This window comes from Vasconcelosia minhoensis LEGE 07310 (assembly GCF_015207255.1).
GTDB classification, from domain to species: domain Bacteria; phylum Cyanobacteriota; class Cyanobacteriia; order Phormidesmidales; family Phormidesmidaceae; genus Vasconcelosia; species Vasconcelosia minhoensis.
This window is the reverse complement of sequence record NZ_JADEXG010000036.1, coordinates 1-51,599: the sequence shown is the minus strand read 5'-3', so window position 1 is coordinate 51,599 and position 51,599 is coordinate 1. Positions and strand designations below refer to the sequence as shown.

General features: G+C 56.0%; 43 protein-coding genes, 2 tRNA genes, 1 pseudogene and 1 riboswitch. Of the genes and pseudogenes, 13 read left to right on the top strand and 33 right to left on the bottom strand.

From position 1 onward, the window contains the following. The 12 genes from recJ to IQ241_RS15185 all read right to left on the bottom strand — a co-directional run. Positions 1 to 2,090 (bottom strand): single-stranded-DNA-specific exonuclease RecJ (gene recJ / locus IQ241_RS15240; protein ID WP_193908669.1); only part of this gene is annotated, 2,090 nt, incomplete at its 3' end. Positions 2,091 to 2,614: 524 nt separating this feature from the next. Further along, positions 2,615 to 3,172: a Uma2 family endonuclease gene (locus tag IQ241_RS15235; protein ID WP_193908654.1), complete on the bottom strand. Its 558-nt coding sequence runs from the start codon at positions 3,170 to 3,172 to the stop codon at positions 2,615 to 2,617. Positions 3,173 to 3,604: 432 nt separating this feature from the next. Beyond that, complete coding sequence (locus IQ241_RS15230) at positions 3,605 to 3,772, bottom strand: hypothetical protein (RefSeq protein ID WP_193908652.1); 168 nt, start codon at positions 3,770 to 3,772, stop codon at positions 3,605 to 3,607. A 148-nt stretch (positions 3,773 to 3,920) separates the two neighbouring features. Next, positions 3,921 to 4,352, bottom strand: coding sequence for an SH3 domain-containing protein (locus tag IQ241_RS15225; protein ID WP_193908650.1), 432 nt, complete (start codon positions 4,350 to 4,352; stop codon positions 3,921 to 3,923). A 112-nt stretch (positions 4,353 to 4,464) separates the two neighbouring features. Next, positions 4,465 to 5,994 (bottom strand): AAA family ATPase, encoded by a 1,530-nt coding sequence (locus IQ241_RS15220; RefSeq protein WP_193908648.1) that lies wholly within the window; start codon positions 5,992 to 5,994, stop codon positions 4,465 to 4,467. Next, entirely contained in the window at positions 5,994 to 6,500 is a 507-nt protein-coding gene (locus IQ241_RS15215) for a YceD family protein (RefSeq protein ID WP_193908646.1), read from the bottom strand. The genes IQ241_RS15220 and IQ241_RS15215 overlap by 1 nt, the downstream gene beginning before the upstream one ends. A 23-nt stretch (positions 6,501 to 6,523) precedes the next feature. Next, entirely contained in the window at positions 6,524 to 7,048 is a 525-nt protein-coding gene (locus IQ241_RS15210) for a Jag family protein (protein WP_193908645.1), read from the bottom strand. 29 nt (positions 7,049 to 7,077) lie between these two features. Continuing rightward, complete coding sequence (yidC, locus tag IQ241_RS15205; RefSeq protein WP_193908643.1) at positions 7,078 to 8,331, bottom strand: membrane protein insertase YidC; 1,254 nt, start codon at positions 8,329 to 8,331, stop codon at positions 7,078 to 7,080. 235 nt (positions 8,332 to 8,566) lie between these two features. Then, on the bottom strand, positions 8,567 to 8,962 hold the full coding sequence (locus IQ241_RS15200) for a PH domain-containing protein (RefSeq protein ID WP_193908641.1): 396 nt from the start codon (positions 8,960 to 8,962) through the stop codon (positions 8,567 to 8,569). Continuing rightward, entirely contained in the window at positions 8,949 to 9,341 is a 393-nt protein-coding gene (gene rnpA / locus IQ241_RS15195) for a ribonuclease P protein component (RefSeq protein ID WP_193908639.1), read from the bottom strand. Before rnpA ends, IQ241_RS15200 begins: the two co-directional genes overlap by 14 nt. A 4-nt stretch (positions 9,342 to 9,345) precedes the next feature. Then, a complete protein-coding gene (gene rpmH, locus IQ241_RS15190; RefSeq protein ID WP_193908637.1) occupies positions 9,346 to 9,483 on the bottom strand; it encodes a 50S ribosomal protein L34 in 138 nt (45 codons plus the stop codon). A gap of 70 nt (positions 9,484 to 9,553) precedes the next feature. After that, positions 9,554 to 10,114: a DUF2808 domain-containing protein gene (locus tag IQ241_RS15185; RefSeq protein WP_193908634.1), complete on the bottom strand. Its 561-nt coding sequence runs from the start codon at positions 10,112 to 10,114 to the stop codon at positions 9,554 to 9,556. Between the two features lie 730 nt (positions 10,115 to 10,844). Here IQ241_RS15185 and pntA point away from each other — a divergent pair. The 3 genes from pntA to fghA all read left to right on the top strand — a co-directional run bounded on the left by pntA (position 10,845) and on the right by fghA (position 14,972). Continuing rightward, the gene (gene pntA, locus IQ241_RS15180; RefSeq protein ID WP_193908632.1) at positions 10,845 to 12,461 is read left to right on the top strand and encodes a Re/Si-specific NAD(P)(+) transhydrogenase subunit alpha; all 1,617 of its coding nucleotides are present in this window, start codon (positions 10,845 to 10,847) and stop codon (positions 12,459 to 12,461) included. 88 nt (positions 12,462 to 12,549) lie between these two features. Then, positions 12,550 to 13,989 (top strand): Re/Si-specific NAD(P)(+) transhydrogenase subunit beta, encoded by a 1,440-nt coding sequence (gene pntB / locus IQ241_RS15175; protein ID WP_193908667.1) that lies wholly within the window; start codon positions 12,550 to 12,552, stop codon positions 13,987 to 13,989. Positions 13,990 to 14,120: 131 nt separating this feature from the next. After that, positions 14,121 to 14,972: an S-formylglutathione hydrolase gene (gene fghA / locus IQ241_RS15170; RefSeq protein WP_193908630.1), complete on the top strand. Its 852-nt coding sequence runs from the start codon at positions 14,121 to 14,123 to the stop codon at positions 14,970 to 14,972. 104 nt (positions 14,973 to 15,076) lie between these two features. Here the strand turns inward: fghA and fba are convergent, their stop codons facing one another. The 6 genes from fba to IQ241_RS15140 form a co-directional block, all read right to left on the bottom strand. Next, positions 15,077 to 16,156, bottom strand: a complete 1,080-nt coding sequence (fba, locus tag IQ241_RS15165; protein ID WP_193908628.1) for a class II fructose-bisphosphate aldolase — start codon at positions 16,154 to 16,156, stop codon at positions 15,077 to 15,079. Between the two features lie 176 nt (positions 16,157 to 16,332). Next, positions 16,333 to 16,404 (bottom strand) — tRNA-Lys (locus IQ241_RS15160). Positions 16,405 to 16,499: 95 nt separating this feature from the next. Next, on the bottom strand, positions 16,500 to 16,742 hold the full coding sequence (gene sipA, locus IQ241_RS15155; RefSeq protein WP_193908625.1) for a regulatory protein SipA: 243 nt from the start codon (positions 16,740 to 16,742) through the stop codon (positions 16,500 to 16,502). A gap of 197 nt (positions 16,743 to 16,939) precedes the next feature. After that, positions 16,940 to 19,168: a photosystem I core protein PsaB gene (gene psaB, locus IQ241_RS15150; protein ID WP_193908622.1), complete on the bottom strand. Its 2,229-nt coding sequence runs from the start codon at positions 19,166 to 19,168 to the stop codon at positions 16,940 to 16,942. A gap of 29 nt (positions 19,169 to 19,197) precedes the next feature. Then, positions 19,198 to 21,489, bottom strand: a complete 2,292-nt coding sequence (gene psaA, locus IQ241_RS15145; protein ID WP_193908620.1) for a photosystem I core protein PsaA — start codon at positions 21,487 to 21,489, stop codon at positions 19,198 to 19,200. A gap of 793 nt (positions 21,490 to 22,282) precedes the next feature. Beyond that, positions 22,283 to 23,332, bottom strand: coding sequence for a sirohydrochlorin chelatase (locus IQ241_RS15140; protein ID WP_193908618.1), 1,050 nt, complete (start codon positions 23,330 to 23,332; stop codon positions 22,283 to 22,285). Positions 23,333 to 23,377: 45 nt separating this feature from the next. Further along, positions 23,378 to 23,456: riboswitch (adenosylcobalamin-variant (AdoCbl-variant) riboswitch) on the bottom strand. A 78-nt stretch (positions 23,457 to 23,534) separates the two neighbouring features. Between IQ241_RS15140 and IQ241_RS15135 the strand changes: the two genes are divergently transcribed. Both IQ241_RS15135 and typA read left to right on the top strand, forming a co-directional pair. Continuing rightward, entirely contained in the window at positions 23,535 to 24,401 is an 867-nt protein-coding gene (locus IQ241_RS15135; RefSeq protein ID WP_193908616.1) for an ion transporter, read from the top strand. A gap of 98 nt (positions 24,402 to 24,499) precedes the next feature. Then, positions 24,500 to 26,290, top strand: a complete 1,791-nt coding sequence (typA, locus tag IQ241_RS15130) for a translational GTPase TypA (protein WP_193908614.1) — start codon at positions 24,500 to 24,502, stop codon at positions 26,288 to 26,290. Positions 26,291 to 26,326: 36 nt separating this feature from the next. Here typA and IQ241_RS15125 read toward each other — a convergent pair whose 3' ends face one another. Further along, entirely contained in the window at positions 26,327 to 27,322 is a 996-nt protein-coding gene (locus IQ241_RS15125; protein WP_193908612.1) for a zinc-dependent alcohol dehydrogenase family protein, read from the bottom strand. Positions 27,323 to 27,460: 138 nt separating this feature from the next. Between IQ241_RS15125 and IQ241_RS15120 the strand changes: the two genes are divergently transcribed. Further along, a complete protein-coding gene (locus IQ241_RS15120; RefSeq protein ID WP_193908610.1) occupies positions 27,461 to 27,823 on the top strand; it encodes a winged helix-turn-helix transcriptional regulator in 363 nt (120 codons plus the stop codon). 818 nt (positions 27,824 to 28,641) lie between these two features. Continuing rightward, positions 28,642 to 30,123, top strand: a complete 1,482-nt coding sequence (locus IQ241_RS15115; protein ID WP_228021745.1) for a TrkH family potassium uptake protein — start codon at positions 28,642 to 28,644, stop codon at positions 30,121 to 30,123. 18 nt (positions 30,124 to 30,141) lie between these two features. Here IQ241_RS15115 and IQ241_RS15110 read toward each other — a convergent pair whose 3' ends face one another. Continuing rightward, entirely contained in the window at positions 30,142 to 32,589 is a 2,448-nt protein-coding gene (locus tag IQ241_RS15110) for a glycoside hydrolase family 31 protein (protein ID WP_193908608.1), read from the bottom strand. 118 nt (positions 32,590 to 32,707) lie between these two features. Between IQ241_RS15110 and IQ241_RS15105 the strand changes: the two genes are divergently transcribed. The 3 genes from IQ241_RS15105 to IQ241_RS15095 all read left to right on the top strand — a co-directional run bounded on the left by IQ241_RS15105 (position 32,708) and on the right by IQ241_RS15095 (position 36,537). Continuing rightward, positions 32,708 to 34,141, top strand: a complete 1,434-nt coding sequence (locus tag IQ241_RS15105) for a hypothetical protein (RefSeq protein WP_193908606.1) — start codon at positions 32,708 to 32,710, stop codon at positions 34,139 to 34,141. Positions 34,142 to 34,199: 58 nt separating this feature from the next. Beyond that, a complete protein-coding gene (locus tag IQ241_RS15100; RefSeq protein ID WP_193908604.1) occupies positions 34,200 to 34,511 on the top strand; it encodes a Uma2 family endonuclease in 312 nt (103 codons plus the stop codon). A gap of 70 nt (positions 34,512 to 34,581) precedes the next feature. Beyond that, on the top strand, positions 34,582 to 36,537 hold the full coding sequence (locus tag IQ241_RS15095) for an aconitate hydratase (RefSeq protein WP_193908602.1): 1,956 nt from the start codon (positions 34,582 to 34,584) through the stop codon (positions 36,535 to 36,537). 24 nt (positions 36,538 to 36,561) lie between these two features. Here IQ241_RS15095 and IQ241_RS15090 read toward each other — a convergent pair whose 3' ends face one another. The 6 genes from IQ241_RS15090 to IQ241_RS15065 all read right to left on the bottom strand — a co-directional run bounded on the left by IQ241_RS15090 (position 36,562) and on the right by IQ241_RS15065 (position 45,362). Further along, positions 36,562 to 38,706 (bottom strand): glycosyltransferase family 2 protein, encoded by a 2,145-nt coding sequence (locus IQ241_RS15090; protein WP_193908600.1) that lies wholly within the window; start codon positions 38,704 to 38,706, stop codon positions 36,562 to 36,564. An 11-nt stretch (positions 38,707 to 38,717) separates the two neighbouring features. After that, positions 38,718 to 40,001 carry an HlyD family secretion protein gene (locus IQ241_RS15085; RefSeq protein WP_193908599.1) on the bottom strand — a complete coding sequence of 428 codons (1,284 nt, stop codon included), beginning with the start codon at positions 39,999 to 40,001 and terminating at the stop codon, positions 38,718 to 38,720. 235 nt (positions 40,002 to 40,236) lie between these two features. Then, positions 40,237 to 43,242: a UPF0182 family protein gene (locus IQ241_RS15080; RefSeq protein WP_193908597.1), complete on the bottom strand. Its 3,006-nt coding sequence runs from the start codon at positions 43,240 to 43,242 to the stop codon at positions 40,237 to 40,239. Positions 43,243 to 43,286: 44 nt separating this feature from the next. After that, the gene (locus tag IQ241_RS15075; RefSeq protein WP_193908595.1) at positions 43,287 to 43,880 is read right to left on the bottom strand and encodes a Maf family protein; all 594 of its coding nucleotides are present in this window, start codon (positions 43,878 to 43,880) and stop codon (positions 43,287 to 43,289) included. A 61-nt stretch (positions 43,881 to 43,941) separates the two neighbouring features. Beyond that, complete coding sequence (gene psbP, locus IQ241_RS15070; protein ID WP_193908593.1) at positions 43,942 to 44,481, bottom strand: photosystem II reaction center PsbP; 540 nt, start codon at positions 44,479 to 44,481, stop codon at positions 43,942 to 43,944. 143 nt (positions 44,482 to 44,624) lie between these two features. Beyond that, the gene (locus tag IQ241_RS15065; protein ID WP_193908591.1) at positions 44,625 to 45,362 is read right to left on the bottom strand and encodes a class I SAM-dependent methyltransferase; all 738 of its coding nucleotides are present in this window, start codon (positions 45,360 to 45,362) and stop codon (positions 44,625 to 44,627) included. 265 nt (positions 45,363 to 45,627) lie between these two features. Here IQ241_RS15065 and IQ241_RS15060 point away from each other — a divergent pair, with 265 nt between their 5' ends. Further along, positions 45,628 to 46,599, top strand: a complete 972-nt coding sequence (locus IQ241_RS15060; RefSeq protein ID WP_193908589.1) for a cobalamin-binding protein — start codon at positions 45,628 to 45,630, stop codon at positions 46,597 to 46,599. On the opposite strand, the gene IQ241_RS15055 is transcribed toward IQ241_RS15060, so the two are convergent. Further along, positions 46,574 to 46,828 carry a LysR substrate-binding domain-containing protein gene (locus tag IQ241_RS15055; protein ID WP_193908587.1) on the bottom strand — a complete coding sequence of 85 codons (255 nt, stop codon included), beginning with the start codon at positions 46,826 to 46,828 and terminating at the stop codon, positions 46,574 to 46,576. The genes IQ241_RS15060 and IQ241_RS15055 overlap by 26 nt on opposite strands. Positions 46,829 to 46,983: 155 nt before the next feature. On the opposite strand from IQ241_RS15055, the gene IQ241_RS15050 reads away from it, so the two are divergent. Beyond that, positions 46,984 to 47,892, top strand: coding sequence for an LPS biosynthesis glycosyltransferase (locus IQ241_RS15050; RefSeq protein WP_228021744.1), 909 nt, complete (start codon positions 46,984 to 46,986; stop codon positions 47,890 to 47,892). Between the two features lie 26 nt (positions 47,893 to 47,918). Here IQ241_RS15050 and IQ241_RS15045 read toward each other — a convergent pair whose 3' ends face one another. The 6 genes from IQ241_RS15045 to IQ241_RS15020 form a co-directional block, all read right to left on the bottom strand. Beyond that, on the bottom strand, positions 47,919 to 48,404 hold the full coding sequence (locus tag IQ241_RS15045; protein WP_193908585.1) for a GNAT family N-acetyltransferase: 486 nt from the start codon (positions 48,402 to 48,404) through the stop codon (positions 47,919 to 47,921). Between the two features lie 2 nt (positions 48,405 to 48,406). Next, on the bottom strand, positions 48,407 to 49,150 hold the full coding sequence (locus IQ241_RS15040; protein WP_193908584.1) for a response regulator transcription factor: 744 nt from the start codon (positions 49,148 to 49,150) through the stop codon (positions 48,407 to 48,409). A gap of 217 nt (positions 49,151 to 49,367) precedes the next feature. Continuing rightward, positions 49,368 to 49,439, bottom strand: a tRNA-Asn gene (locus tag IQ241_RS15035). 71 nt (positions 49,440 to 49,510) lie between these two features. Then, positions 49,511 to 50,059: an NYN domain-containing protein gene (locus IQ241_RS15030; protein WP_193908583.1), complete on the bottom strand. Its 549-nt coding sequence runs from the start codon at positions 50,057 to 50,059 to the stop codon at positions 49,511 to 49,513. Positions 50,060 to 50,173: 114 nt separating this feature from the next. Then, entirely contained in the window at positions 50,174 to 50,872 is a 699-nt protein-coding gene (locus IQ241_RS15025) for an energy-coupling factor ABC transporter ATP-binding protein (protein ID WP_193908582.1), read from the bottom strand. Between the two features lie 6 nt (positions 50,873 to 50,878). Next, positions 50,879 to 51,151 (bottom strand): hypothetical protein, encoded by a 273-nt coding sequence (locus IQ241_RS15020; RefSeq protein WP_193908581.1) that lies wholly within the window; start codon positions 51,149 to 51,151, stop codon positions 50,879 to 50,881. Positions 51,152 to 51,472: 321 nt separating this feature from the next. Here IQ241_RS15020 and IQ241_RS15015 point away from each other — a divergent pair. Then, a pseudogene (locus tag IQ241_RS15015) lies at positions 51,473 to 51,599 on the top strand (photosystem II D2 protein (photosystem q(a) protein)); the annotation flags it as partial.

Here is a 51,599-nt window from a genome sequence, read left to right as displayed (position 1 = left end):
GGGGTGGATGGGTTGCGAGTAGGGGGAATAAAGGGTTTGTCGATGAGGAAGGAGATGGCGGCGGCGGCAGTGGAGAGGGTTGGGGGACGGTTGGTTGGGGATGATGGGGTGGAATAGGGGGAGAAAGATTCCTGGACTTTGGGTTGGGATGTGGCTGGGGCTTCGTAGGCAGAAGGTGCTGGCACTTCGGCGGGTAAGGTATCTGAAGCTTCAGTGGGAGAGGGTGTTGGCGCTTGGGCGGGGGCGGTTGTGAGTATTTTGGCGGAGGTTTCTTCTAGCTGGGGCTTTGCTGGCTCAGCTGTGGAATCTGCGGGCCAGGGGAGAATGCCTTCGGTTGGGGCAGTGGGCTGGGGCAGGCGGACGCCAACCAGTTCCAGCTCGACGGTGCGCTGGCCGTTCCATTCGTTTAGCCTCAGCTTGTAGGCGATGTCGAGCTCGCGGGGAAGGGGACAATATTCGCCCCAGCGCCACGCGATCGCTTTTAGCGGCGGTAAGGGCTGACCGCTGGGGTCGGTCTGGGTGACGCTGAGCTTTAGGTGGGCCTTGGTTTTGCCAATGGTCTGCTGTTCGACGATTTTGGCATTGGGCGTCCAAAAAACCGGATCGGGATTTTCGATGCCGCAGGGATGGATGCGGTCAATCTGGTGATACAGGTCGAAGCCGACATCGGCCAGGCTGGCCTGGGCATCGATGGTGACCAGGGGCTTCAGATGCTCGGGCTGGAGGTGCTGGCGAGCGAAATTGCTAAGGCGGGTTTTGACCTGCCTCAGTTTGCTGGCCGGAAAGGAAAAGCCACCAGCGGCCCGGTGGCCGCCATACTTCCCCAGCAGGTCATCGCAGGCCTGGAGGGCTTCAAATACGTTGAATTCGGAGATCCCCCGGGCCGAGCCGCGGATTTCTTTCTTGGCATCGTCTTCGTAGGTGCCGATAAAGACCGGCACGCCGTAGCGCTCGACTAGACGAGAGGCCACAATCCCGATCACGCCGTGGTGCCACTGCGGTTGAACGATCACCAGCACCCGTTCTTTTTGCAGGTCGAGGCTACCCTTGGCCCGGCTTTCTTCGCACCAGGTCACCGCCTGCGTTTCAATAATTTCACACATCCGCTGCCGCAGGGCGTTAGCCTCTTCACACTGCTGGGCACGCTTCAGGGCAACGTCTACGTCTTCGGTGGTCAGCAGGTCAATCACGATCTGCGGGTCGGCAATACGTCCGACGGCATTAATTCGGGGACCCAGCCGAAAGCCAATCGCTTCCGGTTTGAGCGCCTTTTCGCCGCTGAGACCGGCAATTTCAACCAGAGCCTGGACACCCATCAGCCGCGACTTGGGCAGCAGCTTTAGCCCCCGCCTCACCCAGCGCCGGTTGACGCCGGTGAGCGGGGCTAGGTCAGCGATTGTTCCTAGAGTAAACAGCTCCAGCAGCGGCGTGGTCAGGGCCTGAGTTTTGCCCAGCCGCTGGGCCAGGCAGACGGCCAGGATGTAAGCGACGCCTACCCCCGCGACGCCGCGATAGGGCGAACTTTCGGCAATCAGCTTGGGGTTGAGGATGGCATCGGCGAGCGGAATCTGCTCGGGAACGTCGTGGTGATCGGTAATGATGACGGTGAGGCCCAGTTCGCGGGCGCGGGCCACCGGGTCATAGGCCGCGATGCCGTTATCCACTGTCAGAATCAGGCTGACCCCTTCGGCGTGGAACTCTTCCACGATGCGACGATTGATCCCGTAGCCTTCCTGCATCCGGCTGGGGATGGCATAGTCTACGTTAGCTCCGAGAAACCGCAGGGCGCGCAGCAGCAGGGCGGTGCTGGTCATGCCATCGGCGTCGTAGTCGCCGCAGATGGCGATCTTTTGCTGAGACGCGATCGCGCCCATCAACAAGTCCAAACTCAGCGGCAGGTCAGGAAACTCATCCAGCGGCGATGGCAGCTGCTGCGTCTCGGGATCCAAAAATTCCCAAGCCTGCTCCAGAGTAGGAATGCCGCGATTGAGCAAAACCTGGGCCAGCAGCGGCGACAGCTGGGTAGCATCGGCAATGTGCTGCGCCTGCGATCGCTGCGCCGGAAAAATCTGCCAGCGCTGCTGAGGCATCTGGCCAACTGAGGCCAATGTGGTTTCGGAATCAGGCGTTTCTACAGACGGGTCTAGCACAGTCCAGCCAAGACTAGTTCATCTGATCCAATCATAATCGCCGGATCGTAGAAATTATAGCTTTGAAGATTGGCTTAACCTTCCAGACCGCTGAGATGGACGCAGAATGCCCTGCCCGGAAATTTCCAATACCTAGATGGCCGAGCAATTGCGCCTTTTTGCTCGATGCGATCAACATTGCCATACTGCAAATACTGGGCACCACTCGTGAGGTATCCAAGGGCTCAATCTTAAGCCAGACCCAAATTTGCCTCGCCGCTGCTTGGGTTTGAAAGTAGCTAGCACCGAGGTAGATTATCCAAAGGGGAATGCCAGATAGGTGTTTCCAACAAAAATGTCTCGTTAGTGCGTGAGTCAATATATTGGGGCATACCTACATGTCTGGGATATCTTTGGGCTTTCTCAACTTCAATGTGATTGTCTGGAGAGATTTCTTCGTGGAGCGTCCTTAAACTTCACTCAGCCTACATCTTCAACCAGCTAAAAACCTGTTTTGCGGTCAACGCTGACTCAATGCCTGCCAACACTGGCAGCTGATCATCTTGGTAAAATAACTCTGGCTGCTGCTGTGGTTGAAAGACCACGATGGAGCGATCGTCGGGGTCAATCAGCCAACCCAGCTGGCAGCCATGCGTCAGACAGTGCAGAATATTGCCTGTGACTCGATTGGAACTTTGCTCAGGAGAAAGAATTTCAATTGTCCAGTTTGGAGCGATTAGCACATTGTCTAAAGGTTCTCCGTTTTCGTTTAGCTGAATGAACTGCCAAAGAAAGACTGCAATATCTGGAACAATTGAGCGCCCGCCAAACGTACAGCGCAGCTCTGGAAAAGCATAGGCAATTTGGTCTGCTTCTGTGACGCTATTAATTGCCTGGATTAGCTTGCCCTGAAGCCTGGAGTGGCGAGCTTTTGGCATTGGCTTTTGAATAATGTCGCCATCAATATATTCGCTAGCAGGCTTTGTCTCTGGCAGCTTTAGAAACGCCTCTAAAGTGAGAGATGGCGTTTTTGCAGCAGTCATAGCCTGAACCTATAGTACTGACCCATCTTCAAGAGTCAAATTTGCGACGCGCTGGAAGTCTTGCCGGTTACGCGTGATTAGTATTGTCGCTTTACTTTAAGCGATCGCGACACTGATGGAAATTTGATTAGGTGGGATGGTGAGCAATCACTGACCTACAGGTTCGTGACCCCGTTGATAAAGACTCAGCTGATCGCTGTCCAAAACTTACAAGGTTACTTGGGAAGGTGATCCATCTATTGATCGATTCCCTGGTGATATACCGCAATTTCAGCTCGCAGATCGTCAAAGGTCGGATCGTTCTTAACCAGCCAAACTTATCGAGCCAGGGATTTTCTGCCTGCATTGGCAGTGAAATTTCAACTTGAACCACCTCATTAGTTAAGTGGTTAGCATTTTTGTCCTAAAAATAAATCTATGTTCGCTATACTTCTATAGATAATGGTCTATGGTGACCGCGATCGCGGCAGCAAAGGCAGTAATCCCCAGGCCAACGAAGGGGTTTTGCCCCTGACTGACGGCAAAGGAGGTGATCACGCCGGCCCCAATCGCGGCGGTTACCATCGAACCCAGCCAGTCTTTCTGTGGTGTGTTGTACATCGTGGTCGCTATAGAACCCCTTAGATACGTCCAATGCTCGTTTCCAACCGTATCACCGGGTCTGGCTATTTCAGCGGCGGGCTGAGGGGACTGTAACTAAGGTTTAGGTAGCGATAGCTTTCTTAACAGGGCCAGCCCCAGGGCCTCATCACAGCCGATCGATATTGCCGCCTTTCACCCAGCCTTCCCGTCCGCCCGGCAGCTGCACCTTCTGCCAGCCATCTTGCTCTTCAATGACGACCAGCTCGGTTTCATATTCAACGCCGCCGATCTGCTCATACTCTATCCCGGGGCCGTCTCTCAGAATCAGACCGATGGGCTGCGATACTACCGCTTGGTAGCTGCCTGGCGGAAGATTTACCGTAGGCCGTGGCTGTCCAGATGTGGCCTGCGCGGGTGGGCTAGTGGCGGCAGGTGCGGGCTCAGCCGGAACGTCATTTTCATAGGTGGGCCGCTCGGGCAGTTCCGAGATCCGCATGATGAAGTACCGGGCCATCGCCAGACCGGCAATCGACAGAATGACCATTGCCAGCAGCACGCCCAGAACAAACTTGGTGAGTCCCAGCAAAAAGTTTTTCATAGCCCGCTTCTGACAGCCTTGGAATCTGCCCTACGGTTATACCTCATTTTTTGGCCAAACGTTAGACCGGGCGGGCGGTTCAAGCCGCTGGCTAAAGAGCAGGTTGACGGGGTCAAGAGTTGTCCTCAGACTGGATCTGCTGCTGGATGCGATTGCTCAAGCTGCTGCGCCGGGACGCTAGCCGGGCCTTGCCCGAGGCGGCCCAGTCCTGCAATGCCTGAATCTGGGCCTGGGCGGTACGGGCCAGGGGTACAGTTTGGCTCGCCGCTTCCAGGATGTCATCTGTGGTAAAATCGCGGTTTTGGCTAAACCCAATGTGCATCGCTTCGATGATCGCCTGCTCGATTTCTGCGCCGGAAAAATCGGGCGTCTCGTAGGCCAGCCGACTGAGGTCATAGCTGGTCAGATTGTGCGATCGCAGCCGCCCCAGATGCACCGAAAAAATGGCCTCGCGCTCATTCTGGCTGGGCAGCCCGACGAAGAAAATTTCGTCAAATCGTCCCCGCCGCAGCATCTCCGGCGGCAGCGCCTGAATGTTGTTGGCGGTAGCCACGACGAAGACGGGTGAGGTCTTCTCAGCCAGCCAGGTGATGAAGGTGCCGAATACGCGGCTGGTGGTGCCCGAGTCGCCGCGACCTTCAAACCCGGCAAAGGCTTTATCAATCTCGTCAATCCACAGCACGCAGGGGGCCAGCGCTTCGGCCAGCTGGATCATCTGGCGCGTACGCGACTCCGATTCGCCAACCAGACCGCCAAACAGGCGACCGACATCGAGCCGCAGCAGGGGCAGGTGCCAGTGATGGGCGATCGCTTTTGCCGTCAGCGACTTGCCCGTTCCCTGAATGCCAGCCAGCAGCAGCCCGCGCGGATGGGGCAGGCCATACTGCCGGGCCTGTTCGGAGAAGGCGCCGCCCCGCTTCAGTAGCCAGTCCTTGAGATTGTCGAGCCCGCCGATATCGGAGATTTTTTCATCGCCGGGGTAGAACTCTAGGATCTGAGTTTGGCGGATGGTCTGGCGCTTTTCTTCTAAAATCAGGTCGATATCACTGGCCTGAAACTCGCCGTGAGTGGCAATGCCCCGGGCCAGCACCCGGCGGATTCGTTCCATCGACAGTCCCTGGCAGGAGCGCACCAGCTCATCGACGGTGCGGGGCGGCAGCTGGCTGCCAGTGGCGCTCAGCAGCCGCTCCACCTCGGTCTGAATTTCGGCCACTGTCGGCAGCGGAAATTCGAGAATGGTAATGTCTTCGCTGAGGTCGTCTGGCACGCTGAGCTGGGCCGAGAGCAGCACAATATTTTTCGGCTGAGCCTTGAGCAGCCGGGCCAGGTTGCGCAGCTTGCGGGCGATCGCGATGTCGTCTAAAAAGCGGTGGAAATCGCGCAGCACAAAGATGGCCGCAGCGGTCGCGGGCAGTTTCTCAATCAGTTCCAGGGCCTGCAGCGGGTTGCGGCGGCCAAACCCGGCATCGTTGGGGTTGCCCTGGTAGCCTTCGACAAAGTCCCAAATATAGACGCTACGGCTGCCCTGCTGCTCGGCGCAGCGCCCGATCGCGGCTTCGGCTCGCGCTTCTTCGCGGGTGGCGATATAGATTAGCGGATAGCGGGCTCGCAGCAGCAGGCTAAGCTCATCGTGGAAGCTCATCACTGTCCTGACAGCTGCTGCTTCAGATCGGAAAGCGCTGCCCAGCGGTGGTCTACAGCGGACTGAGCGGCTTCCGGCGGATTCTCAAAGGCAATCCCGGCGCAGGCCAGGTCGCAGATTTGTCGCTGCGGCAGGGCTAAGCAAATCTGCTCATAGAGCCATTTCTGCGGGTCAAAATAGCCCTGGGGCGGCAGGGTTTCCACCAGATCATCGAGCTCAACTTCGCGTTCGCTGCCGGCTTCTTCGGCAGGCGGCGACTCCAGCCAGATCAGCTCTGAGTTATCTACCCGCACCCGAGCATTGTAGTTTTCCAGGCAGCGATGGCAGTTGAGGGTTGAGATCGCGGCTGCCTGCGCCTTCACTTCTAGATAATTACCCTGGTGGGTAACGCTGACCTGCCCCTTCACGGGCGTCAGTGTCTCCAGATCCGGGAGATAGTCTTCAACCTCAAACTGCACCGTCTGATTCGGAGCCTGGATCAGCTGAGGTATATAAACCGGTTTCATTGAAAACCCCCATCGCTACTGATTTATGCCTGAGTCGACCCGAGGTCAGCGGCCTCTAGTCCCACCAGCCGCACGACCAGTCGTCGGTCGGGTTCGCGTCCGCGGCTAAAGGTCTCCAGCCCATCGTGGGCGCTGAGGAAGCTGTGAACCTGCCGCCGCTCGGCTGAGGAAAGCCCCCTGATCTCATGCTCTTGCTGGGTGGTTCGAGCCTGTTCGGCGGCGTCCTCCGCGATCGCCTTGAGTTCGGCCTGCCGCCGCTGCCGATAGCCCGCAAGTTCTACCGTATAGGCCTGCTGCCCCTCACCCGAAAGGCCCATATTTAGAATCGTATTGGCCAAATACTGGATCGAGTCCAGCACCGAGCCCTTTTCACCAATCAGCGCCTCCCTCTGCGATGGGCTGAGCTGACCCTGATCAATCGTTAGCCAGGTGCTACCGTCGCTCAGGTCGTCTTCTATCCGCTCGCCGCTGACCTGAGCGGATATCCCTTGCAGCGTCAACATCTGCTCTAGCCAGCGTTCACCGCTCCGTTCCGTTTGCTCATCCATCGCTTTTGCCGAAACCAATCTGCCTGTGACTAAGACTTTTTCTTTGAAACTTTTTTGGACGTCCCGCTTTTTGTCGCGCTGTTTGACGACTTAGCGTTAGTTTTAGCACTCTTGGTCTCGGGCTTAGCTCCCTTAGCGTTGGCTTTCGTCTCAGCTCGCTTTGGGCTGCCGGGCTCAAAGGCTAGCTTTTCACGGCCTTCCGTTTTCACCGTCTCTGCATCGACCAGCTTTTGCAGGTTCTCGGGCAGGGGCTCACGCGATAGGATGAAGGACTGAACGGTCTGAAAGACGTTGGCAATCACCATGTACATCAGCACGCCAGCCGGGAGCGGGAAGAACAGAAACATGCCGGAAAACAGCAGCGGCGTAAACTTATTAATCGCGTTCTGCTGGGGGTTGTCACTGCTCGCGGCCTGCCCCGAAAACTGCTGGTTCACATACAGGCTAAGCCCAAAGAAGAGGATCATTCCCAGGATATCCCAGTGAATTTCGCCGTTATCGCCCGTCACCCCAATCCGGCCCAGGGCTTTAATAAACAGGAAGCCCTTATTCGAGGCCAGGCCCGGAACTTTAGTCTGAATCGTCACGTCACCGGGGGCCAGGGCCTCGATGCTGCCGTCTGGCCCGACTGAAACGAGCTCTTCGCCCTTGGTGACTTCAAACCGGGGTTTGACTTCAATATCGGGCTTAGCATAGGCATCGACCAGCTGCGGCAGCGATCGCCCGTCTTCGGCCTGGAGGCGAATCGCCGTGGTTTCACCCACCGCAAGCTGGTCGCCGCTGGGCACAACTGCCGATACGGGAAAATGCTCTCCGTCGGAGACAAAGATAGTATGGGGCGAGGTAGAGTAGGCGGGCTGCACCTGCTCGACATTATTCTGCGGCACAATGTGCAGATTCACCGGGTAGCTGACGTCGGCAAACGGCGATCCCCGCAGCGTGGCAAAGAGCGCAAATAGAATGGGCATCTGCAGGAGCACCGGAAAGCATCCGGCCAGCGGATTGCCAAATTCTTTATAAATCTGGCCCATTTCCTCCTGCAGCTTGGCCGGGTCGTCTTTGTAGCGGTCCTGAACCTCTTTCACCCGCTTCTGCATCACCGGCTGCGCCACCTTCATCCGCCGCATATTGCGAATGGAGCCTGCGTTCAGCGGGTAGAGGGCAAATCGGATGACTAACGTGAGCGCAACGATGGCCAGTCCATAGCTAGGCACAATCCCGTAGAAAAAATCCAGGATTGGCAGCATGATGTTATTCGAGAGAAATCCGATGCCGAAGTCCATATGCTACGCCTAGTAATTTGAGCTCTTGGGTGGGGTAAATCTCTGCCAGGTCTGTACTAGCTAGAGAAGGGTGTAGGTATCTGCTCTCTAATCTATCGAAATATGGGCCGTCTTGGCAGTCGTCAGCCCAATCAATCGGCTCTGTCCGCTCAGGGACAGGGCTCAAAAGCAGGAAAAATTGGGGAATATTCGAGAAAACCGAACTCGGCTTTCCCGCCTGGCACCAGTCCCGTCGCTAAGACTGACCTACGCTGCCGCTGGCGACTTTGGCCTGGGGTGAAGCCTTATCCAGAATGTAGTCGTAGATCTCGCGAAACCGGGGCAGCGCCCGCAGCTCTAGCCGACTGCCATCTTTCAGGGTAATCACCATGTCCCCCCAAGCGCCCAGCCCCCGGGGTACCGTTACGACCTTTGCCACTTCGGAATAGATTAGGTCGGTGCGATCGCGACCCATCCAGCCGCCGGTGACGGAAATTCGCCGGTCGGTAATTCGGTAGCGCAGCCACAGCGCCCGCACGATGGCCCCGACGGTGAGCGGAATACAGATTACCGTAAAGGCCAGCAGCGAATTGAAAATTAAATCGCCAATGTGCGGCCCGCCTTCGTAAAATACCTCTTCACGAATTGCCATCGATTACCCCCAGCTTTGTCAACAGATAGTCCAATTCTCTCAAAAAATCGGCATATTCGCACTCGGTCGCGGCGGGGCGCACCCCGATCACCACCTGCCAGCCGGGCTGAATCTGCGGCAGCAGAGCCCTCAGCGCAGCCCGAATCTGCCGCTTGACCCGATTTCGGACCACGGCTCGCTTGCTGACCTTACGGCTGATGGAAATTCCTAAGGCAGTCTCTGGAGGGCTCTCTAGAACTGTCAGCTGACGGCTCACATCGGCTGCACTCGGCCTGAAAGCTCGAAGGGAAAGATAGCGCGAAGAGGCCCGAAGACCCAAGCGATAGACCCTGGAAAAGTCGCGTGAGGCCCTCAGTCGGTGCTGGCTGGGTAAAGCCACGCCGCTAGGCGGCCAGTCTTTCCCGACCCTTACGACGGCGGGCCTTGATCACGTTGCGTCCGTTTTTGGTCCGCATCCGAGCACGAAAGCCGGATACGCGCTTACGCTTGCGGGAGGTGCCGCCGAGGGTACGCTTAGTCATGGGTCTTTCCTGAAATCTACTGGGAGTCTACTGAGCCAACAGGCACGGCTTACGATTCTATCGTCAAAGCCTACTCTTCGGCAACCAGCATTTCCCAAGTGCCGATGTAGCGCGACAGCACGTCGCCCCGATACTCGGCCTGCAGGTTGAAGTTGTGAACGCCAAACCGATTGGGGTTGCGGACGTTAGACATGACGATAACGACGCTGGTGTCAGCCGGGACGACATCCTGGAAGTAAAGGTCGAGCTGGCCAGACTCGGGCGTCCAGACGACATCGTCGAGGGGAATGTTCTCGCCGCCCCGGCCCCGGCCCCGGCGGACTTCAATACTGTCCACATCGAAGGCCCCGTTGCGCTCGGTGAAAGCCTGTGGGTAGGAAATGCGGAAGTGGGAGACGGCCCGCTCTAGCTTGTCGCCGGGGACTCGCAGGTAGTAGCGAGCCCGGGGGCTGCGCGGCTCATTGTACTGGAGGGTGTAGGACAGACGATATTCGGAGTCAACGCCGCCAAACAGGGTCAGGCCGGGATTGGTCTGGGCCTGAGTGGGCAGCGTGGGGAGGCCGGTTGTGAGCGCGATCGCAGACAGGGCAATTCCCGAAAAAATACGGCGGATAGAACGATGGGCGATCATTTTGCTATCACTCCTCTGGATATCTAAAGTGAACGGTTCTTAAGGGGATCTGAGTTCTCGACAGGCGTTAAAAGCGGCTTGCGCACCTATATCGTCTAACACTGAATAGGGCCTATTCACCGGCGTCAGTGGACAGTTTCTAAAGCTGCGTTGCGAATTTCACAAACCTTTATGAAATTTAGCACGCCAGCCGCTGCCAGATAAACCAAAGACTAGCTTAAATGCTTGGATAGATGGGGATCATTGTCGAGACAGGGAAATCAGGCCCGCTGTTTTTGTCAATACTGCTTTAATTAATAGTCACGTTTAGCAACGTTTGCACGTCATATTGTCAAACGCTAACCTAGAACCGCTCAGAACAGCGTTCAGCGGTAAGAAATCGGTTACTCTATCAGTTGATTCGCCTGTCATTCACGAGCACTGCTCTGGGCCACAAGCTAGGCCAAAAGGCTCGCGATCGCGCTGGGCGGCTCAAGCCATGGCCAGCCTTAGCGCCTTTCAGGCCTATGTAACGCATTTCGTAACAACTGAATGACAGCTTGCCCTCTATTTCTTTACTTTGGATCTACTTTAGGAATAGACCTACTTTAGGAATATTTCAGAGAAGCTGCCGAGCCGTGCAGTTTTTTTATGCCTTAATCGGCCATGACCGTAGCTTTCAGCATTTCCATCCCCAAAAATTCCCCAAAACCCAAAAGTTTAAGCACTGTTCTGTAATCAAGGAAAGGCTATGACCATTGCCACTGAAAAAAGCGCTGCGACTGCTCAATCGCCAGCATCTCAGCCCGGGGCACCGAAGCGAGTTGGCATTCCCAAGGAAATTGCGGCGGGCGAGCGCCGCGTCGCCGCCACGCCGGAGACAGTCAAAAAGCTGCAAAAGCTAGGGTTTGACGTTTTGGTTGAGCAGGGAGCGGGGGCCGCAGCTGAGTTTTCTGACGATGCCTATCGCGCGGCGGGCTGTGAGGTCCTCGATAGCGCTGCTGACCTCTGGCAGCAGGCCGATATCATTCTCAAAGTGCAGCCGCCCCAGGCCGATGCGACGGGCGGTCACGAGGCAGACCGTTTGCAGGCCGATAAAACATTGATTAGCTTCATCTGGCCCGCTCAGAACGAAGCCCTGCTGAATCAGCTCAAGGAGCGGCAAGCCAGCGTCCTAGCAATGGATGCGATCCCCCGCATCAGCCGGGCGCAGAAGATGGATGCGCTTAGCTCGATGGCCAACATTGCGGGCTATCGGGCCGTGATCGAGGCGGCGAATCAGTTTGGTCGCTTTTTTACCGGTCAGATTACCGCCGCGGGCAAGGTGCCGCCCTGTAAAGTGCTGGTAATCGGCGCAGGCGTGGCGGGACTGGCTGCGGTAGGGACAGCTAAAAGCCTAGGCGCGATCGTTCGGGCCTTTGACACTCGCCCGGTGGTGAAGGAGCAGGTCGAGAGCATGGGCGCAGAATTCCTGGAGCTGGTCTTTGAAGAAGACGGCACGGGTGAGGGCGGCTATGCCAAAACCATGAGCCCGGAGTTTATTGCGGCTGAGATGGCGCTGTTTGCAGAGCAGGCCCGAGAGGTGGATATTATCATCACCACTGCCCTAATTCCCGGTAAGCCCGCTCCGAAGCTGATCACCCAGGACATGGTGGAGAGCATGAAGCCGGGTTCCGTAATTGTGGACATGGCGGCGGAGCAGGGCGGTAACTGCGACGTCACCAAGCCCGGTGAGGTCTACCGCTACAACGGTGTCACCATCGTCGGGATTACGGATTTCCCCAGCCGGATGGCGCGGCAGTCGAGCCTGCTCTACGGCAATAACCTCTGCCATCTGCTCAGCGACATGGGCGGCTCCGAGAAATATCAGATCAACCTGGAGGATGAAGTGGTGCGCGGGGCGCTGATTACCCACGAGGGCGAGATTACTTGGCCTGCGCCTAAGCCGGCTCAGCCTGCACCCAAGCCTGCCGCAAAGCTGCCTGAGACCCCCGAAGCGACGGCTCAGGCTAAACCCAAGTCCCCGTTTCCTTGGCAGTTTGTCTGGCCCGCGATCGCGGCTCTCGCCCTGGTCGGCGTCGGCATTGGCGCACCCTCGTCCTTCCTGTCGCACTTCACCGTCTTTGTGCTGTCCTGCTTTATCGGCTGGCAGGTGATCTGGAACGTCAGCCCCTCGCTGCATACGCCCCTAATGAGCGTCACCAACGCGATCAGCGGCATTATCATCATCGGCGGCATGCTCCAGCTTTCGGGGCCGCTGAGCTCGGCTACGACAATTTTGGGCGCGATCGCGGTTTTCGTTGGCACGATTAACATTGCCGGAGGTTTCCTGGTGACGCAGCGGATGCTGAAGATGTTCCGCAAGTAGCTGAGCTGCCCCATTCCCAAAAAAGGGATTCTGAACACAGACCTAGAACCCCAAAAGCCCTTAAATTTAGGATTCAACCATCATGACCCTGTCGAGTAATTTGGTGACGGTCGCCTACATTGCGGCGATTGTCCTGTTTATTCTCAGCCTCAGCGGCCTGTCGAACCAGGAAACGGCTAAGCGCGGCAACCTTTACGGGATTGCGGGAATGGCGATCGCCTTTGCCGCGACCGCCTTCAGCGCCCAGGTCTCCGGCTACAGCACGCTCATTTCAGTGATTGCCCCGGGCCTGATGATTGGGGCCATCCTGGCGGCCCGGGTGGAGATGACCTCCATGCCCGAGCTGGTGGCGATTTTACACAGCTTTGTCGGCCTGGCGGCGGTTCTAGTCGGGGTTGGCAACTACCTCCAGCCCGAGAGCCTGGTCGGAGTCGAGGAGACGATTCACCAGCTGGAGGTTTACATCGGCGTCTTTATCGGCGCGGTGACCTTTACCGGCTCAGTGGTGGCCTTTGGCAAGCTGCGGGCAATCATCAGCAGCAAGCCCCTGACCCTGCCGGGGCGGCACCTGCTCAACCTGGCGATGCTGGGGGGCACGGTCTATCTAGGCTATTTGTTTATGACGGCGGCAGGGACTGAGGGCTTTGTACCGATGCTGGGGATGATCGCGATCGCGTCTCTCTTGGGCATTCACCTGGTTGCCGCCATTGGCGGGGCCGACATGCCGGTGGTAATTTCCATGCTCAACAGCTATTCCGGCTGGGCCGCCGCCGCCGCTGGGTTTATGCTTTCCAACGACCTGCTAATCGTTACCGGGGCGCTGGTGGGCAGCAGCGGTGCCATCCTCAGCATCATTATGTGTAAGGCAATGAATCGTTCTTTCCTCAGCGTTATCCTGGGCGGATTTGGTGCGGGTGCAGCCAAGGGTGGCAGTTCAGCCAGCGGTGGACCGGTTGGCGAGGCCACCTCGATCGACGTGGCGGAGACAGTTGAGCTGCTGAACGACGCCCAGAGCGTGATTATTACGCCGGGCTATGGCATGGCCGTGGCTCAGGCTCAGCACGCCGTCGCTGATATTACGAAGATTTTGCGCGATCGCGGCGTCAAGGTGCGATTTGGTATCCATCCCGTTGCCGGACGGCTGCCGGGGCATATGAACGTGCTGCTGGCAGAGGCGAATGTGCCTTACGATATCGTGCAGGAGATGGACGAAATCAACGAAGACTTCTCTGCGACCGACCTAGTGCTGGTGATCGGTGCCAATGACACGGTGAATCCTAGCGCGGCGGAAGATCCGACCAGCCCGATTGCGGGAATGCCGGTACTGGAAGTTTGGCAAGCGGCCAACGTAATCGTGATGAAGCGCAGCCTCTCCACCGGCTATGCGGGCGTAGACAATCCGCTGTTCTACAAAGAGAATACGCAGATGCTATTTGGCGACGCCAAGGCCAATGTGTCTGCGATTCTGGCTCAGTTGCAGGAATCTGGCACGGCGGCGAGTCCGGCTTTGGCCGCAGCAGCGCGTTAGCGGCCAGGCGTTGCCAATCTCCCAGAGGCAATCCCCGGAGGGCATGATATTGGCTCATTTGGGGGTTGCCCGCCCCCCGTTGGATTGACTTAACTGGATTACATTGATAGCTATTGCTCGCCCCCTTACTAATGTCTGACGCGCTCACTCTGGGCCAGCAGTACGGCTGCTTTGGCGGTACGGTTGGCTTTTACAGTCATTTCTCAGAGACCTGCCTCTGCGAGATGACCTTTTCCGTCTTCATTCCGCCTCAGGCTCAGGCCGGGCCGGTGCCGGTGCTGTACTACCTATCGGGGCTGACCTGTACGGCAGAAAACTTTACGGCTAAGGCGGGTGCCCAGCGCTATGCGGCTGAGCATGGGCTAATCCTGGTTGCACCGGACACCAGCCCCCGCGGCGAAGACGTGCCGGATGAAGACGCCTGGGACTTCGGCAGCGGCGCAGGCTTCTACGTCGATGCGACGGAAGCGCCCTGGGCGAAGAACTATCGCATGTACAGCTACGTGACGGCAGAGTTGCCTGCGCTAATTCAGGCTAATTTCCCAGCCGATGGGAACCGCCAGGGCATTTTCGGCCATTCTATGGGCGGCCACGGAGCCCTAGTCTGCGGATTGCGTCACCCCGAGCAGTATCGCTCGATTTCGGCCTTTGCGCCGATTGCCGCGCCAATGCAGTGTCCCTGGGGCACCAAGGCGCTGAGCAAATACCTGGGCTCTGATCTTCAGCTCTGGAAGGAGTACGACGCCAGCGAGCTAGTCAAGCACTATGCCGATCGCGATCGCCCCGTTCTGATCGACCAGGGCGCGGCTGACCCATTCTTAGCGCAAAAGCAGCTGCTACCTGAAGTTTTTCAAATCGCCTGTCAGGAAGCGGGACAGCCGGTCAGCCTCAGAATGCAGCCGGAGTACGACCACAGCTACTATTTCATCGCCACTTTCATGGCGGATCATATCCGTCACCATGCCCAGTATCTGTGCAGATGATGGAATGAGGTAGAGTTCTCCTGAAAGCACCCCCCCGAATAGCTCATATCCGGGGGGGCTGTTTGTGATAGATTTCGCGTTTCTCTGGGGAGCAGCTGCGCAGCCTATACCGCCGCCGCCTTCTTCACCTTGGCATCGAGTTCGCCAGCGGCGTACTTGGCCGCGTACACATCGATCGGTGCCTGCTTAATCTTAGAAGCATTGCCCGCCGTGCCAAACGCTTCATAGCGTCTGGAGCAGACCTTCTTCATATAGGCGATCGAAGGCTTCAGGAAGTGGCGAGGATCGAAGTTCTTCGGATCCTTAGCTGCAGCTTCGCGGATGGCAGCGGTAATCGCCAGGCGGTTATCGGTATCGATATTCACCTTGCGGACGCCACTCTTGATCCCCTTCTGAATTTCTTCCACCGGTACGCCATAGGTCTCGGGGATTTCGCCGCCGTACTGGTTGATCATGTCTAGCCATTCCTGGGGAACGGAAGACGAGCCGTGCATCACCAGGTGAGTATTGGGCAGTCGCCGGTGAATTTCTTCAATCCGGCTGATCGCCAGAATTTCGCCGGTGGGCTTACGGGTAAATTTGTAGGCGCCGTGGCTGGTACCAATAGCGACGGCCAGGGCATCAACCTGAGTGGCTTCGACAAACTGCACCGCCTCATCCGGGTCGGTTAGCAGCTGGTCTTTGCTGAGCGCGCCTTCAAAGCCGTGGCCGTCTTCGGCTTCGCCTTTACCAGTTTCGAGCGAGCCCAGGCAGCCGAGTTCGCCTTCGACGCTGGCACCGACGGCGTGAGCTACCTTGACCACTTCAGACGTCACCGACACGTTGTAGTCAAAGCTGGCTGGCGTTTTGGCATCGGCTTCGAGGGAGCCGTCCATCATTACGCTGGTGAAGCCGTTACGAATGGCCGAGTAGCAGGTGGCCGGGCTGTTGCCGTGATCCTGGTGCATCACGATAGGAATGTGAGGATAGGTTTCAACCGCAGCCATCACCAGATGCCGCAGAAAATTCTCACCTGCGTACTTGCGCGCGCCGCGAGAAGCCTGCAAAATCACCGGGCTGTCAGCCTCATCCGCAGCCTGCATGATGGCCAGAATCTGCTCCATGTTATTGACGTTATAAGCGGGAATCCCGTAGCCGTTTTCAGCTGCGTGATCGAGCAGCAGCCTCATGGGTACAAGCGCCATAGATATCCTCCTAGTGAATTCTTGCTCTCTGACCGCCCTGCAAGGACCGTCGAGAGGCTTCCTATCAAAGATAATATTAAGCCAGAATACCTAATTTATAACGGGCGATTTTTGAAATCCGAAGATTTGATTAAAAAATTGCACCGCGAGGCGTCAAAAATCAGAAGCTAAAATTATGGGTCGCCTGGGATTCGAACCCAGGACCAGTCGGTTAAAAGCCGAATGCTCTACCACTGAGCTAGCGACCCATTTTGAGCAGTCCAGCAAACGATCCAGCATTTGCCGCACGGTTTTTTAACTTAGCACATTAGGCCAGCCGTTCAGCCAGATAGAGCAAAAAATCTTAGGTTTCGCTAGGACTCTGCGCCTCGACCCGTTCTAAGTACTGGCCGTCAATCAGAAAGGCCCCGCGCTCAAATCGAACGCCGAGATAGCCCCCCGGCTTGCGTTCGACAACTACGCCTTCCTCACCCAGGGCAATCAGATCCGGCGGACGCAGCATCGGCATGGGTTCAGCTGTTTTCAGGTAGGGCGGGGCCGCTGCCACGCGGACGCGATCGCCAACCGCAAACTGAGGCTCGGACATCGGAGGAACTCCAATAGCTCACACCCGCTCAGTATAGGACTTCACCGTCCTGTCGGGTTCTGGCGCTTGATTCGCAGCGCCCCACATGCTCTCATGAGAAGGGTCCCGACCAAACTACCCCAGATGGTCGGGACCCAATTGAGACGGAGGAGAGGAGAGTCTCAGACCGTCTCAAACCTATTGACTTAGCCTAGCCGCTAGCCAAATCGACTGGCGGTTGAGGCAATCAGGAAGGCCGCGTAGGTCAGGATATAGCCCACCGTGAAGTGCGCCAGACCAATCAGCCGGCCTTGAACGATGGACATCGCCACCGGCTTGTCCTTCCAGCGCACCAGGTTCGCCAACGGCGTCCGCTCATGCGCCCACACCAGCGTCTCAATCAGCTCCTGCCAGTAGCCCCGCCACGAAATCAGGAACATGAAGCCCGTCGCCCAGACCAGATGCCCGAATAGGAACATCCAGGCCCAGACCGCTAGGTTGTTCATGCCGTAGGGGTTGTAGCCATTAATCAGCTGAGCCGAGTTGAGCCAGAGGTAGTCCCGCAGCCAGCCCATCAGGTAGTTTGAGCTTTCGTTGAACTGGGCCACGTTGCCCGACCAGATCGCCAGGTGCTTCCAGTGCCAGTAGAAGGTGACCCAGCCGATGGTGTTGAGCATCCAGAACATCGCCAGGTAGAAGGCATCCCAGCCGGAGATGTCGCAGGTGCCACCGCGACCCGGACCGTCGCAGGGGAAGCTGTAGCCGAAGTCTTTTTTATCCGGCATCAGCTTTGAGCCGCGCGCGTCGAGCGCCCCCTTGACCAGAATCAGGGTGGTGGTGTGCAGCCCCAGCGCGATCGCGTGATGCACCAGGAAGTCGCCCGGCCCAATCGTCAGGAATAGCGAATTGGTACTGCTGTTGATTCCCTCTAGCCAGCCGCCCAGCCAGACATTGCCGTGGTTCGGCCAGGCCGTGGTGGCAATGCTGTCCGGGTTGGACAGCAGCGTATCCATGCCATAGAGCACTTTGCCGTGGGCCGCCTGAATCCATTGGGCAAACACCGGCTCAACCAGGATTTGCTTCTCCGGTGTGCCAAAGGCCACGACCACATCGTTGTGGACATAGAGCCCCAGGGTATGGAAGCCCAGGAACAGCGACACCCAGCTCAGATGAGAGATAATCGCTTCCTTATGGTCGAGCACCCGGGCCAGCACGTTGTTCTCATTCGCCACCGGGTCATAGTCACGAATCAGGAAGATCGCCCCGTGGGCAAAGGCCCCCACCATAATGAAGCCAGCGATGTACTGGTGGTGGGTATAGAGCGCCGCCTGGGTGGTGTAGTCCCTGGCGATGAAGGCGTAGGGCGGCATCGAGTACATGTGCTGCGCCACCAGCGAGGTAATCACCCCTAGGCAGGCCAGGTGCCAGCCCAGCTGGAAGTGCAGGGAGTTGTTGTAGGTATCGTAAATACCCTTGTGCCCCGCCCCAAGCGCCCCGCCAAAGGGGGTTCCCTCTGGTGGTCGGTGGGTTTCGAGGATCTCCTTCATGCTGTGGCCGATACCGAAGTTGGTGCGGTACATGTGGCCAGCGATGATGAAGATCACCGCGATCGCCAGGTGGTGATGGGCCATATCCGTCAGCCACAGCGACTCGGTCTGCGGATGGAAGCCCCCCAGGAAGGTGAGAATCGCACTGCCCGCGCCTTCGGAGGTGCCAAAGATATGGTTCGCCGTATCGGGATTTTCGGCATAGACTGACCACCGCCCGGTAAAGAACGGCACTAGGCCCGCCGGATGCGGCGGCGTCGAGAGCAGGTTGCCCCAGCCGACATGCTGGCCGCGAGACTCGGGAATCGCCACGTGCACCAGGTGTCCCGTCCAGGCCAGCGAGCTGACGCCGAACAGACCCGCCAGGTGGTGGTTCATCCGCGATTCGGCATTTTTGAACCAGGCCAGCCCGGGACGAAACTTGGGCTGCAGGTGCAGCCAGCCGGCGAACAGGAATACCGCCGACAGCAGCAGTAGGAACACCGCACCGGTATACAGATCGTTATTGGTCCGCATGCCGATGGTGTACCACCAGTGATAGATCCCGGAGTAAGTGATATTCACCGGGTTGGACGCGCCAGCTTGGGTAAAGGCATCTACCGCAGGCTGACCAAAGTGGGGGTCCCAAATCGCATGGGCGATGGGACGAATATTTAGCGGATCTTGAATCCAGCTTTCAAAGTTCCCTTGCCAGGCGACGTGGAACAGGTTGCCAGAGGTCCAGAGGAAGATGATTGCCAGATGGCCGAAGTGAGAAGCAAAGATCTTTTGATAAAGATTCTCCTCCGTCATGCCGTCGTGGCTTTCAAAATCGTGGGCCGTGGCAATCCCGTACCAGAGTCTCCTAGTGGTGGGATCTTGGGCCAGATCCTGGCTAAATTTTGGGAATTTAGTGGCCATAGATCTAAAGGTATTTTTCCAGTTAAGTACTAGCTAACCGCGATGATGCGGGCTAAGAAGAAAGCCCAGGTGGTGGCAATGCCGCCGAGCAGATAGTGCGCGACGCCGACCGCTCGACCCTGGACAATGCTCAGCGCCCGGGGCTGAATCGCCGGGGCGACCCTGAGCTTGTTGTGAGCCCAGACGATGGACTCAATCAGCTCCTGCCAGTAGCCGCGACCGCTGAAGAGGAACATCAGGCTGAACGCCCAGACAAAGTGAGCCCCCAGGAAAATCAGGCCGTAGGCGGACAGGGCCGACCCGTAGGAGTTGATTACCTGAGTCGCCTGCGCCCAGAGGAAGTCGCGCAGCCAGCCGTTAATCGTAATTGCACCGGCGGCAAAGTTGCCCCCAGTAATGTGACTGACGTTGCCGTCGGTCACCGTTCCCCACACGTCGGACTGCATTTTCCAGCTGAAGTGGAAAATGACAATCGACAGCGCGTTATACATCCAGAACAGCCCTAGGAAAACGTGATCCCAGCCAGAGACCTGGCAGGTACCGCCGCGCCCCGGCCCATCGCAGGGGAAGCGGAAGCCCAGCTCAGCCTTATCGGGAATCAGCCGCGAGTTGCGCGCATAGAGCACACCCTTGAGCAAAATCAGCACCGTCACGTGAATCGTGAAGGCATGAATATGGTGAATCATGAAGTCCGCCGTTCCCAGCGGAATTGGCGCCATTGCCACCTTGCCGCCGACGGCAACCAGGTCGCCACCGAAGACTGGGCTAACGCTCGCGATCGCGTTCGGGGCCGTATTTCCCGCCGCTGCCGCATGAATGCCCTGAATCCACTGGGCAAAGACTGGCTGAAGCTTAATGGCCGTATCCGAGAACATATCTTGGGGACGGCCTAGCGCCTGCATCGTATCGTTGTGGATGTACAGCCCAAAGCTATGGAAGCCGAGGAAAATACAGACCCAGTTGAGGTGCGAAATCAGCGCGTCGCGCTGCCGCAGCACCCGATCGAGCAGATTGTTGACATGCACCGACGGCACATAGTCGCGCACCATAAAGATGGAGGCGTGCGCCCCAGCCCCAACGATTAGAAAGCCGCCAATCCACATATGGTGGGTAAACAGCGAGAGCTGGGTCGGGTAGTCGGTGGCGATATAGGGATAGGGCGGCATCGAATACATGTGATGGGCCACCAGAATCGAAATCGACCCCAGCCAGGCCAGATGCCAGGACAGGTGAGCGTGCCAGGAGGTGGTAAAGACCTCGTACATGCCCTTGTGGCCTTCGCCCGTGAGCGGTCCCTTGTGCGCTTCTAGGACTTCTCTGAAACTGTGGCCAATGCCCCAGTTCGTCCGGTAGAAATGTCCGGCGATGATAAACAGCACCGCTAGCGCTAGGTGATGATGGGCCGTATCGCTCAGCCACAGCCCGCCCGTCACCGGGTTAAGGCCGCCTTTAAAGGTAAGAAAATCGCTATAGGCCGCCCAGTTGAGCGTGAAAAATGGCCTCAGCCCTTCGGCAAACCCCGGATAGATATCGGCCATCAGGCCAGGATTAAGAATCCACTCGTGGGGCAGCGGAATGTCTTTAGCCGCACCAATCACCCTGCCGCCAACCGTCAGCGGACTGCCCGCGTCGATGGCATCTAAGCAGGCGTTGATTGGCAGGGAAACATGGATCTGCTGTCCGGCATAGCCCAAACAGCCCAGTCCTAGCAGCCCGGCCAGGTGGTGATTCATCATCGACTCGACATTCTGAAACCACTCCAGCTTGGGCGCTCGCTTGTGGTAGTGAAACCACCCAGCAAACAGCATTAGCGCTGCCATCACCAGGCCGCCAATTGCAGTGCAGTAAAGCTGAAATGAGTTCGTAATGCCGTTGGCTCGCCACAGCTGAAAGAGCCCAGAGGTAATCTGAATGCCGTGGAAGCCGCCGCCGACGTCGCCATTCAGAATATTTTGCCCAACGATGGGCCAAACCACCTGAGCGCTGGGCTTAATGCCGGTGGGGTTGGTCAACCAGGCTTCGTAATTGGAAAACTTAGCGCCGTGAAAATACATGCCGCTTAGCCAGATGAATACCACGGCTAAATGGCCAAAATGGGCGCTGAATATTTTGCGAGAAACGTCTTCGATATCGCCGGTATGGGAATCAAAATCATGGGCGTCGGCATGAAGATTCCATATCCAGGTTGTGGTCTTGGGGCCTCGCGCTAAGGTCCGGTCAAAATGGCCCGGCTTACCCCACCGCTCAAATGAGGTTTCAACCGGGTCAGTATCGACCACGACTTTAGCTTTTTGCCCCGGTTCCGGGGGACTTATGGTCATCTGGCTCTCCTTATGTTTCAGATCGTAAGATTTAGAGTAAAGCCCTCCTTAATGACTTCACTCATGGCTGAAAACCCTTGATTTATCACCTCCTTAGTCCGATTGAACGGCATTTAACTCAAAGCGCAGAAAGCGTTTAGAACAGGCGAATCTGGCTCCGAGGCAGAAATGCATCTCTCCTGAGAAAAGGATCCACAGGTGCGCTATCTCCGGCAGAGTCAGCTTCAAAGCCAACGCCTTTCAAACACTTCAAAGCTACTAGATCCGTTGGTATCAACTTTATATAAGTAGCGGTAAAATAATAATTACCGTTGAATAAGTTAATAACTCTGGCCGCATATATATTTCATCAAAGCGCTGACTCAGGCTTCTGTTAAGGAAGTTAAACAAAGCCCCTGAGACAGCTTATGAGAAAGGAATTCGCAGCGTCAGAAAAATTGAACATGAAAACCATAAATACGAGCTTTAGTCGATTCAACGCCGTATTCTTTAACCAAAAACAAACTGATCTAATCGCTTTATTTACATACAGGCAAATTTTATTTAAAGTTCTCAATCTCTGTGTTGAGCACGATCGAAGCAATCGTATTTGAATTGTGCAAATTGTGCAAAACCTAAGCGTTCGATTGAGCTGCTCTGCCGTAGGCAATTTGCAAATCAAAAGTCCTTCTCCCTAGGCAGGAAAAGGACTGAAGATACAGACGCTAAATTGGCTTATTACGGAATAGGTTAGGCGCAATATAGAACGACTATCGGTCTGCCGCTCAGGCACCTATGGAACCGCACCCATTGCTTAGGGAACTTGCCAAATTCGCTGGTGGTACTGGCCGGGTTCAGCATAGGGATCGACCATAGTGGAATCGTGTCCATGACTATGATCGTGCCCATGTCCGTGCCCATGCCCATGCCCATGCCCGTGCCCTGTCTCGCCGGACACAGCCGCGAGGCGGAATTTGCACATTTCACAGTTCATCCTGACTTCGCCGGTCTGGGTTTCGAGCTCGCGCTGGCGCAGTACCTGGAGCAGCTGCGGGTGCAGCCCCATTTCTGGCAGCGTCGCGATCGCAACCTCAGGAAACAAATCCTGCTGCTCCGCCGCGATCGCCATAATTTTTTTCACCAGTACGCCAGTAAACATAAAGTAGGGCAGCACGATAATCCGCTTGGGATGGTAAAGCCTGGCCCGCCGAAAGCCTTCCTCTAAGCGGGGATGGGTAATGCCGATAAAGCAGGTCTCAACCGTCTGATAGCCGCTGCCCTCCCATAGAATGCGCGCCATCTTGTAGACATCGCCATTGGCATCGGGGTCGCTGGCCCCACGCCCGACGAATAGCAGGGCGGTGTGCTTCCGCGCGATCGCGAGCGGATTGTGCTGGGGCTGGTCGAGCAGCGCTAGTCGGGTGCGCCAAAGGTCGAGAATGGCTGGGGTGATGCCAAAGTGGCGACCGTAATGGAAAGTGGCCTGGGGATGCCGCTGCCGCGCCCGGTCGAGCTCATTGGTCACATCAAATTTATTGTGACGGGCGGCAAACAGCAGAATCGGCAGCACCGAAAGGTCGGTGTAGCCCTGCTCGACGCAGAGATCGACGCCGTCCTGAATGCTAGGCGAAGTCAGCTCCAGAAAGCAGGGAACCACTGGCCTGGAGGCGTCTAACTGCTGGTAGGCAGCGGCAAAGTCGAGCAGGCTCTGGCGGCCCTGGGCGTCCCGGCTGCCGTGGCCCACCATCAGCAGCGGTCGCGGCAGCGGCAGCGGTGGCCAGTCGAAACCTGTCAATTCAGAGGTGCTAGGTTCAAGGGCATCTGGCTGGATTGTGTCTAATGGATCAATAGCGAAAGCAGGCATGGTTAACTCCGTTCCCGTGCGACGCGGGAAATAGAGTGAAAAGATAGCCCGCTGGCATTCTGACTTTACAGCTGCGGCACAGTGCCGGAATTGCACCGGACTTTCCCTGGCTGACTATCGTTCACAATTGCCTGGTAATTTTAGCTTACGGCCGTAGGCGATAAAATGCGGGGGGCAGGCATTTCATCTCAATTTGGCGCGAATGATCTCAAGAGAGCAGGTACGGCGTTATTTAAACGAAGGGCATTCGCGGGTTGGGCTGGGGGTGAATATCGCAATCGCGGTCCTGATCCTGCTCTCTGCGGTCTTCTTTGTCGCTGAAACCTACCCCATCCCCAGCAACCTGCGACTTGGCCTGGAGCTGGCCGACTGGGCGATTCTCACCCTGTTTACGGTTGAATATTTCATTCGGCTCTGGGCGGCAAAAAACCGACTGCGCTACTTCTTCAGCCTGTACGCGCTGATCGACTTCTGCGCCATCCTGCCGTTTTTCCTAGGCTTTTTGGACGTGCGCTATCTGCGGCTGCTGCGCTGGCTGCGAATTTTGCGCCTGGCTCGGTTTCTAGAAGATAAAACCTGGTTCAGCCGAATTAGCGGCTATGACGGCCTGATTTTCGCCCGGATTCTATTCACCCTCTTCTCCATTATCTTTATCTACTCGGGGGCAATCTATCAGGCTGAGCATACGGATAACGCTGAAAACTTTGCCACCTTTTTAGACGCCGTCTACTTTGCCGTGGTCACCATGACAACGGTGGGCTTCGGCGACATTACGCCGATTTCGGAAACGGGCCGCTGGCTCACGATTATGATGATCCTGACGGGAATTGCCCTGATTCCCACCCAGATTGGCAATTTCATCAAGCACTGGACCAAGGTGCAGTCCTCACGGACTCAGTGCGAAAGCTGCGGCCTGGTTGGGCATGAGATGGATGCCCGCTACTGTCGGCGCTGTGGCGTCGAGCTGCCGGTTGAGGTAGAGGATCTGGAGGGGGAGCGCGATCGCAACGGCGGCGGCTCCATCAGCCCGGCAGTCGCGGAAAGCGCTGCTATTGACAATAGGCCGTAATTTGAAAATAGGCTGGGGACGTTCACCCGGGGTAAAAGCCGCTAAGCTAGAATTATTAAGGTTTTTTACAGAATCCGATTAAATCCCGCGGAAATCCCATGAGTCTCCCTATTCGTAACGTCGCTATCATTGCCCACGTGGACCACGGCAAGACCACCCTAGTCGATTCGCTGCTGGAGCAGTCGGGGATTTTTCGCGAAGGCGAAGCAGTGCCGACCTGCGTCCTAGATTCCAACGACCTGGAGCGGGAGCGGGGTATCACGATTCTGTCTAAAAATACGGCGGTTCACTACAAAGATACGCTGATTAACATTGTCGATACGCCGGGTCACGCCGACTTTGGCGGCGAAGTCGAGCGGGTGCTGGGGATGGTGGACGGCTGCCTGCTGATCGTAGACGCCAACGAAGGGCCGATGCCACAGACCCGGTTCGTGCTGAAAAAAGCGCTGGAAAAAGGGCTGCGCCCGATCGTCGTGGTGAATAAGATCGATCGTCCCCGGGCCGACCCCAATGTGGCCGTCGATAAGGTGCTGGACCTGTTTATTGAGCTGGGCACTGACGATGACCAGTGCGACTTTCCCTACCTGTTCGCTTCAGGGCTGGCGGGCTTTGCGAAGGAAGCGCTAGAAGACGAAGATAAGGACATGCAGCCGCTGTTTGAGGCCATCCTGCACCATGTTTCGCCCCCCGTCGGCGACCCCGAGAAGCCGTTACAGCTCCAGGTGACGACGCTAGACTATTCTGACTATCTCGGTCGGATTGTCATTGGCAAGGTGCATAACGGCACTATCCGCATGGGTGAGCAGGCGGCCCTGGTACGCGAAGACGGCAAAATTATCAAGAATCGGATTACCAAGCTGATGGGCTTTGAAGGGCTCAGCCGGGTGGATGTGGAAGCTGCCGCGGCGGGCAACATCGTCGCCGTCGCCGGGTTTGCCGATGCCAATATTGGTGAGACGATTACCTCCCCCGACGACCCGCAGGCGCTGCCGCTAATTAAGGTAGATGAGCCGACCCTCCAGATGACCTTTGCGGTGAATGACTCGCCCTTTGCCGGGCAGGAGGGCAGCTATGTCACCTCGCGGCAGCTGCGCGATCGCCTCATGCGCGAACTCGAAACCAACGTCGCCCTGCGGGTAGAAGAAACCGACTCGCCCGACCGCTTTGCCGTCTCAGGCCGGGGCGAATTACACCTGGGCATTTTGATCGAAACCATGCGGCGAGAAGGTTATGAGTTTCAGGTCTCACAGCCTCAGGTGATCTACCGTGAGGTCAGCGGCCAGCCCTGTGAACCCTACGAGCAGCTAATCCTTGATGTCCCCGAAGAGGCCGTCGGCGGCTGTATGGAGCGCCTGGGCCAGCGGCGCGGCGAAATGCAGGACATGATGATGGCCGGGACAGGCCGCGCCCAGCTGGAATTCGTCGTCCCGGCTCGGGGACTAATCGGCTTCCGGGGCGACTTCATGCGCATCACCCGGGGCGAGGGCATCATGAACCACAGCTTTCTAGAATATCGCCCGCTGTCTGGCGAAATTGAAACCCGTCGCAACGGCGTCCTGATTGCCTTTGAAGAAGGCGTCGCCACTTTCTACGCCCTGAAGAATGCCGAAGACCGCGGCGTCTTCTTCATCGAACCGGGTACCCGCGTTTACAAGGGCATGATTGTCGGAGAGAACAACCGCCCCCAGGACCTGGAGCTAAACATCTGCAAGGCCAAGCAGCTCACCAACCACCGCGCCGCTTCCGGCGATGAGCTAGTGCAGCTCCAGTCACCCATGGAGATGGGGCTAGAACGTGCCCTGGAGTACATCAGCGCTGATGAAATGGTCGAAGTGACGCCAGAGTCAATTCGGCTACGCAAGATGAACAAAAAGCTAGCAAAGCGCTAGCAAGTTGAATAGCGTACGCAGCTGCAAAAACCACGATTACCGAGAACTTTGGGTGAGGACAATTTTTCCAACAGCTTTGTTTTGTTCTAAGCGATCGTGAGCTTGGGCTACTTGAGCAAAGTTAAACTTACTTGGGTCGATCAGAGGCTTCAGATGACCGTTGTCTACGAGACTGGCAACCTCTCGCAGAATGGCTCTGTGGCGTTCTCTACCGACATCTTTCAACATCGGTAACAGCATAAACACAACATGTAGCGAAAGTCCCTTAGCGTGCATAATTGACAGGTCATAGGACTGGCTAGAAGATGGCGTAACCACTGTCCCATTGAGCCTCGCAGCCTCGAATGAGTTAGGCAGGTTGGCTCCGCCCGTACTGTCAAACACAAGGTCAAATCCTTTGCCATTTGTATACCGATTGACATCAGACGCGACATCCTCATCCTGGTAATTGACAACTTCATCCGCGCCGAGATCTTTTGCCATCTGCAATTTTTCAGACGTTGAAGCCGTTGCGGTGACGTGGGCACCTCGCCATTTGGCAAGCTGAAGCGCAACGTGACCGACGCCGCCTGTCCCGCCGTGAATCAGTACGGTCTGCCCCGCCTGCACATTAGCTTTGTCAATCAGCCCTTCCCAGGCGGTGATCGTTACCAGCGGCAGGGCAGCGGCAGCGGCAAAGTCCAGACGGCTTGGCTTCTTAGCAATCAAGCGAGCGTCCGCCAGCATATAGTCTGCCAGCGCGCCGCCATGACCTTGGACACCGCCCGCGCAGCCATAAACCGCATCGCCGGGTTTGAATTCGTTGACGCCGTCGCCCACTGCTTCGACCACGCCTGCCACATCGCCATGGAGAATTGCGGGCAGCTCGGGGGCAAAAGGCGGCTGATAGCGTCTGACTTTGTAATCGACTGGATTCACGCTGGAGGCTTCGACCCGAATCAGCACGTGACCTGGCCTTAGCTCTGGCTTCGGCACATCGGATTGAATAAATACGGAGCTGTCTCCGAATTGCTCGATAATCATTGCTTTCATTTCGGTCTCCTTTGCATTCAGGCTGATTTATCTTCAATGGGAACAACTGAAGGAAAGTATGGAATGCTAGAGTATAAAAGAGCAAGTACGAACATTATTGAAACATAGGTACAAAATTGTAACTAAGGAGCTAGCCCAGTGGGAAAGTGCGTTTCAGACTATGGCTGCTCAGTGGAAGCTGCCCTCGACGTGATTGGCGGCAAGTGGAAGGGCGTTGTTCTATACCATCTGCTCGAAGGCAAAAGGCGGTTTGGTGAGCTGCAAAGGCTGATGCCGGGCGTAACGCGGCGAATGCTGACGCTCAGCCTGAGAGAATTGGAGGAAGAAGGTATTGTCCACCGCGAGGTTTACAAGCAGGTACCGCCCAAGGTGGAGTATTCACTGACCGAATACGGGCGAACGCTTGAGCCAATCATTCTGAGCTTGCGAACTTGGGGAGAGATCTATATGCAAAAGCTAAAGCGCTCTGAGGAGAACGCTTTAGCTGCTCAGGCTAAATAATCAGATTCAAATCGCCGAACTCATGCCAGAGATATCGGCGCTGAACCGCTTCGCTATAGGCAGACTATCAACTGCTGATGGAGCACAAGCCGCTGACCGCCGAGTTTGTGAAAATTCTGATAAATCAGGTGATGCAGGGGATAGAAAAGCAGTAAGGCAAGGCTGGATGAGTGCGCGATCGCGGATCCAGCCCGTCAGCGAAAACTGCAACTTGGTCTAAACCGTTCTCGCGACGAGTTTCCTTTTATATATTAAGATTTCCTGTCCCCGATATTGGGATGAGCGCTCAGGCTCTCAGACTCCCGGGCCAACGCTCCTGAAAACCATTCAGCCAAATATTTGTCTTCGATTAAACAGTTTTATCAAAAACCGTTAGTTCAGTTATAGTCATTGTAGGCACTCCTTACTGTACTTTGCTGTAAGAGCTTACCAGCATTGCCAATAAGCACATATTTAGACGCCAAAAATTTTGAGATTATCCATTGGCCTCTAGACAGAGATCTGCACTCAAAGCGGTAGAAGTAGCGGAGTTGACTTTACACTGGTGATGGCCACGATCTGCAAACTGACCATATGGGTATGCACCAGTCCAACTCCAAAAATTGGCACCAGAGAACGACTGTCAGAGTAGCAGTGCTCTTGCTCCTGCCGCTAATTGCCGTTGGCCTTTTTCTCTGGACTACTCGAATTGCCGTGAGGAAACCCGCGACACAGGTAAATCCAGCGGAACTTTCGCTTGTTCCATAGAGCGAGGCAGTCTGAGTCAGTTTACAGCTTAAAAAAGCCAGCTCCAAAAAACAGCCAGCTCAAAAATTAGGATGTCTTCTGACCAAAAAGCGCCGCTGCGAGTTGTTGGGCTTTTAATGCAGATACCTGGCATGATGGCCCTTGCGTCGCTGCCAATTTGCCTATTTTTTACTGAATACTACGCCATTCTACCTTTTCTGCTGACCGCGGCGGTTTCAGTTGGCATGGGGCAGCTGCTGTTTTGGCGCTTTCGCCAGGAGAAGGCCATTCGCTATCGGCAAACGTTGCTAGTCGTTGCCCTGAGCTGGGCCGTTATTTTTGCGATTGGTACGCTTCCCTACTGGCTCATTGCCCTGTCGTTAGACGGCGATACTGCCGCCACTATTTCAGCCTTCCGAGATGTTTGGAATGCACTGTTTGAGTCAATTTCTGGGTTTACGAGTACGGGTCTAAGCATGGCCCGAGACGCCAGCCAGCTACCGCACTGCCTGCAGTGGTGGCGCTCGTTTACCCAATGGGTTGGCGGCATCGGTCTGGTTGTTCTCACCCTATCTGTCCTGGAACCTAGCAGTAACGTACAGCACCTCTATTCAGCCGAGACCCGAGAAGAGCGGCTAGCGCCCACACTCCGGGAAACCGCCCAAGAAATCTGGAAAATCTATTTACTCTACACCGGAGCGAGTATCCTGCTGCTAGCCCTAGCTGGAATGCCCCCTTGGGCCGCTCTCAATCACGGGCTAGCCGCGATCGCGACGGGCGGATTTGACATTACGGGTAGCAGTTTCCAAACTTATCCACCGGGGGTACAGCTTGCGGCTGTGCCCATTATGATTGCCGGGGCGATTAGCTTTGCAGCTCATGCTCAGGTTTTGCGGCGGGGACAGGTCGCCGCTCTGTGGGAAGATATGCGCCACCGAGCACTATGGCTTCTACTGGTTATTGGAACACTTTTTTTGCTGCTTGAGCAGCGCTGGTATGCAGGGCAATGGCTCTGGATTGACAGCCTATTTCAGTGGACTTCTGCGCTAACGACCTGTGGCTTTGCCGTAGTTCAAGAGCAGACCTGGAGCCCCACTGCCAAGGCATGGATGACAACAGCCATGATTCTAGGGGCAGTGTCTGGCTCCACCGTTGGCGGGCTCAAGCTAGACCGGGTCGTAGTCTTATATCAGGCGGTGGTCTGGTACCTGCGCCTAATCTACCGGGAATCGCCCGAAGAGCTGCGCTACGAGCTCAATGGCCGCGCCCTGTCAGAGCAGGAGGCCCATCGGCAGCTTAAGTCAGCCGCCGTTTTAGCCGCGCTCTGGCTAATCGCGCTGGGCGTGGGTACGACGCTGTTATTCCATACCATTGATACTCGCTATTCTCTGATTGATGCGCTGTTTGAATGTGCTTCCGCATTGGGGACATCGGGCCTATCGGTCGGAATTACCGGTCCCGATCTCTTCTGGCTAGGGAAGCTAACGCTGATGCTGCTGATGTGGATGGGACGACTAGAAATTGTCGCCGTGCTGGTTTTATTTTCCTGGCTGGCTCAGCTGCTGCAGCGCTGACAGCAGCCTTTAGCGGCTTCAGATGATGCCGCTAAACCGAGCCTGCTGAAACGGTTGGCAGGACAAAGACGAGTCTTGCAGCGCTATTTCTTGGCCATCTACCCAAACCTGCTGCGGCGTTATCCCATGCATTTGGAGCTGGATCCTTGCGTAAGGGAACGGATAGTCTCCCTGCCTTGTCCACAGCAGTTTTAACTCGCAACCCTGTCGAATCAGCTGAAACCGGTCGGTACGAGATTTTCCATAGCCTTCGCCAGCATCGCTGTACAAAACGCTCTCACGCTCGTTTTCCACCTTTGGGGGATAGATATGCAGAATCAGCTGCTGCTGATCTTCCATCGGTAGAACGGTACCGGCTTTAACCAAGACAGGAATTTGCTCGAGCGGAGCAGCCCGTTGAACCGTTTGTTCCCCCATCAGAACCTCATCGGTCCAAAAGTCGTACCATTGCCCTGCCGGTAGGGCAATCGCGCGTTCTCGGGCCGCTTCATGGAAAACCGGACAGACTAGCAGCGCGTCCCCAAGGTAAAAAGCATCTTCGGTATCCCAGTGCGATCGCCCCTGCCCAGCGTGCCAAAAGAGCGGCCTAACCAGGGGGTATCCTCGCTCTGCAGCCTCCCAGGCCAAAGTATAGAGGTAGGGCATGAGTTGGTAGCGCAGCTGCAAAAAGCGGCGGATGATACTCAGGTAAGGTTCACCATAGGTCCAGGGTGCGCGAGGCATCGCACTGGTGGCGCAGTGGGTACGATAAAACGCTAGAAAAGTTGAGAGCTGAAACCAGCGCAGGTAGAGCTCTGCTGAGGGATTTCCCAAAAATCCCCCGATATCAGGGCCGCTATAGGGAATCCCCGAAAGCCCTAGCCCAATGACAGTCGATAGGGTTTGGCGGAGGGCAGCCCAAGTGGAAACGATATCGCCCGTCCAGGTCCAAGCGTAGCGCTGCAGCCCAGCCCAGCCTGAGCGGGAAACGACAAAGGGGCGCTGCTGCGGGCGATACTGCCTGAGGCTGTCATAGGCCGCTTTTGTTTCCAGCAGGCCATAGACATTGTGAGCCTCGCGATGGTCTCCGCCGCGGCCTTCTAAACTATGCTGAGCGACCTCGGGTAGGGTAGGGTCGCCCCATGAGACAAACGCAGCGGGCTCATTCATATCGTTCCAGAAACCAGCAATGCCTACGTCTAGCAGATAGGCAAACTGCTGACTCCACCAGGCCCGCACCTGAGGATCGGTAAAGTCAGGAAAGACCGTCCGCCCGGCCCAAACTGGGGCAACCACCAAATCGCCGTTGGGATAGGTACAAAATGCCTCCAGCACCTGACCTTCCAAAAAAAGATTGCTCTGGCGGCTGTAGCGAATGCCAGGATTATTAATCGCAATCAGCCTGACACCGGACTTGGCTAGCTGCTGCGTAAACTGCCGTAGCTGGGGAAAGCGTTTGGGATCGATGGTGAAAGAGCGACTGTTGACCTGACAGTCGATATCCAAATGGAGGGCGCTTAGCGGCAGATCATGGGCCTGAAACTGCTCGACCTCGGCTTGTACCGTAGAGGCCGTACGGAATCCCCAGCGAGACTGGTGGTAGCCGAGTGCCCAGCGAGACGGTAGCGGGGCTCGACCTGTGAGCCGGGTATATCGCTCTATCAGCTGGGATGGGGAACCAATGGCGATATAGTAGCGCAGCGTTCCGCCAGCAAAGGCAATATCAGCAAAGTGATGTTCTGACTTTTGGCAAGTAACCGTAAACTCACCCCGAAAGGTGTTTTCGTAAAAAGCCAGGTAGCTACCCCGGTCGTGCAGCCCGATATAAACCGGAATGCAGATATACATCGGATCGGTGCCGGGGCGATAGATATTGCCCGGGTCGTAATTCCACATGCCGTAGGTTTTGGTCGCTTGCGACTCGGCTTGAACCGTCCGCAGATTGAGGGCCGCAGACCGTTCTCCCAGACCATAAATTCGCTCTTCAGGGCAGAGGTTAACCCGGTGTCCCCAACCCTCTCCCTGTCGCTGAGGGGGCTGCTCTGTTCTCAAGCAGCGACCCGCCCCGTCGTAAAACAGCAGGCTGCCGTCTGAGCTCACTTCGACCTTCAAGGCTTCACTGGTTAAGCACCAGCCGTTCTCCGCTTCATCCAAATGGACTGCTACTGAGTCCCATTGGTCACAGGCGATGGCATAGGGCACCGGCAGATGGCCTGGAGACCAAGTCATGCGCACAAAGTTAGCCGCGAGAAAGTCAATCTCTAGGTCGGCATGGTTAAAGTAAAAATGGGCCCCGCGTTCGGTAGCACGGATCTGCCGCAGCTGACCAGGCCGCATTACGGTATTTGAGGATAGCGGAGGTAAATCCTGGCGATTGGCGCGATCTCGCTTCAGCGAATACCAAAGAGCTGCCGGCATATACTGTAGAAAGAACAGCGACTTCAGCACTGTTCTTACCGATCGCAAAAGCTGTTTGAAGAAAACCATAGGATCTAGAAGCGGCTAGGATAAAATTGACCTGGTCGTGCTGACGTTTAATCAGTCTGTGGGCTGATTTTGAAATAGAAATGAGCTGCGATTGTAGAAAAAACATTTCGATATTTGCATGTCCTTTTCTCCCACACTGGCGCTCAATCACTGGCTGGTATCTCTCGGAAAAAGGCCCACATACGTTGTCGGTCTCGATTCTGCAACCGTTCAGCTGGAGGCAACCGCCAAGTTTTTGCAGGGAAAAGCCCACCGCGTAGGGGGTCCCTTCCCGGCCCTAGCTGCTCTCCTTGCAGATGCTGCAAGCTATCTACCGAGTCGGATAGACGAAGCAATGGCGACCTGGTCGGGCTGGGCCGACGCCTCATCGCCCCGCGTCCTCAGCCAAGTTCGCTCTGAGACCATGGCCCGCTGGGTCGTCAACCAGTATCCCCAGCGCCAATATCCGGCTGCGATGATTGGCGCGTCGAACGGTGCCGCGACCCATCTATGCGCGGCTCTAGGGATTCCCTGGCTGCCCCAAACGCTGCTGACCTGCGTTCGGCACTCAGTCGATAAGGATGAGCCGGTCAGAGAACTAGCCTGGGGCAAAAAGTCTGTTCGGCCCCTGCTACGGCATAATCCTGACCTTTTGGCTTATCAAATGCACGATCCTAATCAAGATCGGCTCAAGGTAGGTCGAGTCAGCTATTTTCGGCTCAAGCGTCGTCGGCTAGGCCCTAGCTTTGAGCAGTTTTTGCAGGACCGACTAGTGCCAGGAGGCACCCTTTTTCTCCTAGATTGTCAATATACCTGGCTATCGACCCAGGCCGACAATCGCCATTACTTCCAGGTAGGAGGAAAAGGAAAGCTTTCACCAGAAGACTATTTGCAGCCCAGTCAGCAGGTGGCGGACTTTCTAAAGCGGCGCGGTTCTCGCCATCGTCAGTGGCAGTCTCCCCTGGCCCATGGTCGCTGGCCAGAAGCTGAGTGGGGCTTTGATCCTGAGCTCAGAGGTGATGTGGAACGATTTGCTCAACAGCATGGCTTTCAAGTCTGTTGGATTACTTTTTCTGATCCCCAGGATCTGAGTCCCCTGGTTGCCAACCTCTACCGCTGGTGGTACCAGCAGCGCGGCTTACCCAGCGGTAGACTGTTGTCTGAGTCGTTTGTATATCTTCAGCCCTGGTGGGTACTGCGCTTAGGGCTAGTCCCCTTTTGGGCCGTATTCAACGATCAGACCTCTCTAGAGCGCTTGACGAAATACTTAGAGGCTGCTCCGCCTTACGATGAGGTCTACGCTACTTTATTCTCAAACGGCTTATATTCCTTGGGAATCGCTTCAATCGAACAGTGGCAAACGATTTTTGACCGAGCGAACCAGCATGGCCAATTTATTGGCGTCAACGAGCGTGCATACCCTCGGGACAATGCCTCCTTCGTTCGCCATTACACAGACTTAAAAAGCTTTAAGCAGCGCTATCCCCTACCCAATCCGCTGACGCTATCCCAGCTCAGCGAATTTTTAGCCCAGACGAATAACCATTACGGGGTTCAGTGGACTCAACTTTAGCTGTCAAGGGGCGTTATGCTGGGGTATAGGCTCAGTATTTTGATGAGGGCTCTCTCCGATGGCGATCGCAGCGAATCAGCCCATAACGCTTGAATCGTATCTAGACTATGACGACGGTACAGATACCCGCTATGAGCTGATGGATGGAATACTCGTCGAGCTGGGAGCCGAAAGCGAAATCAATGTCCTGATTGAAGGGTATCTTTTCTCCATCTTTCTGAACTTCTTGCCTCACTATTGCATTCGTCGAGGAACTGAAATCGAGGTGTCAGCGAAGCGGGCCAATACTCGATATCCAGACCTGATGGTCCTAAGCGAATCGGGGGTAGCAGCTTATTCACAACGATTACGTCAGGACATAGTGGGTTGAAACCCTTCAGCTTAATAGCTTACAGTTAGCCTAACTAACTTTTCGCCGACGACTCAAGAGGAATAGCCCCATGCCGATGAACGTAGCGCAGAAGCTGATCCAGTCTCACCTGGTTTCTGGCGAAATGCTTCCAGGCAAGGAGATTGGGCTGAAGATTGACCAGTCGCTGACTCAGGATGCGACCGGCACGATGGTCATGCTGGAGCTGGAGGCGATGGGGCTAGACCGAGCGCGGACGGAGCTGTCGGCGCAGTATGTCGATCACAATTTGCTCCAGACTGATTTTAAGAACGCCGACGACCATCTGTTTCTGCGGTCGGCCTGTCAGCGCTTTGGCATCTGGTATAGCCGAGCCGGTAACGGCATCAGCCATGTGGTGCATATGGAACGCTTCGGCATTCCGGGGAAGACGCTGATTGGCTCCGACAGCCATACGCCCGCTGCCGGTTCGATGGCGATGCTAGCGTTTGGGGCCGGGGGGCTGGATGTAGCCCTGGCGATTGCGGGTGAACCGATGGCCGTCCAGATGCCGCAGATCCTCGGCGTCAAGCTCACCGGTCAGCTGCCGGACTGGGTCAGTGCCAAAGATGTCGTTTTGGAAATGCTGCGCCGCTACGATGTAGACGGCTGCCGCGGCATGATCATCGAATACTACGGACCGGGGCTGGAAAACCTGAGCGCCATGGATCGCCATGTGATTGCCAATATGGGCACCGAGATGGGCGCAACCTCGACCATTTTCCCCTCAGACCCAACCTTGCGTCAGTTTCTCAAGGCCCAGGGTCGCGAGTCAGCCTGGTCAGAAATCATCGCCGATCCTGGAGCCGAGTATGACCGCCATGAAGAGATCCAGCTCGACCAGCTAGAGCCGCTGATTGCCTGCCCCAGCAGCCCCGGCAATGTGGTGCCAGTGCGGGAAGTGGCGGGCCGTGAGGTGAATCAGGTGGTGATTGGCTCGTCAGCGAATCCGGGGCTGCGCGACTTTTGGATTGTCGGGGCGATTGTTAAAGACCGGGTGGCCAGCGATCGCGTTTCCTTCGACATCAATCCCACCAGCCGCCAGGTAGTGGAAAACTTTGCCCCCATGCCGGAGTTTCTGTCCCTGATGCACGCCGGGGCACGCTTTCACCAGGCGGGCTGTCTCGGCTGCATCGGCATGGGTCAGGCCCCCGCCTCCAATCAAATTTCGCTACGCACCATGCCGCGCAACTTCCCGGGCCGCTCCGGTACCGCCGACGACCAGGTCTATCTATGCAGCCCCGAAACGGCAGCAGCGGCAGCGCTGACCGGAGAAATCACCGACCCGCGCCAGCTGGAGAAGCTATACGACATGAGCTATCCCCAGTACCAGAATCCGGCTGATGTTCGGGTCAATACCGATATGCTGGTTGCGCCGTCAGAGGACGGTAGCTCGGTCGAGCTGGAAAAAGGGCCGAATATCAAATCCTTCCCCGAGTTTGAGCCATTGCCCGATGCCTTCTCCGTGCCGGTGCTGCTGAAAGTCGGTGACAATGTTTCGACCGATGAAATTATGCCCGCCGGGTCTCGCGTCCTGCCCTTCCGCAGCAATATTCCCGGCATCAGCGACTTTGTTTACTATCAGGTAGACGAGACCTTTACCGACCGCGCCAAAACGGCAAAAGAGAAATCTGGGGGTCATGTGATTGTGGCGGGTGATAACTACGCCCAGGGGTCGAGTCGGGAACATGCCGCGATCGCGCCCCGCTATCTGGGTCAGGTCGCCGTTTTAGCCAAGTCCTACGCCCGCATCGGCTGGCAAAACCTGGTCAACTTCGGCGTTATGCCGCTGGAGTTTGCCAACCCAGAAGACTATGACAGCATCGACGCTGGGGACGAGCTGGCGATTGAAGGACTGCGAATCGCCGTTGAGCAGGACAAACCGGTTACGGTTAAAAATGTCACGAAGTCGCAGACCTATGAAATGACCGAGCACTTAAGCGATCGCCAAAAACAGGTGATGCTCTCAGGCGGATTGATCAATCATTTCAAGTCAAAGCTGACCTAGGGGATGAGCCCCTATTGATTTAGCCTAGCGGGTCTCAGCCAGGGAATGGAAGCTAAACGCAGACTTCACCATGGCCCAAGCAGTTACAGGTTCTGGTATTTTCCGGTCCTGCCACTGGTCTGGCTGGCAATAGAGAAACTCCACTAGCTGTCGTTCCTCCTCTGCAGAAAGATTGATGAATTTTGTACCCAGTAACCATCCTTTCTTAGACCGGACTGGCCTCCGTGTCAGCTCCACATTGAAGGAGGCCTGACTTAACTCAGAGCTTGAATCGCTAAATCTCAATCTTCCTTGGGGCGGCAGCTGGTCCGGGAATTTAAGCTGCGGCAGGGTGATAGCAGCCCCGCCTTCAGACAAATCCACCGTCTCAGCGGACAGGGAAAAACTTTCGAACTGAAGTTCACAAGCTAAACTGTGCCGGAAGCGGGTATGGCAACGCTTTGGTACATCGATCGCGGCCAGGATGGAAATTTGCAGCAAAATAATATTGTAAAAGGTCCAAAACAAATTTACTCGCAGCGCCCCTGGGCCAAACGTGAACCATCCTGAATTGACGATGCCGTTTAACATTCCCAACAAAGACAGGGCAAGTAACCCCAGCAAAGGGCCAACGAGTCGCCAGTTAATCTGAATCTGCTCGGAAACTACCCCTTTTGGGGTGGTTTTGAAGCCCTCGCTGAAAGGATTAATCAGGGTTTGGAAGACCGTTAAGGTCATCGGTACGCAGAGAATGGTCTCATAAATGTCTGACCAGAAGGCAGATCGCCTACCTTTGGTTATCCAGGAGAAGGCTAGAATAACCCCTAGATAGTGGGGAACAAAAAAGTAAAGCAGGCCACCTACTGTGGCCCTTAACGGCACCAGCTGAAAGAGTAAATAGGCCAGGGGGATCAGTAAAAAAACCAGTCGCGGCAGGGATAAAAACCAGTAGAGCAAGCCCGTCCCGTGGGTTAATCGCTGGATGAAACTTAAGCCTTTGAGCGTAAAAAGATTCGCGTCTGTGAAAATAGATTGGATGGTTCCCCTGCCCCAGCGCAAACGCTGGTTAATATAGGCACCAATGCTTTCCGGGGCCAAGCCAGCAGACAGTCCTTCATTTAAGTACTTGAGACGATATCCCAAAGACTGTAGCTTGAGCGAAATCAAGAAATCTTCAGTGATGCTAGCCGTTGGGATTCCACCCATTTGATCCAGGGCATTTCGCCGGACTACGAAACTAGAACCAGCGCAAATAATGGCATTGACAACATCTCGGCTAGGCTGGACATGCCTGAAGAACAGCGCTTGTTCATTGGTGAGGATGCCCTGAAGCCCCAAATCTTTTACAATTGGACCATCGTTATAAAAGGTCTGGGGAGTCTGAACCAGGGCAACCTGAGGATTCTGGAAAAAACCGACTGTGCGGGTCAGGAAATTCCGAGTTGGAACAAAATCAGCGTCAAATATGGTAACTAAGTCTCCCTCAAGGTAGGGCAACGCATGGTTGATATTCCCTGCCTTAGCATGGCGGTTGTCAGGGCGATCAAGATAAAAGCACCCCAGCTCCTGAGACAGATAGCGGATAGAGTGACGACGAGTATCGTCCAAAAGATAAATACGTTTATGCGGATAGTCTAGAGCTTGGCAGCCGATAATTGTGCGTCGGAGCACTGCCACTGGTTCATTATAGGTGGGGATCAAAATATCTACCCATGGCAGAAAAATTCCATCTAGGACTGCCTTTTGTAAGCGATCAGCTTCTGAGGAACGGTCAATACTAGGGATTGTCAAGATGAAAAAGGCAATCGTATTGGTAAAGTTGACCAGCTCCATGAAAAACAGCAGAAGGCTCAGGCTGCCATTGAGGGGATCATCCAGGTTCAAGGTACTAAACATCCGCCAGAGCAGATACCGTCCTCCTAAGAAAATCAGGCTGCCAGAAACAAGAATCCTCGACCAGACCGAAGCTGAAGGAGAAAGGAGCTGCGTTGCCAGTAGGCAAGCAGCCAGGATAAAGGATGGCAGGAGCAGAGATTGCCATGAGTTTCCTGGAGCAATAAAAACAAACGTTCCCCATCGCCAGAAGCTAGCGAATTTAGCCAGAATATTTAGCCAGAACTCCTGAGTCAGCCAGATTACCGTTAGGCTGGTTCCCAGTAGGAATACCAGACCTTCAAACCAGCGAAACAAGTTAAATCTGCTCAAAAGAACAACCCCTGCCCCTCTGAGAAAGTCACTTCTACGCTCCGGCCAATGCCGCAGAACTCAGCAGGGGCCTTAATTGGATTATCTATGGAGAGGCGAACAGCTACCTCCCGTCTGACCTGATCCGGTGGAGGAACGGCTGACTCTTGACCCGGGGAAACTCGTCCGACCCCTGCCCGAATTCTCTGCACGCTGCCGGAAAAAGTACTGTTGCCAGCTAAGAGTTTAATCTGAGCCGGAGTCCCGATGGAAAGTTCTTCAATCTCGTTCTCAGGGAAGAATGCCTCTACCCAGGTCTCGCTACATTGAACTACTCGGAAAATGGTATCGCCTGCTGAAAGAGTAGTGCCCTGGGAGCTGGGTGGGTTCTCGACCGACCATACCACACCTGTGGTTGGCATCTTAACTGCGGCACGGGTTTGTAATTGAAATTGCTGGTCGGCTGTTCCCAGCTCTGATTTTTGCTGCTCCTGTTGGGTCTTTAATGCTTTGAGCTGAAGCTGTAGGTCAGCAATTTCGGTTTGAAGCTCCTGGCGACGAACCTGAGGATAGCTGAAGCTATTGCCCCCTTCGAGCGACAGACCAGCCTTTGCCGCGGCTAGGTCCGCTCTGGCCTGAGCCAGCTGGGCCTGACTGGCATCGACGATTTCCTGGGCTATTTGAGCTTCAGTATCTTCTTCCTCAACTCGATTCCGAGAGACGGCTCCTGCGGCTCCCAGTTGCCGATAGCGCTGTGCTTCTCGCTGGGTAAACTCAGCCGTTTTCTGTGCTTGCTGTAGCTGATTGAAGCGGCGGTTGACCTGAGCCTGAGCGGACTCGACCTGCAGCGCATTCTCTTGGTTTGACTTGTGAGCGACTTTTTGCAGAGACTGTTGTCGATTTTCAATCTTGATCTGGATATTTTCAAGCTGCTTCTCAGTTTGCTGAACTTGCGATCGCAGCTGCTGCTGTGTCGTTGCCAGCTGTGGATCTGCTCTTATATTTTCAATCCTGCCAATCGTAGTCCCCGCCTGAATGCTCTTTCCCGGAGTTAGCTCTAAATCTTGATTAGAAATCTTGAAAGTTCCAGTAATCGGAGCCCGAACTGGGATAATAATGCCGTTGATGTAGGCCTGGCTACTGGTTGTTTTTCGATAGTTATCCCAGAGAAGATAGCCGATTATTGCAATCAAGCCAAGCCCGAAGACTAAGCGAATTGCTCTGAAAATAAATTGACGAGTTTCAAACTCTGTTCCCTCTTCCTCATGGGGTAACGGCTGCTGCTTATACTCAAGCTTCATCGGTAACGTCACTCCCCCTGCCCAAACCACTGAGTCTCAGGAAAATGCTTACAGATGAAACCTTTTCCCTGCTTTATAGTGTCAAAAATTTAGCAGATCACACCTGCGCAATTTAACGGATCTTGAACCGGGCAGAGTAGAATATTAAGAGGCGATTACAATGAAGTCCCTGTTGCAGGGTGAGGATTCTAACTTCCAACCCAGGAAGGGGGCGCAACGGAGGATGTCAATAGCCTTAGTCAGCCGGAAGTTCCTCCGTAGGAGTGTCGCCTGTTGATTCGGTTTCGGCAGCGTTAGGGAGCAGCAGATCGTCGATTCCTTCAGTGTTGTCGAGCTCGCGCAAAATGGCCGGGCTGGAAGGTTCCTCTCTCCGAAAAATAGCGTCCAAAGCCTGATTGAGGGTTTCGGCCATGGCAATTCGGTTTTCATAGGCAACAATTACGCGGGCCAGGATTGGCAGTCGGTTTTGCTCAGCTTCCAAATAGAGCGGCTCGACATAGAGCAGCGACTGCTCAATCGGAATCACCAGCAGATTTCCCTGGTTGGCCCGCGAGCCCTGGGTATCCCACAGCGAGATGCGCTGAGAAATCTGCGGGTCCTGATTGATTCGGGCCTCAATCTGCTCTGGCCCAAACACCAGCTCCTGCTTGGGAAAGCGGTAGAGCAGCTGGCGACCATACTGCTCGCCGTCGGAGCGGGCCGCTAGCCAGGCAATCAGGTTATTCCGCTGGGCTGGGGTAAAGGGCCGCAGCAGCACAAACTCACCCGATTCGTTTCCGGGCAGTTCCATAATCAGATAGTAGGGCTCCACCACCTGAGATTCGTTAGCGTAGATTTCGGTCGGGGCGCGCCACTGGTCTTCCCGGTTATAAAAAACCTGCGGGTCGGTCATGTGATAGGTCAGGAGCTGGTTCGACTGAATTAGCGAAAAATCCTGCGGGTAGCGAATATGGGCCAGCAGCGCATCGGGCATGGCCGCCAGCGGCTGAAACAGGTTGGGAAAAATGCTGGCCCAGGTGCGAATGATCGGGTCGGACTCGTCGGCGACGTAAAATTGAACCGTTCCCTGGTAGGCATCGACGACCACCTTAATCGAGTTGCGGATGTAGTTAAACGGATTTTCTCCGGGGTCGGCGTAGGGATAGCGATCGCTAGTCGTATAGGCATCGATCATCCAATACAGATAGTTCGCCTCATCGGTCGCAACAGCCTCCCCTGTCTCATCCTCGGGCGCAGTCCGGGGTGCAAAATTTCCCTCGGCATCGGCGACGACCAGATAGGGATCGCCATCGAACTGCAGAAAGGGCGCAATCTGGTTCACGCGCTCTCGAATACTGCGGCGGTAGAGCAGCTGGGTATTGGGGGTAAAGTCTTCCGTCAATAGCATCTTCCAGTCGGCCAGATGCTTGGCAAACAGCAGCCGTCGCCAGAACGTGCCAATCCCAATCCCACCCTGCCCGGCATAGGTGGTATAGATATTGTCACTGCCGCTGGGATAGTCTAGCTCCTGCACCTTGGTCGAGGTCATGATGTAGGTATTCGTCAGCTCACCAAAATAGAGCCGCGGTGCCCCCACGGGAATGCTTTGCGCTACGACGGGAGAGCTAGGCGTATGAGCAATGTCTTTAATAAAATAGTCGGGCAGCCCCCCCGCTCCAGCCGTGTTCACCGGGCTGATCGTAAAGCCGTAGCCGTGGGTGTAGATTAGGTGCTCATTCACCCAGGTTTTGGCAATGTCGGGGACCCGCTCATAGTTCAGCTCGCGAGCCGAAATCAAAACCTGACGGCGATCGCTCGGGCCTTCATCCCGGATCAGGGTATAGCGATCGACATCGGCATCGGCAAATTCGTAATACAGCCGAATCTGCTGGAGCTGTCGATTGGATTCCAGCAGCGGTCGCGTGTCCCAAACGCGAATATTGCGGATGGTCAGGTCATTGTCCTCTAGGTCAGCGGCGGTCAGACCGCCCTGGGGGTCAAACTCCTCAGTTTGGATATTGGAGAGGTCAAAGGCAGCTCGGGTAAAGGCAATGGTGCGCTCAATGTAGGGCCGCTCTCGCACCAGCTCATTCGGCTGCACCACCAGCCGCTGTACCAGCCAGGGGGCTGCCGTATTGCCGACCAGGGCAAAGGTGAGATAGATCATGACCGCGCCGATCAGCGGGCGCGATCGCAGCGGCTGCTTGCGCGGATTCTGCGACCAGAAAACGGTACGCCACAGCAGCGCCACCGCTAGCCCCAGGGCAATCAGGCAGAGCCCCGTATTCACCGGCAGATCGACATGAATATCGGTATAGCTAGCGCCGTAGGTAACGCCCTGCTCGGAATAGAGCAGCTCGTAGCGGGTCAGCCAGTGATTGAAGGCCGTCGCCAGTAGCAGTAGCCCGCCCAGCCCGTACAGATGGCGCTGCTGAGCGGAGGAAAAGCCAATAAACCGGCCCTGACTGAGGCTATTGCCCGCCAACAGATAGAGCAGCGCCACCGCCGCCAGCGAAAACAGCAGCAGCCCCGATAGCCAGAACTCCAGCAGCTCCAAAACCGGCAGTCGAAAAATATAAAAGCTAATATCGCGACCAAAGACCGGGTCGGCGGTCTCAAAGGCAGTCGGGTTAAAGGCGGGCAGCACCCGCGACCACTGCTCCGCCATCAGCAGACTAAAGCTAACGCTCAGTACCCAGGCGCTGAGCGGCACAAAAACGCCGGGGCGGATCAGCAGCGAGATCGCGACGGCAATCACAATTGCCCCCTGCCAGGGCTGGGCCACCAGCTGCTGAATAATTTGCCAGACTGACTGAGCATTCAGCCAGAGCGGCAGCGGCGGCAGTGCACTGGAAACCTGCGGCAGCTCCCACCGCGCGATCGCAATCTGACCATGGTAGATCAGCACCAGCCCGATCAGCAGCCCCAGCCCCAGCCCCAGCGGCAGCAGCCACCGCAGCCCTAGCCCCGAACGCAGACTAGCCTGATTCGGCAGCACGCAGTAGCGGTTAAACTGGAGCCGCTGCGCCAGCCGCAAATTTGCCAGCGCAATTGCCAAACTGCCCAAAAAAGCCAGCCCGCCCAGCCCCGCCTGCATTCGCACCCGCAGCCCATAGGCATAGAAATAGTCCAGGTCTTGAAACCACAGCCCCTCAGCCCAGAGATAGGTGAGGATGTGGCCCAGAGTGAGAAGACCAAGCGAGATCGCAATCCAGCGCCCGTAGGCAACCCGTCGCCGGGGCCGATCCCAAGCCTCAGCCATACCCTCTACCCTCCACCCATTCCATCACTCCCCTACTCCCCACTCTAACCCCGAGTCCAGAAATCCGTGATTTGGTAGCCTAGATCCGCTAGCATTTGCCGCAGCAGAGGCAGGCTGAGGCCAATCACGTTTGTATGACAGCCCTCCAGCTTTTCGACAAACAGGCTGCCCCGACCGTCGGTCGTAAAGGCCCCGGCACAGCAGATCGGCTCGCCCGTCGCTACATAGGCTTCAATCTCAGCGTCTGACACCTGGGCGAAATGAACTCGGGTAACATCATACTGAATTCGCGTGATGCCGCCGGGGGCAATTAGGGCGTGGCCGGTATAGAGTTCGCCGAAATGGCCGCGCATCTTCTGCCAACGCCGAATCGCCTCCTCGTTGGATTCGGGCTTGCCATAGACCTCGCCGTTAAACGCAAAGACCGAGTCGCAGCCCAGCACCAGCGACTGGGAAAACTGTGGCGCTACCAGCTCAGCCTTGGCCCGGGCCAGAGCCTTCACCAGCTCAGGCGGGTAGCGAATCTGAATCAGGTCTTCATCAAAGCCGCTGGCGTAGACAAAAGGCTGGATCCCTGCGGCAATCAGCAGCTGTCGGCGGGCGGGGGAAGCGGAAGCAAGAACAAATTGGGGAAGCATGGGCGGTCAGTTCGGCGGGTAAAATCCGAATCAGTCCGATCAATTCTAGTGTCTATCTTGACTAATAGACCGAGAAAGAAGCCACCGACTGCTTAACCAGATTTTTCATCTTATCCCAGCGGCTTTCGGGCACAGAAGCATTAAACGTGTACAGCTGCCCCCGCCTGACAATCACGCTAGCCAAGTTATGACGAATCCCCGAAGGCACATCGGCAATATATTCCAGAACGTAGTAGAGCTTATCTTCGACGCTAAAGGACTGGGCGTTGACCAGCTCCACATTGCGATCGTCATCGGTGAGGGAGGTAATACTTTTAGAAAGCTTGTAGCCCACTTCAGTCGGAGTACCCAGGTCTTGCAGGGTCTTCCCTTCAGACACCGGACTGATAATTACGCTGACGTTTTCGCTAGGATTAATGATGTCGTGAAAAACAGCATCGGGGCCGTTGTCAATCTCGACCGGTACCCAGCCCATGGGGTACAAAAACTCATAGCCCTCATAGCTATCGTTATAGGCCTGTAGGCCGCCAGCAGACGAGATACAGCCCTGCAAGCCCAGCGCTAGAACAATCAAAAACAGCGCCGCAAAACGTTTCAGCATAGTCAATTTCCTGGCTCCATCGGTCTATCCCCTATTCTCCCAATTTTTGTGAAAATTTCCAAACCCAGCACTTCACCCACGATCCCCTACTCTTTACTCTTTACCCCATCACCCGCTCACTCCCCTACTCTTCCTTTTACTCTCTACCCCCCACCCGGCTTTCGAAAAAACACCAAATGCTGCTGCGGCAGCCGCTCATCCGTCTTTTCCCAAACCAGGCCCGCCGCCGTCAGCTCACGTTTCACCTGCTGTTCCGACATTTTGTGGTGCCGCTTAATCAAAATGAGTGGATTCTCAGCCCGATATTCTGCCAGCACCACCCGCCCGCCCGGCTTCAGAGCATGGACAATACCCGCCATCATCTCGCGCGGATAGGCAAACTCGTGGTAGGCGTCTACCATCACCGCCAGGTCAACGCTGTCGGCGGGCAGGTGCGGGTCGTCCGGCGTTCCTAAAACGGTTTCGACATTCTCAATCTGGCGCTGGTCTCGGGCCGCCTCTAGCCGGGCCAGCATCTCTGGCTGAATATCCACCGCTAAAATTTTGCCCTGGGGCACATAGGGCGCGAGTAAAAAGCTGATGTAGCCGCTGCCCGCACCGATGTCGGCGACGGTATCAGTGGGCCGGAGGTCGAGCGCCGCTGCCGCCGCGTCGGGCCGCTCATCCAATTCGCGGCTGGGCCGCTCCAGCCAGGCCGCTCCCCGATGCCCCATCACGTCGGAGATTTCTCGACCGTAGTAGAGCTTGCCAATACCGTCTGAGCTTGGGCTCTGGGTATGGTAGTGACCATCGGCTGGAGCGTCCGTTTCCAGAGTGCTACAGCCTGCCAGGCTAACCGCAAAGCAGAGCAGTAGCGCCAAGATTGGCCGGGACAGTGACATGTGAGATCGCGCCCATCCGCTTGGGGCCGCCTCCCCAACCAGCCTAACCCAGATCTATTTTTAGATGCATTTCAACGGGTAAGTGATACATGCTCTGGGGGCAGCCGCGCATTCGCGCTCAACCCCAGCCTGCCCATTGTGCCCAAATTGGGCGAGCAGACACGGTTTAATCTCTGGGTTAATCTTTGACAGCAGGCGTCTGGGCCAGGTTTTTGGGCTGGGTTTCGATACACTGAGGGCTAAAAGACGAGGTTCTAAGGCCGCTATGGCAGATCCGCGAATTGTCTCTCTGATCCCCAGCGCCACGGAGATTGTGGCGCAGCTTGGGCTGGGTCAATATCTGGTGGGCCGCTCCCATGAATGCGACTTTCCAGCTCAGGTGCAGGCTCTGCCGGTCTGCACTGAGCCGAATTTTGAGCCGGTCGGCAGCAGTGCCGAAATTCACCAGCGGGTGAGCGACCTGCTCCAGTCAGCGCTCAGTATCTACAAGATCAAAACCGACATACTGGCCCAGCTCCAGCCGACGCACATCGTCACCCAGGCCCAGTGTGAGGTCTGCGCCGTCAGCCTGAGTGAGGTAGAGGCCGCCGTGGCTGAGCTCACCCAGGTCAAAGCTCAGATTATTTCGCTCCAGCCCGCGACGCTGGCCGATGTCTGGGACGATATGCGCCGGGTAGCTGAGCAGATTTCGCCCGAAAAGAATGAAAAGGAGAAGCTGGCAGAGGCCGCGATCGCGCCCCTCCAGGCCCGAGTGCAAACCTGCCGCCAGCGGTTTGCCAGCCTTACCCACCCGCCGACGGTGGCCTGTATCGAATGGACCGATCCGCTGATGGGAGCGGGCAACTGGATTCCTGAACTGGTGACGCTGGCAGGCGGTCGAGCTCTGTTTGGCGAAGTCGGCCAGCATTCAGACTGGCTCAGCTGGCCCGACCTGCTCGCTGCCAACCCCGATGTGATTATCGTCATGCCCTGCGGCTACGACTTGACCCAGACTCGCCAGGCCACCCAGGCTCTCTGTCAAAATTCATCTTGGCCCAAGCTCCAGGCTGTCCAACAGGGCCGGGTCTACCTCACCGATGGCAATCAGTATTTCAACCGCCCCGGCCCGCGCCTGGTCGATTCGCTAGAAATTTTGGCAGAGGTCCTGCGTCCCAACCTGACTCAGCCCCGGTACAAGACGGTAGGCTGGGAGCCGTTTGTGAGTGCTGAAATCACTGCTGACTCAGCTTTGCCATAGACCGTTTGAGAAACTCGATGAAGATTCGAACCTTGAGCGGCACATAGGCGCGAGAGGGATAGACCAGCCAGGCTGCGGTCGAGAAATCGGTTGCGGCTACGCGGTATTGAGGAAAAAGGTTGACGAGACTACCCGCCTGCAAATCATCGTCGATTAGCCAGTTCGGCAGTAGTGCCAGCCCCATCCCATCGATCGCCCAGGGCAGCGGCGATGACAACATTACGGGCATTGCCAAGCAGTTTATACCTCAGCGCGACGTCAGGTGAGAATTCAATCCGGTAAAGCCGTTTATTTAACCACTTAAAAATTGTGAACTGTTGGTAAATCAGCCCTCAGGGACAATTGACCGATTTCTGTTTGCCGATAGGATGGGGCAAAGGAGAGATGGCTCAGCATTCTGATTGCTCTGCTGCCACCGGCACTGTGACCTCAACCCTAACCGCCACTACGGCCTCGCCCCAGCGGCTGACTGACTGCGTTGGGCAAACCTTTATCATTGCCTACCGCGAACCGACCGACCGGCTGACGGCAGCGCTCGACCAGACAGGCTGCCAGAGTGAGGTGCTACGACAGGTGCACCAGCCTGGATATGAAACCTACTCGCGCAGCTTTCTGTGCCTGCTCAACCACTGTCAGGCCTGGCAGCGAGCCCTCCAATCCGACCGGCCGACGCTGATTGTCGAGGCCGACTTTGTCCCCGTTGTCGGCTTTGGCCTACTGCCGCCGCCCTTCGATCCGGCGGATTCTGATTTGGGTATCGCCTGGCTCTATACCTGCGCTCCCCAGGTCTACAGCATTACCGAACAGGGCTATGCCCGGGGCTACTCAACCTCGATGGTTGCCTATGTGGTCACGGCGCAAAGTGCCCAGCTTTTGCTAGACCTAGCCGCTGCGGTAGAGTACGACCCCGGCCCGACCGCCTATTCACCCTGGGATTCGGGGATTGACTACTATTTGCGCGATCGCGGCCTGCACAACTATGTCCCCTTCCGCAACTACGGTGAACACGGCGGCCTGCCCAATCCCGAGCACAAAGCTAACCAGCTCAGCAAAGCCCACCGGGCCGACGTGCTCTACGGCAGACTGGCCTTTTCCCCTCTTTATGCCCAGCGTGACGAAACCCAACCCGAGCAGCATTCCCCAGTCCACTGGTGGAAAGAACGCGGTTACGGTCGAATCAAAGGGTTGGGCCGACTGCTGCTGGGCAAATACCTGCGCGGCCCTGTCCTCAAATCTTCAGGACAGCCCATCCGCCTCCTACGCTTCGCCATCGGACGGCATTTGACCTTCTAAAACCACCCGATCACTCGATCACTCCATCACCCACCCCGAGCCAACCCCTCCAACGCCTCACCCGACAGCCGACACCCCGTCCACTCCTCCTTCAGCTCTGCCCCCATCTGCTGATAGAACCGAATCGCGGGCTCGTTCCAATCCAAAACGCTCCACTCAAATCGGCCACAGTCCTGTTCCAAAGCATAGCGAGCCAGGTATTGAAAAATGGCGCGGCCAATGCCCTGACGTCGGTACTCAGGCAGCACAAACAGGTCTTCCAGATAAATCCCCGGTTTCATTAAAAAGGTCGAAAAATTGTAGAAATACAGGGCAAATCCGGCGGGCTCCCCGCCGCTCAGAGCCAGGACCGCTTCAGCATAGGGGCGCGGACCAAACAGATGTCGCTCTAGCGCCTCGGGCGTTCCAGTCACCTCATGAGAAAGCTTTTCATACTCAGCCAGCGCTTTGACCAATTTCCACAGCGTCGCTACATCTGCGGGCTGAGCCGGACGAATCTGAATTTGCGTCATCTCTAACTCGAGTGAGCCTGGGCTGAAACTGCCTCGGTATCGCTGCTGCTCGGCAGTTCTAGACAGTAGCCTGCGCCGTAGACTGTCTTGATGAACTTGGGGCGACGCGGTTCAGGTTCTAGCTTCGTGCGCAGGTGGCGAACATGGACGCGAATTGTCTCGATATCGTCGTTGGGGTCGTAGCCCCATACTTCCTTGAGGATTTCGCTGGGAGAAACGGTTTGGCCATGGCGCTGGAGCAGGCAGTGGAGCAGCTCAAACTCTAGGTGAGTTAGCTTCACTGTGCGGTCAAACCAGATCGCCTCAAACCGCTCAGGTACAAGCGTCAGTGGGCCATAGTCGAGAATCTCGCTATGCTTCGCCGCCTGGGGAATGCGGTCAGTCCGGCGCAGCAGCGCTCGCACCCGAACCAGCATTTCCTCAAGCTCAAACGGTTTGGTCAAATAGTCGTCGGCCCCGGCGTTGAAGCCGTTCACTTTATTTTGAGTTTGGCCTAGCGCCGTCAGCATAATCACCGGGATGTCTGCGGTGCGGCTATCGCGCCGGAGCCGCTGGCAGACCGTAAAGCCGTCTACCTTAGGCAGCATCAGATCGAGCATGATTAGGTCGGGGATCAGCTGGACCGCTAATGCCTGACCCTTTACCCCGTCACTGGCCTGGCTGACGTCGTATCCGGCCATCTCCAGGTTGATGGCTACTAGCTCGGCAATCGCCGGATCGTCATCAATCACAAGGATACGAGGCATCTTAAAATTAGGTTGTCAAATTAGGTTATCAATTTTGTAGGCTTAAGTCAGAACCTGTTGACCGGCTGAATCAAGGCTCCAAAGTGGGTCTGACCTGGTAATAGCTTAAGATTTTCTTCAAATTATAGCAAGATAGCCAGACTGGCAAGCGACTATACCTAGCATCTATGCTGCGTCACGGCGGCTCAGCCCGCACAACTTAGCCAATCGACAAAAACTCCCCAGGTAGGATTCGAACCTACGACCAATCGATTAACAGTCGACCGCTCTACCACTGAGCTACTGAGGAACGCGTATCCCATAGTACCCAAAAGGGAATTGATTTGACAAGGCAATTCTTCAACCGAACCCGAACCGGGCCTAGTCGGGCAGCCCCATCCGCAGCTGCCGTAGCCGGGACTGAGCCTCTGGGTCAAGCGAGCCTAGCAGCCGCCCGGCCCGACCCTTAGATGACTTTTGCCGTCGCCGCACTCGCCCCATCGCCAGCATCAGCTCACGCTGCAGCTGCGTCGCCGACATCCACTCTGCCCCGTAGCCAATCACGGTTTGGCGATGTACTCGGTCAGAGGTGGCGACGATCAGCCGCTGACGAAATTTCCGCGAGTCATGCCGAAACTGAGCGCAGGCCCGCTCGATGTAGCTGTCTGCCGTTTGGCCGAAATGGGTATAGTGAACCGACAGCTGCGGTGTGACGGCTTCCTGACTGGAGGCGGTAGGCTGAGCGTAGGCATCAAACACCAGCCAGGTTTCAAAGCCCTTAAAGGCACTGTAGTTGGCCAAGTCCTCGGTCAGCTGCTGTCGCGCCGCCTCATAGCCTTTTTCAGCTTTCAAGCTCACGAGCTCAGGCCAGGCACCAACGATGTTATAGCCATCGACAAGAAGAATTGCTGAAGACGGTGACCGAGCCATAGCGATCTCTAGATGAGAGGGATGGGCCAGATTAGAAAAGCACTAACAGAAGCATAGTCTAGCCAATATAGTTTAACGGGTTGCTGAGTTCTGTGCCCTAAGCAGCAAAATGAGTCAGGCCCCCAGCAGCTTTTGTTTAATCCGCTGGGGATCGCCTTGCTCTATGACATGTCCGCCTGCCAGCAGAAAGGCGCGATCGCAGTAATCTAGCTCCAGCAGCCGATGGGTCACCCACAGCGCCGTCAGCCCGCGTGTCTTGACCAGCTCCTGCACCTGCTTTACTAGGGCAATCTGGCTGTCCGGATCGAGCAGCGCCGTCGGTTCGTCCAGCAGCAGAATCTGGCACTGCTGGGCGATTGCACCCGCGATCGCCACTCGTTGCTTCTGGCCGCCGCTGAGGGCATAGATGGGGCGACGCTGGAAATGCTCTAGATGAACTGCCGCGAGGGCGGAAAGTACTCGCTGCCGCACTTGGGAAAAGGGCAGCTGCTCTGCCACCAGCCCAAAGGCCACATCGGCCCCAACCGTCGGCATCACTAACTGATGGTCAGGGTTCTGGAAGACGAACCCGACTCGTCCCTGGAGCTGAATTTGGCCTGACTGCCGGTCGAGCAGCCCGGCTAGAATCCGCAGCAGTGTAGACTTGCCGCTGCCATTACTGCCCAGGAGCATGCCAAATTCTCCTGGGTTAACCGTCAGCGAGCAGTGCTGGAGCACGGTATCCCCTGAAGGCCAGCTAAATCCCAAGTCATTGACCGCGATCGCGGCTGTAGCCTGTTCTCCAGCCCCTAACGAGCTGGCCGAGCTGGCCATCGCAGCCTACTCTGCCGCCAGCGCAAAGAAGCCAGGCGCTTTGCCCGAAGCGGTAGTGCTACCAGACTTCTCATAAACTTGGACGGCGGCGAGTTCGCTGACCAGTACCGCCAGCTTTTTGTCGGGCTGCTTATCGCAGGTCAGCTCCACCATCACGGGCGAGCCGGAATTCAGAGCTTTGGAAATTTCGCCATAGGCAGCCTCGGCGGCTTCGGCAGTCTGCTTTTGAATCGAAAGCGGTAGGGCCGTATGCTTTAGCGTGAGCTCGAGAATGTACATGAGGCAGTAAGTTGACGGTAAATATTATTGATTAGAAGGATAGAAACAGACTATGTCGGCTCCATGCCCGGCTTTCAGTATGGCAAATTTAGCTCCATTCCCGCAGCGGCCAACCGAAATCGCTGAAATCTACCCTTCGGCAGATCTTAAAATATTTGGATCGACCCTGCGGTTTCGATAAAAATGTTCATATAATGAGAGCTACGGTAAAGTTTAGTAAACCTACTCTCACTTTTTAACGGTCAGGCATTATTTTATCTGTCCTTTAAATGTAGAGTCAGGCTTTTTCCGTTCTTATAGATAACATTGGAGATTTGCTCTATGACCATAGCAATGGGAAGAGCGCGAGCGAGTCGGGGATGGTTCGACATCCTGGACGACTGGCTAAAGCGCGACCGATTTGTCTTCGTAGGCTGGTCTGGTTTGCTGTTGTTTCCCTGCGCCTATC

What these genes read in the sequence shown, in the direction of transcription:
- IQ241_RS15235 (WP_193908654.1), bottom strand. Translation starts at nt 3,172, where the DNA reads ATGACTGCTGCAAAAACGCCATCTCTCACTTTAGAGGCGTTTCTAAAG.
- IQ241_RS15230 (WP_193908652.1), bottom strand. Translation starts at nt 3,772, where the DNA reads ATGTACAACACACCACAGAAAGACTGGCTGGGTTCGATGGTAACCGCC.
- IQ241_RS15225 (WP_193908650.1), bottom strand. Translation starts at nt 4,352, where the DNA reads ATGAAAAACTTTTTGCTGGGACTCACCAAGTTTGTTCTGGGCGTGCTG.
- IQ241_RS15220 (WP_193908648.1), bottom strand. Translation starts at nt 5,994, where the DNA reads ATGAGCTTCCACGATGAGCTTAGCCTGCTGCTGCGAGCCCGCTATCCG.
- IQ241_RS15215 (WP_193908646.1), bottom strand. Translation starts at nt 6,500, where the DNA reads ATGAAACCGGTTTATATACCTCAGCTGATCCAGGCTCCGAATCAGACG.
- IQ241_RS15210 (WP_193908645.1), bottom strand. Translation starts at nt 7,048, where the DNA reads ATGGATGAGCAAACGGAACGGAGCGGTGAACGCTGGCTAGAGCAGATG.
- yidC (WP_193908643.1), bottom strand. Translation starts at nt 8,331, where the DNA reads ATGGACTTCGGCATCGGATTTCTCTCGAATAACATCATGCTGCCAATC.
- IQ241_RS15200 (WP_193908641.1), bottom strand. Translation starts at nt 8,962, where the DNA reads ATGGCAATTCGTGAAGAGGTATTTTACGAAGGCGGGCCGCACATTGGC.
- rpmH (WP_193908637.1), bottom strand. Translation starts at nt 9,483, where the DNA reads ATGACTAAGCGTACCCTCGGCGGCACCTCCCGCAAGCGTAAGCGCGTA.
- IQ241_RS15185 (WP_193908634.1), bottom strand. Translation starts at nt 10,114, where the DNA reads ATGATCGCCCATCGTTCTATCCGCCGTATTTTTTCGGGAATTGCCCTG.
- pntA (WP_193908632.1), top strand. Translation starts at nt 10,845, where the DNA reads ATGACCATTGCCACTGAAAAAAGCGCTGCGACTGCTCAATCGCCAGCA.
- fghA (WP_193908630.1), top strand. Translation starts at nt 14,121, where the DNA reads ATGTCTGACGCGCTCACTCTGGGCCAGCAGTACGGCTGCTTTGGCGGT.
- fba (WP_193908628.1), bottom strand. Translation starts at nt 16,156, where the DNA reads ATGGCGCTTGTACCCATGAGGCTGCTGCTCGATCACGCAGCTGAAAAC.
- sipA (WP_193908625.1), bottom strand. Translation starts at nt 16,742, where the DNA reads ATGTCCGAGCCTCAGTTTGCGGTTGGCGATCGCGTCCGCGTGGCAGCG.
- psaB (WP_193908622.1), bottom strand. Translation starts at nt 19,168, where the DNA reads ATGGCCACTAAATTCCCAAAATTTAGCCAGGATCTGGCCCAAGATCCC.
- psaA (WP_193908620.1), bottom strand. Translation starts at nt 21,489, where the DNA reads ATGACCATAAGTCCCCCGGAACCGGGGCAAAAAGCTAAAGTCGTGGTC.
- IQ241_RS15140 (WP_193908618.1), bottom strand. Translation starts at nt 23,332, where the DNA reads ATGCCTGCTTTCGCTATTGATCCATTAGACACAATCCAGCCAGATGCC.
- IQ241_RS15135 (WP_193908616.1), top strand. Translation starts at nt 23,535, where the DNA reads ATGATCTCAAGAGAGCAGGTACGGCGTTATTTAAACGAAGGGCATTCG.
- typA (WP_193908614.1), top strand. Translation starts at nt 24,500, where the DNA reads ATGAGTCTCCCTATTCGTAACGTCGCTATCATTGCCCACGTGGACCAC.
- IQ241_RS15125 (WP_193908612.1), bottom strand. Translation starts at nt 27,322, where the DNA reads ATGAAAGCAATGATTATCGAGCAATTCGGAGACAGCTCCGTATTTATT.
- IQ241_RS15115 (WP_228021745.1), top strand. Translation starts at nt 28,642, where the DNA reads ATGTCTTCTGACCAAAAAGCGCCGCTGCGAGTTGTTGGGCTTTTAATG.
- IQ241_RS15110 (WP_193908608.1), bottom strand. Translation starts at nt 32,589, where the DNA reads ATGGTTTTCTTCAAACAGCTTTTGCGATCGGTAAGAACAGTGCTGAAG.
- IQ241_RS15105 (WP_193908606.1), top strand. Translation starts at nt 32,708, where the DNA reads ATGTCCTTTTCTCCCACACTGGCGCTCAATCACTGGCTGGTATCTCTC.
- IQ241_RS15100 (WP_193908604.1), top strand. Translation starts at nt 34,200, where the DNA reads ATGGCGATCGCAGCGAATCAGCCCATAACGCTTGAATCGTATCTAGAC.
- IQ241_RS15095 (WP_193908602.1), top strand. Translation starts at nt 34,582, where the DNA reads ATGCCGATGAACGTAGCGCAGAAGCTGATCCAGTCTCACCTGGTTTCT.
- IQ241_RS15085 (WP_193908599.1), bottom strand. Translation starts at nt 40,001, where the DNA reads ATGAAGCTTGAGTATAAGCAGCAGCCGTTACCCCATGAGGAAGAGGGA.
- IQ241_RS15080 (WP_193908597.1), bottom strand. Translation starts at nt 43,242, where the DNA reads ATGGCTGAGGCTTGGGATCGGCCCCGGCGACGGGTTGCCTACGGGCGC.
- IQ241_RS15075 (WP_193908595.1), bottom strand. Translation starts at nt 43,880, where the DNA reads ATGCTTCCCCAATTTGTTCTTGCTTCCGCTTCCCCCGCCCGCCGACAG.
- psbP (WP_193908593.1), bottom strand. Translation starts at nt 44,481, where the DNA reads ATGCTGAAACGTTTTGCGGCGCTGTTTTTGATTGTTCTAGCGCTGGGC.
- IQ241_RS15065 (WP_193908591.1), bottom strand. Translation starts at nt 45,362, where the DNA reads ATGTCACTGTCCCGGCCAATCTTGGCGCTACTGCTCTGCTTTGCGGTT.
- IQ241_RS15060 (WP_193908589.1), top strand. Translation starts at nt 45,628, where the DNA reads ATGGCAGATCCGCGAATTGTCTCTCTGATCCCCAGCGCCACGGAGATT.
- IQ241_RS15055 (WP_193908587.1), bottom strand. Translation starts at nt 46,828, where the DNA reads ATGCCCGTAATGTTGTCATCGCCGCTGCCCTGGGCGATCGATGGGATG.
- IQ241_RS15050 (WP_228021744.1), top strand. Translation starts at nt 46,984, where the DNA reads ATGGCTCAGCATTCTGATTGCTCTGCTGCCACCGGCACTGTGACCTCA.
- IQ241_RS15045 (WP_193908585.1), bottom strand. Translation starts at nt 48,404, where the DNA reads ATGACGCAAATTCAGATTCGTCCGGCTCAGCCCGCAGATGTAGCGACG.
- IQ241_RS15040 (WP_193908584.1), bottom strand. Translation starts at nt 49,150, where the DNA reads ATGCCTCGTATCCTTGTGATTGATGACGATCCGGCGATTGCCGAGCTA.
- IQ241_RS15030 (WP_193908583.1), bottom strand. Translation starts at nt 50,059, where the DNA reads ATGGCTCGGTCACCGTCTTCAGCAATTCTTCTTGTCGATGGCTATAAC.
- IQ241_RS15025 (WP_193908582.1), bottom strand. Translation starts at nt 50,872, where the DNA reads ATGGCCAGCTCGGCCAGCTCGTTAGGGGCTGGAGAACAGGCTACAGCC.
- IQ241_RS15020 (WP_193908581.1), bottom strand. Translation starts at nt 51,151, where the DNA reads ATGTACATTCTCGAGCTCACGCTAAAGCATACGGCCCTACCGCTTTCG.